At 67.6% G+C, this 46,681-nt stretch carries 38 protein-coding genes, 1 tRNA gene and 3 pseudogenes; 23 read left to right on the plus strand and 19 right to left on the minus strand.

The annotated features are described in order from the left end of the window. Positions 1–160 precede the first annotated feature (160 nt). Positions 161–835, minus strand: coding sequence for a LysE family translocator (locus tag MFF40_RS24450; protein WP_147853235.1), 675 nt, complete (start codon positions 833–835; stop codon positions 161–163). A gap of 394 nt (positions 836–1,229) precedes the next feature. Here MFF40_RS24450 and MFF40_RS24455 point away from each other — a divergent pair, with 394 nt between their 5' ends. Further along, positions 1,230–2,480 carry a helix-turn-helix transcriptional regulator gene (locus tag MFF40_RS24455; protein WP_238262573.1) on the plus strand — a complete coding sequence of 417 codons (1,251 nt, stop codon included), beginning with the start codon at positions 1,230–1,232 and terminating at the stop codon, positions 2,478–2,480. Position 2,481: 1 nt separating this feature from the next. Here the strand turns inward: MFF40_RS24455 and MFF40_RS24460 are convergent, their stop codons facing one another. Next, positions 2,482–3,411, minus strand: coding sequence for a ribokinase (locus tag MFF40_RS24460; RefSeq protein ID WP_147853233.1), 930 nt, complete (start codon positions 3,409–3,411; stop codon positions 2,482–2,484). Between the two features lie 158 nt (positions 3,412–3,569). On the opposite strand from MFF40_RS24460, the gene MFF40_RS24465 reads away from it, so the two are divergent. The 4 genes from MFF40_RS24465 (at position 3,570) to MFF40_RS24480 (ending at position 7,687) form a co-directional block, all read left to right on the plus strand. Next, entirely contained in the window at positions 3,570–4,274 is a 705-nt protein-coding gene (locus MFF40_RS24465; protein ID WP_238262574.1) for a GntR family transcriptional regulator, read from the plus strand. Positions 4,275–5,049: 775 nt separating this feature from the next. After that, entirely contained in the window at positions 5,050–5,586 is a 537-nt protein-coding gene (locus MFF40_RS24470) for a DUF3489 domain-containing protein (protein ID WP_238262575.1), read from the plus strand. Positions 5,587–5,606: 20 nt separating this feature from the next. Then, positions 5,607–6,119, plus strand: a complete 513-nt coding sequence (locus MFF40_RS24475; RefSeq protein ID WP_238262576.1) for a DUF2924 domain-containing protein — start codon at positions 5,607–5,609, stop codon at positions 6,117–6,119. Further along, positions 6,116–7,687: a recombinase family protein gene (locus MFF40_RS24480; protein WP_147853436.1), complete on the plus strand. Its 1,572-nt coding sequence runs from the start codon at positions 6,116–6,118 to the stop codon at positions 7,685–7,687. Before MFF40_RS24475 ends, MFF40_RS24480 begins: the two co-directional genes overlap by 4 nt. Before the next feature lie 56 nt (positions 7,688–7,743). Here the strand turns inward: MFF40_RS24480 and MFF40_RS24485 are convergent, their stop codons facing one another. Both MFF40_RS24485 and MFF40_RS24490 read right to left on the minus strand, forming a co-directional pair. Then, complete coding sequence (locus MFF40_RS24485; RefSeq protein WP_147853437.1) at positions 7,744–8,022, minus strand: hypothetical protein; 279 nt, start codon at positions 8,020–8,022, stop codon at positions 7,744–7,746. Between the two features lie 166 nt (positions 8,023–8,188). Next, a tRNA-Ala gene (locus tag MFF40_RS24490) sits at positions 8,189–8,264 on the minus strand. A 122-nt stretch (positions 8,265–8,386) separates the two neighbouring features. Here MFF40_RS24490 and MFF40_RS24495 point away from each other — a divergent pair. From MFF40_RS24495 to MFF40_RS24505, 3 genes are all read left to right on the plus strand, one after another. Continuing rightward, positions 8,387–8,689 (plus strand): YggT family protein, encoded by a 303-nt coding sequence (locus MFF40_RS24495; protein ID WP_147853438.1) that lies wholly within the window; start codon positions 8,387–8,389, stop codon positions 8,687–8,689. 12 nt (positions 8,690–8,701) lie between these two features. After that, positions 8,702–9,745: a MaoC family dehydratase gene (locus MFF40_RS24500; RefSeq protein ID WP_147853439.1), complete on the plus strand. Its 1,044-nt coding sequence runs from the start codon at positions 8,702–8,704 to the stop codon at positions 9,743–9,745. 284 nt (positions 9,746–10,029) lie between these two features. Continuing rightward, the gene (locus MFF40_RS24505) at positions 10,030–10,605 is read left to right on the plus strand and encodes a GNAT family N-acetyltransferase (protein WP_147853440.1); all 576 of its coding nucleotides are present in this window, start codon (positions 10,030–10,032) and stop codon (positions 10,603–10,605) included. 206 nt (positions 10,606–10,811) lie between these two features. Here the strand turns inward: MFF40_RS24505 and MFF40_RS24510 are convergent, their stop codons facing one another. Next, positions 10,812–11,057, minus strand: coding sequence for a DUF6894 family protein (locus tag MFF40_RS24510; RefSeq protein ID WP_147898398.1), 246 nt, complete (start codon positions 11,055–11,057; stop codon positions 10,812–10,814). A gap of 299 nt (positions 11,058–11,356) precedes the next feature. On the opposite strand from MFF40_RS24510, the gene MFF40_RS24515 reads away from it, so the two are divergent. After that, complete coding sequence (locus MFF40_RS24515; protein WP_238262578.1) at positions 11,357–12,340, plus strand: helix-turn-helix domain-containing protein; 984 nt, start codon at positions 11,357–11,359, stop codon at positions 12,338–12,340. A 46-nt stretch (positions 12,341–12,386) separates the two neighbouring features. Here MFF40_RS24515 and MFF40_RS24520 read toward each other — a convergent pair whose 3' ends face one another. Then, complete coding sequence (locus MFF40_RS24520; protein ID WP_238262580.1) at positions 12,387–13,823, minus strand: diguanylate cyclase domain-containing protein; 1,437 nt, start codon at positions 13,821–13,823, stop codon at positions 12,387–12,389. 195 nt (positions 13,824–14,018) lie between these two features. On the opposite strand from MFF40_RS24520, the gene MFF40_RS24525 reads away from it, so the two are divergent. The 3 genes from MFF40_RS24525 (at position 14,019) to MFF40_RS24535 (ending at position 17,097) form a co-directional block, all read left to right on the plus strand. After that, on the plus strand, positions 14,019–15,428 hold the full coding sequence (locus MFF40_RS24525; protein WP_238262582.1) for an MFS transporter: 1,410 nt from the start codon (positions 14,019–14,021) through the stop codon (positions 15,426–15,428). Between the two features lie 280 nt (positions 15,429–15,708). Beyond that, positions 15,709–15,954: a hypothetical protein gene (locus MFF40_RS24530; protein ID WP_147898394.1), complete on the plus strand. Its 246-nt coding sequence runs from the start codon at positions 15,709–15,711 to the stop codon at positions 15,952–15,954. Positions 15,955–16,107: 153 nt separating this feature from the next. Then, positions 16,108–17,097: a helix-turn-helix domain-containing protein gene (locus MFF40_RS24535; protein ID WP_147857448.1), complete on the plus strand. Its 990-nt coding sequence runs from the start codon at positions 16,108–16,110 to the stop codon at positions 17,095–17,097. Here the strand turns inward: MFF40_RS24535 and MFF40_RS24540 are convergent. The 3 genes and pseudogenes from MFF40_RS24540 to MFF40_RS24550 form a co-directional block, all read right to left on the minus strand. After that, complete coding sequence (locus tag MFF40_RS24540) at positions 17,090–18,226, minus strand: hypothetical protein (protein ID WP_238262592.1); 1,137 nt, start codon at positions 18,224–18,226, stop codon at positions 17,090–17,092. The genes MFF40_RS24535 and MFF40_RS24540 overlap by 8 nt on opposite strands. Before the next feature lie 437 nt (positions 18,227–18,663). After that, positions 18,664–18,792: pseudogene (locus MFF40_RS24545) on the minus strand (IS701 family transposase); the annotation flags it as partial. 49 nt (positions 18,793–18,841) lie between these two features. After that, positions 18,842–19,677, minus strand: a pseudogene (locus MFF40_RS24550) (IS5 family transposase). A gap of 358 nt (positions 19,678–20,035) precedes the next feature. Between MFF40_RS24550 and MFF40_RS24555 the strand changes: the two are divergent. Beyond that, positions 20,036–21,325: a methyl-accepting chemotaxis protein gene (locus MFF40_RS24555; RefSeq protein WP_238262584.1), complete on the plus strand. Its 1,290-nt coding sequence runs from the start codon at positions 20,036–20,038 to the stop codon at positions 21,323–21,325. A gap of 325 nt (positions 21,326–21,650) precedes the next feature. Here the strand turns inward: MFF40_RS24555 and MFF40_RS28990 are convergent, their stop codons facing one another. Further along, positions 21,651–21,776: an IS3 family transposase gene (locus tag MFF40_RS28990; RefSeq protein WP_368858855.1), complete on the minus strand. Its 126-nt coding sequence runs from the start codon at positions 21,774–21,776 to the stop codon at positions 21,651–21,653. A gap of 512 nt (positions 21,777–22,288) precedes the next feature. On the opposite strand from MFF40_RS28990, the gene MFF40_RS29100 reads away from it, so the two are divergent. After that, positions 22,289–24,367, plus strand: coding sequence for a sigma-54-dependent Fis family transcriptional regulator (locus MFF40_RS29100; protein ID WP_498043401.1), 2,079 nt, complete (start codon positions 22,289–22,291; stop codon positions 24,365–24,367). A 150-nt stretch (positions 24,368–24,517) separates the two neighbouring features. On the opposite strand, the pseudogene MFF40_RS24570 reads toward MFF40_RS29100, so the two are convergent. The 5 genes and pseudogenes from MFF40_RS24570 to MFF40_RS24590 form a co-directional block, all read right to left on the minus strand. Then, a pseudogene (locus tag MFF40_RS24570) lies at positions 24,518–25,089 on the minus strand (alcohol dehydrogenase catalytic domain-containing protein). Between the two features lie 225 nt (positions 25,090–25,314). After that, on the minus strand, positions 25,315–25,824 hold the full coding sequence (locus MFF40_RS24575) for an acetone carboxylase subunit gamma (RefSeq protein ID WP_147853923.1): 510 nt from the start codon (positions 25,822–25,824) through the stop codon (positions 25,315–25,317). Between the two features lie 62 nt (positions 25,825–25,886). After that, positions 25,887–28,220, minus strand: coding sequence for a hydantoinase B/oxoprolinase family protein (locus MFF40_RS24580; protein WP_147898505.1), 2,334 nt, complete (start codon positions 28,218–28,220; stop codon positions 25,887–25,889). Between the two features lie 41 nt (positions 28,221–28,261). Continuing rightward, entirely contained in the window at positions 28,262–30,436 is a 2,175-nt protein-coding gene (locus tag MFF40_RS24585; RefSeq protein ID WP_378997185.1) for a hydantoinase/oxoprolinase family protein, read from the minus strand. 321 nt (positions 30,437–30,757) lie between these two features. Then, entirely contained in the window at positions 30,758–31,333 is a 576-nt protein-coding gene (locus tag MFF40_RS24590; RefSeq protein ID WP_147853921.1) for a TetR/AcrR family transcriptional regulator, read from the minus strand. 115 nt (positions 31,334–31,448) lie between these two features. Here MFF40_RS24590 and MFF40_RS24595 point away from each other — a divergent pair, with 115 nt between their 5' ends. Next, on the plus strand, positions 31,449–32,147 hold the full coding sequence (locus tag MFF40_RS24595) for a glutathione S-transferase family protein (protein ID WP_147853920.1): 699 nt from the start codon (positions 31,449–31,451) through the stop codon (positions 32,145–32,147). 58 nt (positions 32,148–32,205) lie between these two features. Continuing rightward, positions 32,206–32,580 carry a tautomerase family protein gene (locus tag MFF40_RS24600; protein WP_238262586.1) on the plus strand — a complete coding sequence of 125 codons (375 nt, stop codon included), beginning with the start codon at positions 32,206–32,208 and terminating at the stop codon, positions 32,578–32,580. A 516-nt stretch (positions 32,581–33,096) separates the two neighbouring features. On the opposite strand, the gene MFF40_RS24605 is transcribed toward MFF40_RS24600, so the two are convergent. Next, positions 33,097–34,662, minus strand: coding sequence for a GMC family oxidoreductase (locus tag MFF40_RS24605; protein ID WP_187277661.1), 1,566 nt, complete (start codon positions 34,660–34,662; stop codon positions 33,097–33,099). 8 nt (positions 34,663–34,670) lie between these two features. Continuing rightward, positions 34,671–36,233 carry an ABC transporter substrate-binding protein gene (locus tag MFF40_RS24610; RefSeq protein WP_147853917.1) on the minus strand — a complete coding sequence of 521 codons (1,563 nt, stop codon included), beginning with the start codon at positions 36,231–36,233 and terminating at the stop codon, positions 34,671–34,673. A gap of 249 nt (positions 36,234–36,482) precedes the next feature. Here MFF40_RS24610 and MFF40_RS24615 point away from each other — a divergent pair, with 249 nt between their 5' ends. The 6 genes from MFF40_RS24615 to MFF40_RS24640 all read left to right on the plus strand — a co-directional run bounded on the left by MFF40_RS24615 (position 36,483) and on the right by MFF40_RS24640 (position 43,554). Then, positions 36,483–38,066: an ABC transporter substrate-binding protein gene (locus tag MFF40_RS24615; RefSeq protein WP_238262589.1), complete on the plus strand. Its 1,584-nt coding sequence runs from the start codon at positions 36,483–36,485 to the stop codon at positions 38,064–38,066. Next, the gene (locus tag MFF40_RS24620) at positions 38,063–39,049 is read left to right on the plus strand and encodes an ABC transporter permease (RefSeq protein ID WP_058192320.1); all 987 of its coding nucleotides are present in this window, start codon (positions 38,063–38,065) and stop codon (positions 39,047–39,049) included. Before MFF40_RS24615 ends, MFF40_RS24620 begins: the two co-directional genes overlap by 4 nt. Next, positions 39,049–39,885, plus strand: coding sequence for an ABC transporter permease (locus MFF40_RS24625; RefSeq protein WP_147853915.1), 837 nt, complete (start codon positions 39,049–39,051; stop codon positions 39,883–39,885). The genes MFF40_RS24620 and MFF40_RS24625 overlap by 1 nt, the downstream gene beginning before the upstream one ends. Next, the gene (locus MFF40_RS24630) at positions 39,882–41,531 is read left to right on the plus strand and encodes an ABC transporter ATP-binding protein (RefSeq protein WP_238262591.1); all 1,650 of its coding nucleotides are present in this window, start codon (positions 39,882–39,884) and stop codon (positions 41,529–41,531) included. Before MFF40_RS24625 ends, MFF40_RS24630 begins: the two co-directional genes overlap by 4 nt. A 98-nt stretch (positions 41,532–41,629) precedes the next feature. Then, a complete protein-coding gene (locus tag MFF40_RS24635) occupies positions 41,630–42,529 on the plus strand; it encodes a fatty acid desaturase (protein WP_187277660.1) in 900 nt (299 codons plus the stop codon). Further along, positions 42,526–43,554 carry an alpha/beta fold hydrolase gene (locus MFF40_RS24640; protein ID WP_147853907.1) on the plus strand — a complete coding sequence of 343 codons (1,029 nt, stop codon included), beginning with the start codon at positions 42,526–42,528 and terminating at the stop codon, positions 43,552–43,554. The genes MFF40_RS24635 and MFF40_RS24640 overlap by 4 nt, the downstream gene beginning before the upstream one ends. Positions 43,555–43,937: 383 nt before the next feature. On the opposite strand, the gene MFF40_RS24645 is transcribed toward MFF40_RS24640, so the two are convergent. Both MFF40_RS24645 and MFF40_RS24650 read right to left on the minus strand, forming a co-directional pair. Beyond that, a complete protein-coding gene (locus MFF40_RS24645) occupies positions 43,938–44,720 on the minus strand; it encodes an SDR family NAD(P)-dependent oxidoreductase (RefSeq protein ID WP_147853708.1) in 783 nt (260 codons plus the stop codon). Between the two features lie 84 nt (positions 44,721–44,804). Beyond that, positions 44,805–45,776: a cupin domain-containing protein gene (locus MFF40_RS24650; protein WP_147853707.1), complete on the minus strand. Its 972-nt coding sequence runs from the start codon at positions 45,774–45,776 to the stop codon at positions 44,805–44,807. Between the two features lie 218 nt (positions 45,777–45,994). Here MFF40_RS24650 and rclC point away from each other — a divergent pair, with 218 nt between their 5' ends. Further along, complete coding sequence (gene rclC, locus MFF40_RS24655; protein ID WP_281406470.1) at positions 45,995–46,630, plus strand: reactive chlorine resistance membrane protein RclC; 636 nt, start codon at positions 45,995–45,997, stop codon at positions 46,628–46,630. Positions 46,631–46,681: the final 51 nt, after the last annotated feature.

A 46,681-nucleotide genomic window follows, 5' to 3' on the forward strand; every position in this document is an offset into this window, starting at 1 on the left:
GCCCAGCAAAACACGCCGACGACGGAAAAGCCAAAAAACGCAACTGTAATGCTAGGGTGCATTCAACGACTCACCCCGGGGGACTCGCGGAGGATCGCATGGCCAGTGGTGATGTCGTTGAGATGGGCCAGTCTGTCCCACGCGGCGGCTCAGAACTATCTTAGAGTCCGACCAATTGTCCCGAGTTCATGCCCTCACCGGTGCCATCCAAATGGGCTACCGTACTTTGGTCTAATCCCCGAACTATTAGGCTCAATGCTAGTACGGCGAGGAGGAGGCCGGCGGCCATGTTCAGCTGGTTCAGAACATGACTGGTGACACAGCGCCGGAACATCGACACGGCTGTGTTGAACACAACCCACCAGCCGAACGAGCCCAGGAAAACGCCGGCCGCCAGTACCGATAGTGGCGCGGTCCCGTGCTCGAGCAGGGCCGGTGTTGCGGCCAGGAACAGCACGGGGGTGACTGGATTCGCAAGGGCTAGCGCGATGGCACTGCCGTAGCTCGCGGCCAGGGTGTGTCGGCGCTCGCTGTTCATGCGCAACACCGACCCGCGGCGAAGAATTCGGACCGCGAGGGCGAGTAGCACCGCTCCCGAAACTAGGGAGAGCACGGCCCCGTTCGAAAACGCCGCGGCCAAGTCGTTGCTCCAGCGCGCCATCAAAGTCCCGTATGTCAGATGCACGGTGGCGACGCCGAGCCCGGTGGCAAGGCCAGCGGGCAGGCCCCCTGACAATGTGCGCTGGATGCAAAGTAAGCTCGTGGGTCCGATCGGCGCGGCGATGGACAGGCCAAGGCTCGCCCCCGCGAATAGGGCCGTGGCGATGACGCCCATGACGCCGGGAATGCGCTTAGTCGTCTTCCGCGCGGTCGAGAGGCGAAGCGGCCCCCCGGGGTTCAGCCGCCGCGTTGTTCGCGTCTGGGCACCCAATCTGCGCGCGCTCTACGGCCGAGGAAGCTTGCGCGCAGGCGAGCTCTGGTAGGTCGTTCAAATCGTCGGCCCAGGCCCCGGTGCAGGACAAGACAACAATCAGGCTTGCGGCAACTGTTTTCATGGTTGCTCCTCCCGTGTGCCGACAATTTAAGGATGGCTGAAAACTGATCATCCGCCGTCTGGCGGATAACACTGCCTGTACCGCGATAAGCTTGCGGCCTACGTCCCACCCGTGCAAGAAAGCAGAGTTTCCTCAGGTGCTTACACAGTCTCGCCTTAGTTTGCGGAGGTCGCGTTGCCGCGCCCGCTGGTGCGTCCGGACGGCGGGCTTACTGAAAACGTGCTCGGCGCACCGTCCCTCACCAAAAGCATCATCTGTTTGAAGGATACCGCTGTCAGTTTTGGACTGATATTGGTCTTACTGCGATCACTCAGACCATCGTGGGGCGTGCCGGTGCGGGAAGCTCTTATCGACCGGATCTACGAGGCTGCGGGCACCCCGGAGCTCTGGCCAGACGTCCTCCAGACTCTCGGTGATACGGCGAATTCGGATGGCGCTGTGCTCATGGTGCTGCCCCCCGTCGGAATGCCCCGCTGGATTGCCTCGCCAGCATTCGAGCAGCGACTACGTGAGCACACGGCCGCGGCCTCCTGGGGTGGCAGCGGGCGCACGGCACAATGGCGCGTCCAGGCCCATGCCGGCTTCATGCGCGACGTCGACCTCGTACCGGGCTCCTATGACGGTCGGCCCAGCGAAGTCGACAAGACGTTTTGGCAAGTGGGGACAATGATTCCCCTGCCTACCGGCGATGTCGCGATCGTCACCGCCGAACGCCGTGCCCAAACCGGTCCCCATGAGGCCGCCATCCTACATAAGCTCGATGCTTTGCGTCCCCATTTTGTGCGCGCTTGCCAGCTCAGCGCCCAGTTCGGTTGCGAACGCACTCGCGTCACCACCATGATGCTCAATCAGATCGGGGTTCCCGCTGCGGTCCTATCGGCCTCGGGGCGGGTGCTCACCATAAATGCCCGTCTGCAGGAGCGGGCGGAGGTCCTGCCCCCGGGCCAGCACGGCGGCTTCCTATTCAAGAGCGTGATCAACGGCAAACTGCTGCAGAACGCGATCGACAGGGTCATCAATGGCCAACACACGGCACAGACTATGCCGGTACGCAGCTATGCTGACGACCGCCCTCAAATCGCTCATGTCATGCGCTTAGAACGGCACCCCGGCGACGTCTTCGGTGCTTCGGCGGTACTAGTCATCCTTGTGCACGTTGGCGCGCGGGCAGCTCCGGACGACGGCCTCCTCAACCTGCTGTTCGACCTCACCCCAGCTGAGACACGCCTGCTCCAGGCGCTGGCCGGGGGCTTACGCCTGCAGAGCTACGCCGAGAGCGTCGGCGTCCAGACAAGCACTGTTCGCACTCAGCTCACCTCGATCTTCAACAAAACCGGGACCAAGCGGCAGGCGGAATTGCTGAGCATCGTCGCCTCACTCTCGATGTTTAGCGGTCAGACGGCACATTGTTTTGGTGCGACGTGAGTTATCGTGCGGCGTTGTCCAGAAAGGTGGCCAACGCGTGCGCGGTCGGAAAAGCGTCGAAGGCACCGAACTGGCAGGTGGTGAGCGCACCGCAAGCCGCGGCCTGGCGCAGGGTCGCGTCGAGCGGTACTTCTGCGAGCAGGCCCGCCATTAGCCCGGCCGTGAATGCATCCCCCGCCCCGACCGTATCCACTGCCGCCACCGCGAAGGCCAACTGGCGTAGGGGCTGCAGCCCAGGGCGAAACGCCATCGCGCCGCGATCTCCGAGGGTCACTACCAAGAGGTCTAGGCCGCCGTGGAGCAGGGCGGCAATAGCCGGTGTCGCGGCTGGGGCGTGGGCGATGGCGTCGGGAGTTCCAAGGCCCAGGTCCGCGGCCTCAACCGCATTGACGATGAGGATACTAGTGTCGGCTAAGATCGCCGGGTCGATGGGGCGCACCGGTGAGGGGTTCAGCAGAGTGCGGAGGCCCAGCGTTCGAGCCAGGGCGAAGGCCTCGCGGATGGGAGCGTCCGGCGATTCGAAAGTCGCTGCCACGAGGTTTGCCTTCCGAATACGTGCGGCGACGGCTCGGACGTCCTCCGCACCGAGGGCGAAATTGGCGCCGAGGCAAACTGCTAGGCAGTTCTCGCCGGTTGCATCGACGAAGGCGACGCCGGCACCCGTCGAGCCTGCATGCGGTACCAGCATATCCTCGGAGAACCCGACTTGCGCGAAGGTCGAGCGGGCCACTGGGGAGAACACGTCCGTGCCGACGGCAAAGAGTCCATCCACTGCGACGCCGAGCCGGCGCGCGGCGATCGCGAGATTGAAGCCCTTGCCGCCGGGCTCGGCCAGGAAGGCCAAGCCATCGAGGGACTCACCTGCCTGCGGCAGCCGCGCGACTTTGACCGAGCAGGCAATCACGAAGCTTCCAATGACGAAGACACGCATGGAGCACTCCGAGCTCATCCGATATAAGCATTTGTATCGGAGGTCGATCAGACGTGCGCCTTAAAAATCGGACGATAAACGGTGAGGTCAGCCCAGACCTCGCGGAAGGCGAGCGTCCCTCGGTGCTCTCTCTCTTACGCCTGCGCGGCGATACTGCGATGCCGCTGTACCGGCAAATTGAGAGCCAATTGCGCGAGTTGATCCTGTCGGGCTCGCTGCCGCCGGGCGTCATACTGCCGGCCGAGCGCCAGCTCGCCGATAGCCTCGGTGTCAGCCGCGTCACTGTCCAGCGCGCCTACGCCGAGCTGAGTGACGGCGAACTCCTCGTGCCGCGCGGGCGCTCCGGCTTCCTCGTGCGCCGTCCCCCCGAGCCCGTACGCCCAGGCATGGACCGGCTCAAGGGTTTCACCGAGGAAATGCGGGAGTTGGGGAAGATCCCGTCTTCGCGCATACTGGAACGGGCGGTCACTGAGGACCGCTCCATCGCCTCAATCTTCGGCCTGCCCTCGACGGCCCCGTTCCTGCGCCTGACGCGCGTTCGCTCCGGCGACGGCGTGCCGATGTCACGCGAGGTCGCTTGGTACAACATCCGCGCCGTACCTGCCCTTGAGACCGGCGATCTCTCCGGCTCCGTGTACGCCTTCCTAGGCGGGCATCCGGGCGGCCGTCTCGTGCGCTGCGAGCAGACGGTGGAGGCGACGATGCCGACAGCGGACGAATGCGAGATTTTCGACTTCGAACAGCCCCTCCCATGCCTCCTGATCAAGCGTCACAGTTACAATCAGGACTCGGTCATGATCGAGTACGTTGAGGGCCTATTCCGGGGAGATGCATATCGCTATCGGCTGAATCTAAGCGCTTAGCAATTGAGACCGACGTTTGGTCCTGACTCGCGAAAACGCCTCCGTATGGATTTATCCATCCGATTGGGCTTTATAAACATTATCTTCAATGTTCGTGGATTTGGTCGGTGCGCTTTTGGTGACGACAGGCAAGCATCATTGGGAATTAATTCGCCCCGGACAGTGCCCAACTAGAGCGAAGCCGCTTTGAGAGCTATGCGAAGACTGTATGCTTCTGCTCGATGAGGATGAGTGGGTAAGGCAGGGTGGGGCCGTAGGGGGACGTCTGCCTTGCAAGGAACCGCCTCAGAAGCGGACGTGCCGCTTTCGGCCACCTTCGGTCATTCTGGTTCGATCAGACCTCCAGCGAGCGGACCTTCTGATGGTCTGAGAAGGGTCACGAGCTTCCGTTCGCAGTGGACAACGGCGCGAAGTTTCGGACCGTCTCAGCCCAACCGTAGCTTCGACTGGACTGTCGAAGCGAACGGAGCGTGTGTGGTCTCCAGCCCGACGCACGGAAACTGGCTAATCATTATGACAAGCTTGAGCTTATCCAATATAATCGACGCGTTGATCGCAAGACTAAGCGACGTTGGCGCGGTCACCAAGACTGTACTTGTATGGATCAGCAACAGTCTGGAAGTAGCGGAGTGGCAACGCGACGGCTGACGCATTCCTCTTTTCACTAGGTTGTCATTCCGACCATCCACGCTTTGCCCCGCCGGCCGGCCTTGCGCCGCCCGCGGGGTCGGGGTCGTGGCAGGGCCTGACCTGCCCCCGACGGAGACCCCGACCCATGACCAACATTTCGCTCACCCGCACCGAGACCAGCATCCTGCAGACCGCCGCCGCATGCGAGGGCCGCCTACGCTTCGCACCAGAGATGAAACCGGCCAGTCGCAAACGGCTCATTGGCCGTCTCCTACGCGACGAACTCATTACCCCATCGGACGCGCCGGACGGACAGCATCGCCTGACGCCCACGGGCTACCTGGCCATTGGCCTCACCCCGCCCGCCCGGACCAACACAGCGTGCCGCCCGAACAAGAAGGCGCTGGTGCTGACGCTGCTGACGAGAGACAACGGAGCGACGCTCGCTGAGCTCATCGCGGCGACGGACTGGCTCCCGCACACGACGCGCGCGGCCCTCTCTCGGATCCGGTCCGGGGGACAGCCGCTGGCGAAGGCAGCGCGGCCAGACGCGACGACGGCCTACCGCATCCTTCCACCCTCGCCCGCCGCTCGCACTCGCTCGCGGCGCAAGGGGGAGACGCTGACGCGGGGCGCTGAGGCTGAGCCGCAGGCTGGCATGCCGATTCAGGCCGTCGCCTGATGGCGCGGACCCAGCCCATTTTGGGGAGCGAGGCGGACCACGTGTCCGCCTCGCTCGACGCGCTCGCCGGGATGGACGCGGCGGCACTGGAACGGCGCTGGCGCCAGGTCTTCGGCGCAGCCCCGCCTCCCGGCCTCCCGCCGGCCCTGCGCGCGCGGGTGATCGCCTACCGCCTGCAGGCTCTGGCCTATGGTGACCTCGATCGCGATACCGCGCGGGCGCTCGAGCGGCTCGCACAGGCACGGGGCCCAAGAGGCCAGAGCGGGGACGATATGCCGATCCGCGTGTCGGTGCCGGTGCCGGACCGACGCGGGCGCACCCCCGGCGTGACGCTCTCGCGGGAATGGGCCGGGGTGATGCACACCGTGCACGTGTTGGACGCGGGCTACGCCTGGAACGGGGCGACCTATTGCAGCCTGTCCCGCGTGGCGCAGGCTATCACCGGCACCAAGTGGAACGGCCCCCGCTTCTTCGGCCTGCGCGCCAAGACCACTGGCGGTGGGGAGCTCGGTGTGGGGAGGGTTGAGGCATGAGTGCCCGGTCGTCCAAACCACGACAGGCACCGCCCCCCGGCACACGGCCGACGCTGCGCTGCGCGATCTACACCCGGGTCTCGACCGAGCACGGGCTCGATCAGGAGTTCAACTCCCTCGACAACCAGCGTGAAGCCGCCGAAGCCTACATCCGCTCCCAGGCGCACGAGGGCTGGCGCCTGCTACCCGGCCGCTACGACGACGGCGGCTTCTCCGGCGGATCGCTCGAACGCCCCGCCCTGCAACGGCTGCTCGCCGAGGTGCAGGCCCGGCGCGTCGACGTGATCGTCGTGTACAAGGTCGACCGGCTCACCCGGGCCCTGTCCGACTTCGCCAAGTTGGTCGAGCTGTTCGACGGGCACGGCGTCTCGTTCGTGTCGGTGACCCAGGCGTTCAACACCACCACCAGCATGGGCCGGCTTACGCTCAACGTGCTGCTGTCGTTCGCCCAGTTCGAGCGTGAGGTCACCGGCGAACGCATCCGCGACAAGATCGCCGCGAGCAAGCGCAAGGGGATCTGGATGGGCGGCGTCGTCCCACTCGGCTACCGGGTCGAGGACCGCGCCCTGCACGTCGTCGAGGAACATGCCGCCCTCGTGCGGGCGATCTTCGCGGGCTACCTCGCGCACGGCACGGTGGCGGCGCTCAAGCAGGATCTCGACGAGCAGGGCATCACCCTGCCGGCCCGCCGCGACGGGGCTGGGCGAGAGACCGGTGGGGGTCCGTTCTCGCGCGGGCATCTGTACAAGCTGCTCGGCAATCCGCTCTACATCGGTCAGCTTCGGCACAAGGGTCAGGTCCATGAAGGCCAGCATGCCGCGATCGTGGACGGGGTGACGTGGCAGGCGGTGCAGGAACGGCTCACCACCAACCACCATCAGCATCACCGCGGGCGATCTGAGAGCGTGCACCTCCTCACCGGGCGCCTACGCGATGTGGCAGGTGAGCCGATGGTGCCGAGCCATGCCCAGAAGGGTCCACTGCGCTACCGCTACTACGTCGCCCGTGAGGTCGGGCTGGATGGCAAGCGGCTGCGCTTGCCTGCCGGGCCGATCGAGGCGGTGGTCGTGGCTGGTCTACGGAGTATCGCTGCACCGAGCCCAGTACCGCTCGAAGACGCTGCCGTGGTCGCTGCCGAACTCGAGACGGTGACGGTGCATGCCGATCACCTCATGCTGCAGCTCACCGGCGACCGCCCTCCCTTGTCGCTGCCCTTCGCGCATCAGCTGCAGCGCCGCCGCAGGGCGATCGTCGTACCGCCGGGGCGCGAGGGCGATCGGCTGCGGGCGATGAAGGCGGAGGATCGCACCCGCATGCTCGTAGGCATCGCCGCGGGCCGGACCTGGATGGGGGATCTCGTGGGTGGGCGAAGCACGAGCATCGAGGCGATCGCCAGGGCCGAGCAGCGCAGCGAGCGCTCGGTGCGCATGACGCTGTCCCTCGCCCTACTCTCCCCTCGCATCGTGCAGGTGATCGTCGAGGCGCGGCTGCCCCGGGGCATCGGCCTGCGTCATCTCTGCGAGCTGCCCCCCGCTTGGGATGCACAGGAACGCATCCTTGGCTTGTGATAACTGAGCGTCCCGCCTGTGCTCCCCACGGCTGACGTCATCGCCTCCGGAAGCGATCAGGCGAATAGGCGCACCGCCATCCCGATCACCACCGCGGCTCCCAAGCAGCGCCGCCACGGGTTGACCCCGCGCAGCAACTCATCGCCCGCCCAGACCGCAAGGGCGATCCTCGATGCGAGATCCGCCCACTGCCCGACGGCGGTATCCTCCCCCGCGATCCAAGCGACGGACAGCATCACACCGAAAAGCCACAGCGGCGTGTTCGGCCACTGGCCGATCACGATGCGCCCGCTGGTGCGGTCGCGGAAGAACCAATCGAGGACCGCGGGTAGCATCGCAGGAAACGGGAATGAGGCCTGTGGAGACCGGGGGCCGAAGGGCCGATGATCCGGCCCCGGAGACACGACAGAGACGCGGCTGAAGCAGGACGCTCGAGCTAAGCTACTGACATGACGTGACTTTCGACGACCACCCGGATCCTGCGGTTTGCGCAAGGACCCCTGGTGGAGCTGAGGGGAATCGAACCCCTGACCTCCGCAGTGCGATTGCGGCGCTCTCCCATCTGAGCTACAGCCCCGTCGAGGCGCCGGCCTTGTAGGCGCGGGCGGCTCAGCCTGTCAATTCCTGTTTCACCGCCGCCCGCCGCACACCGCTCCCGGTGAGGCCGCGCGGGCGCCCCTAGGATACGCGCGGACCCGCATGAACGCCCTGATCTGGCTCTTCGACACGGTCGTCCAGCTCTTCATCTACGTCCTCATCGCCAGCGCGGTCCTGAGCTGGCTGGTGGCGTTCAACGTGGTGAACGTCCGCAACCCGATCGTCGCCCAGATCGGCGAGGTGCTCTACCGGATCACCGAGCCGGTGCTGCGGCCGATCCGCAACCTGCTGCCCAATCTCGGCGGCGTCGACATCTCGCCGATCATCCTGATCCTGCTGCTGCTGTTCATCAGCAAGCTTCTGCACGAGTATGCCGTGCCCCAGGCTTACATGTACGCGCAGTAGGATCGAGTGACCGTGAAAACCAACCCCGGCCGGTTCTTCGAGGATTTCCGCCTCGGCGAGACCATCCGCCACGCCACGCCCCGCACCGTCACGGTGGGCGACGTGGCGCTCTACACCGGCCTCTACGGCCCGCGCTTCGCCGTGCAGTCGTCGGACGCCTTCGCCCGGGCCTTCGGCTACCCGAAGAGCCCGCTCGACGACCTGCTGACCTTCCACATGGTGTTCGGCAAGACCGTGCCGGACGTCTCCCTCAACGCGCTGGCCAACCTCGGCTACGCGGAGGGCGGGTTCCGCCGGCCGGTCTATCCGGGCGAGACCGTGTCGACCGTCTCCGAGGTGATCGGCCTCAAGGAGAGCTCGAACCGGCAGACCGGCGTGGTCTACGTGCGCTCGGTGGGCTCCGACGAGGCCGGCGAGACCGTGCTGAGCTATTGCCGCTGGGTCCTGGTGCGCAAGCGCGACCCGGAGGCCGCCATCGCCGAGGAGCACGTCCCGAGCCTGGCCAAGGTGGTCGATCCGCAGGACCTCGCGGGCGCCCTGCCGAAGCTCTCGGCCGCCGCCTACGATTCGGAACTCGCCGGCAGCCCGCACCGCTTCGGCGACTACGCGGTGGGCGAGAAGATCGACCACGTCGACGGCATGACCGTCGAGGAGGCCGAGCACCAGATCGCCACGCGCCTGTTCCAGAACACCGCCAAGGTCCATTTCGACGGCCTGGCCGCCAAGGACACCCGGTTCGGCCGCCGGCTGATCTATGGCGGGCACGTGATCTCGCTGGCCCGGGCGCTCAGCTTCAACGGCCTGGGCAACGCCTTCGCGCTCGCCGGCATCAATGCCGGCCGCCACGTGGCGCCGCTGTTTGCCGGCGACACGGTCTACGCCTGGAGCGAGGTCCTGGCCGCGGCCGACGTCGGGCGCGACGATGTCGGGCTCCTGCGCCTGCGCACGGTCGCCACCAAGAACCAGCCCTGCGGCGCCTTCCCGGACCGCACCGGCGAGGGCTACGACCCGGCCGTGATCCTCGACCTGGATTACTGGGCGTTCGTGCCGAAGTAGGGGCGCCACGGGACGCGCGGCCCGGATTCGGGGGCGCGCGCTGTCCCGCCTCCGTCCGGGGCTGTCGGGCGCGGCAGATTTTCGGAGGGCCCGGGTCCTCCGGATGGCGCACATCCCTCACCCCAACTGTCGCGCCCGATGACGACCGATGTGGAAACGCCGTAGCCTCTGCGGGGACGGGGCCAGCGGGTGCCGGTCTGCATTGCTCTCGTCCAACGCCGACCAGTAGGATGGCCCGCACCCGCTGCCTAGCGGGCACGAGTCCGACCCGTTGGGAGCCCCCGGTGGATCCCGTCCCGTCGATGCCGGAGGCCGTGACGGTCAGGCCGGCGGTCCTGGACGATGCGCAGGCCATCGCGGCGATCCATGTCGCCGCGTGGCGGGAAACCTATGCCGGGCTCCTGCCCGCCGGGATGATCGCCGCCCAGACGGTGGAGCGGCGGTTCGCGATGTGGACGCGCATCCTCGGCGATCCAGCCTCCGGCACGGCGGTCGAGGTCGCCGAGGAGGGCGCCGGCCTCGTCGGATTCGGGTCCTGCGGCGCCCAGCGCTCTGCCGAGCTGGCAGCGGACGGCTTCGGCGGCGAGGTCAGCGCGGTCTACGTCCTGCGATCCGCCCAGCGGCGCGGGACCGGTACCGCCCTGATGGCCGCGCTGGCGGCGCGCCTGAACCAGGCCGGGCATCGTGCCGCCAGCCTGTGGGTCCTGAGCGAGAACCTTTCGGCCCGGCGGTTCTACGAGCGCCTCGGCGGCGTCGCGGTCGGGGCGCGGAAGGAGCACCGGGAGGACGGCAGCCTCGTGGAAGTCGCCTATGGCTGGCGCGATTGCGCTGCGATCCGACGGGGGGCGGCTTCGGGCTGAAGCGCGCGCCCATCATTGCGAGCGCAGCGCAGCAACCCTGGACCACGCCACGTTCGGAGATCGCGACGCCTCGCTCGCGATGGCGGCGCCGGCCGAGCGCATCCGAAAGCGCCTCCCCCCGGGCGTGACCGATCCACAAAAACCCCGACCCGGGCATCCGGGCGCGCGCGATGCCGTATGGCCGAACGCCCCGGACGAAACACCGATCAGGCCGCGAGGGGCCGCTCCGCCACCGGCTGCCGGAACGGCTGCACCAGGACGCGCCGGCCGCTGAGGTCGTGCACGCTCACCCGCCAGTCCGACCAGTCGGTCCGGTCGGACAGCGACCGCATCACGTCGGCGGCGACCCGGCGGGCGCGCACGGTGAGGCGCCCGGCCGCGCGGATCTCCGCGCCGCGGGCGTCGAAGACGCATTCCAGGCCATTGGTGCAGTGGAACCGGTATCGGGCCATCGGGGCTCCTGCCTCGTCCTGCGCGGCGGCGGTTGAATGTTCTATATATGTTCTTTTTCGGGACGGACAGGCCCGGGTGCGATCCGCCGCAGGTTATCCCGGGGTCCGCCGGCCCGCGCGACGACCGGCACGGGGGGAGGGCGGCCCGTCTCGTCCGGGAGAGGCGATCGGCCGGCCCGGGGCGTCGCCCGAAAACGACAGTCTTCGGGCCATACACAATGACGGCCCGCGCCACAGATAGGCCTCTCCCCCCCGGTCCGGGGCCGGGCCCCCGCATCCGGTCGTCGAGTGAGCATCCCGTGTCGGCCCACCGCGTCAGAACGCTTGTCCAGAGCACGGCCGAGGTCGAACCCGAGCGGGCCTTCGAGTTCTGGCGCCACACCGCGCTGGCCATGACCGGCGTCGTCAGCAGCGGGCTGGACCGGTCGCCCGCGTTCGCGGCCCGGCGCCTCGTGGCCGAGACCGCGCACAGCACCCTCCTGCACACGCAGAGCCGGACCATCGACATCGCCCGGCCGGCGCAGCACATCCGGCGGGACGGACGCGACGCCATGGCGATCGCCGTGTTCGTCCGGGGCACCGGATACGCCGAGCAGGGCAACCGCGGCGCCCGGATGGCGCCCGGCGACATCAGCATCGTCGACGCCAGCCGTCCCTATCGCGCCGGCGGCTACGAGGATTACGAGGAGATCCGGCTGATCACGTCGCGGGCCCTGTTCCGGGCCCATGTCGGCGAGCCCGAGACCTTCGCCGGGCACACGATCGGCAGGGGCCATCTCAACACCCTGTTCGTGTCCTACCTGCAGGCCTATGCCGGGCAGGTCGCCACCATGTCCGAGGCCCAGGCAGGGATCGCGGTCGAGGGGGGCCTGCACCTGCTGCGCAGTTTCACGGGGGTGTCGGAGGATCCGATCCCGGTCGACGCGCTGAGGTCCCTGGCCTCGGTCCACATCCAGCGTCGCCTGCACGATCCGGAATTCGGCCCGGACGCCCTGTGCCGGACCCTGTGCGTGTCCCGCAGCCGGCTCTACGCCGCCTTCGCGGACGGCGACGGCGTCGCGGCGTCGATCCGCGACGCGCGCCTGGAGCGCGCGCGCCGCTACCTCTCCGTCCCGGCGCACGCGCACGACAGCATCGCGACCATCATGCTCCGGTGCGGCTTCACCGACGCGTCGGCCTTCAGCCGGGCGTTCCGTCGGCGCTTCGGGATCGCGGCGCGCGACGTCCGGACGCCGAGGTCCGGGGACCGCCTCCCGGCCGCCGGCTCTCACGCCGCGATCTGACGCGCTCGCTTACGCCGAACCGGTATCCACTGCGGCGGCGAGCGCTCTAGGAAAGCGCGCCCCGATCCGGGCGCCCGGCCCACCGGTAGGTGCCGCGGCCCTGGGCCTTGGCCTGGTACAGGGCCCGGTCGGCGCTCTGGTAGATCGCGTCGGGCTCGATCCCGTCGGCCGGGATCAGGGCGACGCCGATGCTGACGCCCACGGACACGTCGCTGCCGTCGATCCGGCAGGGGGTGCCGATCGTCCGGGTCAGGCGCTCGGCCAGGATGGCCGCGTCGGCGGGCTGGTGCAGGCCGGTCTGGATGACCACGAACTCGTCGCCCCCCAGGCGCGCCAGCGTGTCCTCGATCCGCACGACGGCCCGCATCCGGTCCGCGAGGATGCGCAGCAGGGCGTCGCCCGCGGCGTGACCGAGGGTGTCGTTGACGGCCTTGAACCCGTCGAGGTCGAGGCACAGCAGCGCGCAGCCGGGACCGCCGCGCCTCACCAGGGCGATCTCCCGGAGGAACTGCTCCCGGAACCGGGTCCGGTTGGCGAGCCCCGTGAGGGGATCGTGATGCGCGAGGTGGGCGATCTGCTGCTCGGCGCGCTTGCGGTCGGTGATGTCGAAGGTCAGGCCGACGACCCATTCCGGTTCGCCCCGGTCGTCGAGCTCGACCCGGCCGGTTCCGCTGACCCAGCGCGTCTCGCCGTTCGCGCGAACGATGCGGAACTCGGTCTCGAAGGTGCCGCGCGTGGCGATGGCGCGGCCGAGGGCGGTCAGGGTCCGGTCGGCGTCGTCCGGATGCACCAGCGGCCGCCAGTCCCGCGCGACGTCGATCTCGATCTCGGCCTCGCCCAGCCCGTGCTGCCGGGCCATCTCGGCCGAGATGAGCGCCCGCCCGGTGGCGACCCGGTAGTGCCACGTCCCGGCCTGGGCGGCCTTCAGGGCGAGGTCGAGCAGCAGGGACTTCTCCGCGAGCGTCTGGTGCATCACGCGGCTGTCGGTCTCCGCCCGGAGATCCTCGACGAGCCGGCGCTGCTGCGCGAGCAGGCGCCGCGCCTCCGCCTCGGCGCCGATCAGCCCGGCGGTCACCCGCCGCACCACGTCGATCAGGACGATGTCGATCCCGGCGACGAGGGTGAACAGGGCCAGCGTGGTGAGGACCGCGCGGTCGAGGAAGAACGAGCCCAGGGGCGGGATGAAGACGTACCACGCCGCCACGCCGGACAGGACCGCGCAGACGGTGCCGGCGCGCGCGCCGCACAGGAAGGTCGACAGGATGACGGCGGGGAAGAACGTGAAGAACGGAAAGCCCGGCGGCAGGACGGGATGGAGCGCGAGGCGCAGCAGGAGCGCGACCAGGAAGGCGGCCGTGCCGACCGCGACGCCGGGCACCGGCTGCCGGAGCCTCCCGCTCGCCGCCATCGACAGCTTCAGGATCTGGATCGCTCGCCCATCCGGTGCGTCGGCGTCGGCACCAAGAACAGCGGCGGTTCTCATCGTCACGGCTCAAGCTTCTATACGGCGATCAGTCACGTATTCATTGCTATAGAAGCGTTAAAGCAGTCCATCACGTCTCCGTGTTGGGACTGCCGCGGGCGCGGCCGGGATCGGATTTTGAATCCGGAACAAGCGCCGCTATCAGGGCCGCCCACCGGCTCGATCGCCTGTTGGTCGAACGCGGAAACCCCTGTGGTGAACGACGCATCCGCACGCCCTGCCGCCCCCCGGGGCGCCCCGCCATCCGATCCGCGCGGGTGCCTGACCGCGATCACGGCCCGGCTCGACGGCCTGCCGCTGACGCGGCTCCACCTGGCGATCCTGGCGGTGTGCACCCTCGGCCTGTTCACCGACGTGGCCGAGGTCGCCCTCAGCAACGCCCTGGCGGCGATCTTCCTGGCGCCGCCCCACAGCATGCCGCGGGGCGACCTGTCCCTGCTGCTGGCCTCGGTCTTCGCCGGGGGCGCCGTGGGGGCGCCGGTCTTCGGCCTGGTCGGCGACCGGTTCGGGCGCCGCCGGGCGCTCCAGGGGACCCTCGCGCTGATGGCGGTGGGGTCGCTGGCCGCGGCGGCGAGTTCGGGCCTCGCGCAGCTCACCCTGGCCCGGGTCGTGTCGGGCTTCGCGATCGGCGGCTTCCCGCCCCTGGCCGCGACGTATCTCGCGGACGTGATGCCGCCCCGGCGGCGCGGGGCGATGCTGATGCTCTGCGCCGGGATCGGCTTCCTGGGCGCCTCCGCGGTGATCCTGCTGGTCCAGGGCCTCGCCCCGAGCCCGCCGCTGGGGATCGCGCCCTGGCGCTGGGCGCTGATCCTGGGCGGGGGCCTGGCCGGGGTCGGCGCCGTCCTGTTCGCCCGGCTGCCGGAATCGCCGCGCTGGCTCGCCTCGGTCGGCCGGGCCGAGGCCGCCGACCGGGCCTGCCGGCGCTTCGAGGACGCGGCCGGCCTCGCGCCGCAGGAGGGACCCGCCGAGGCCCCCGCGGCGGAGCCGGCGGCCGGTCCGGTGCGGGCGGGGCTGCGGGCGCTGCTGGCCGAGCCGCGGCAGCTGCGCCGGACCGCGCTGTTCGTCGCGCTCTACGGGCTCAGTCCCTGGGCGACGGTGGGCTTTCCCCTGCTGAGCGCCGTCGTGATGATCGGCAAGGGCTTTCGGATCGACCAATCCCTGGTCTTCGCCGGGCTGTCGATGCTGGGGCCGCCGCTCGGAACCCTGCTCACCGCCACGGTGATCGACCGCCTGGAGCGGCGCGCCTGCCTGGTCGTCCTGGCGGGCGCCATGGTGGTCCTGGGCACGAGCTTCGCCGTCGCCGAGGCCTTCACGACCCTGGTCCTGGTCGGCCTGGCGTTCAACACCGCCGCCGCGATCTACGGCGGCGTCCTCGCGATCTACGCGACGGAGCTGCTCTCGACCGCCCTGCGGGCCTCGGCCCTCACCTGCGCCTGGGCGACCGGCCGGATCGCGGCCGCCCTGACCCCGGTGGTCCTGCTGCCGATCCTCCAAGGCTACGGGATCCACGCCATGTTCGCCGCGATCACCGCGACCCTGGCCGCCAGCTGCGTGCTGGTGCTGCGCGGGCCGCGCGGCCGGTCGGGACGGCCGGTGGCGCGCTAGAGCCGTGCCCGACCACGTCGGGTCGGGCACGGCTCTAAGCTCCTGTTTTGACGCGCTCTCTTGCGACGAACCGGAGCCACTTCGTCGGAGAGCGCCCTAGGGCGCCCGGCCCCGCGACGGCTACGGCGCCGCCCGGCAGATCCCTCATTCCGCAGGGTCGTCCTGCGCGAGCCGGTGACGCCCGTCGGGGCTTTGCCCTAACGGCCCGGCGGTCCGCACCCTATCTCGTCGAGGATCCAGGCCCGCCTTCGGGCCCCGTCGCCCGGGAAAGATGACCGCCATGACCTCCGTACGGATCCTGCCCGCCCTCCTGCTGATCGGCCTCGCGGGCTCGGCGCAGGCGCAGACCGTTCTGGCCCCCTCCGGCGATTCCGCGGTGACGCAGCCCGGCGGCACGCAGGGGCGCGGCGCCCGCCACAACCTCCGCCAGGCCGTCCGGGACGGCGACGTGGTCGGCGTCCCACCCGGCGCCCGCGGCGTCGAACTCGGGCCGCGCCCGCTCCGGCGCGGGCCGTCCCGGCCGTAGACCGGGCAACAGGCCGCCGCTTCGGGAAGACGCGGCGCGCGCCGGCGGACGTTTACCCCTGGTTGTCTTCCGGGTCGCTCGGCTCTTGCTTTTGTCGACGCGGCCGGCAATCGCTGCGCGGCGGCCGGTTCCGTCCGTAGCGGAGCTCGCCCCGTGTCCCTCCCGGCCCTCGTCCCCAGCACCATCGAGACCACCCGGCACGTCGAGCCCAAGCGGGCGTTCGACTTCTGGTGCTCGACCGCGCTGGCGCCGCACGGCGACGTCGGGCGCATGCATCCCCGCGCGGCGTTCCGGGCCCGGAGGCTCGTCGTCATGGGCGCGGATTGGGGCCTGACCCACACGGTCAGCAGCCCGGTCGGCGTGACGGTCGGCGCCCGCCACATCGGCCGGAACCCCTCCGACGCGATGGTGATCGGCCTCGCCCTCGACGGGATCGGATACCAGCAGCAGGGCCTGCGCGGCGCGCGCCTGAGCGCGGGGGACATCAGCTTCCTGTCGCGCCAGCGGCCGTTCCTGGCCGGCACCCAGAGCGATTACGCGGAGATCCGGCTGGCGCTGCCGCGCGCGACCTTCGAGGCCTGGATCGGCACCGTCGAGGCCTTCGCGGGGCGCTGCATCGCCGACCGTCCCGCACACGCGGCGTTCAAGGCCGCGTTCCGCACCTTCGCGGCCTCGGCCGCCTGGATGACCGAGGGCGAGGCGCAGGTCGCGCTCGAAGGCGTGCTGCACCTGCTGCGCACCCTCGTCCGGGACCAGCCCGGCAACCCGGCCGCCCCGGTCTCGTGCGAGGCGGTGGTGTCCCTGGCCCACGCCCACATCATGCGCCGGCTCCACGACCCGAGCCTCGGCCCGGCCGAGATCCAGGCGGCGCTCGGCCTGTCCCGGGCCCACCTGTACCGGGCCTTCGCGGGGACCGACGGCATCGCGGCGGCGATCCGCGACGCGCGCCTCGACCTCGCCTACCGCCGCCTGACCGCGCCGGGCAAGGACCGGCTGAAGATCGCCACGATCGCGTATGCCTGCGGCTTCACCGACGCGCCGACCTTCAACCGCGCCTTCCGCCGCCGCTTCGACCACGCGCCCGGCGATCTGCGCGCCAGAACGGGCGATCCCGGGGGGGCGGCTGCGGGCGCCCTCACTTGAGGTGATAGGCGACGCCGGCGATCAGCGCCTTCTCCTCGGTATTGATCGTGGACCGGGGATCGCCGCCGAACTTGTTGTGCCAGTACTGGAAGCCGACGAACGCCTCGACCCGGTTGGGGGCTTGCTCGAGCAGCTGCCCGATATCCAGGACCAGGTTGGTCTGCGAGACGAACTCTGTCTTCGTCCGGTACTGGTTGACGTCGCCGTAGCGGCCCTTGGGCATCACGATGGTGTTGAACCCGGCCAGCGCCAGGGGCAGGCCGGTGAAGGCCAGCGGGATCGTGTAGGTCAGCTCGAATTCCGGCGTCGTCTTGAACTCGACGCTGCGGAAGTGTGAATAATCGAAGCCCGGAATCGCCGGGATGCCGCTTTCCGGACGCGGCGGATCCCCGGCGAAGCCGTTGCGGGAGAATTCCTTGTAGGCCTGGACCTTCAGGTTCACGAACCCGACCGGCACGTCGAAGGCGAAGTTGAGGCCGAAGGTGCCGGCGCGCTTCTCGGAATCGAACGTCGTGTTCTTGGTGTTGACGTCGGCCCCGAACGCCAGCCCGATATCCTTGACCAGGCCCGGGATCGCGAACGCCGTGGTGTCGAAGATCTTGTTCGGGCTCAGGACGCCCCGGTAGATCAGGTAGACCTCCGTGGCGCCGTAACTTTTCCTCCGGATCAGCTTGTCGCCCGCCGCGTCCTGGGAGCCCGACTGGAGGATGTCGAGGGAGATCAGGTTGGTGCCGTAGGCCCAGGAATTGGCGTGGAACAGGTTGACCACGTTCTTGGGCACCTCGCGCGGCACCCGCCGGCCCTGTGCGGTCCCGTCGGGCCGGCGCACCGAGAGGCCGGGCTCCGCCGAGGGGCCCTGGAACCGGTAGCTGATCACCGTGTCCGAGAAGGAGAAGTACGAGGGCGGCGGCGCGGCCATCGCGGTCGCGGCGGCGAGCGGCACCCCGGCCGCCTCCCGGTGGTTCGCCCGGCCCTGCGCCGCGTCCGCCCGCCCGCCGGCGCCCGCGTCCTCCACGGCCCCGGCCCGGGCGGTGCCGGCGACGACGATCGCCCCCGCGCCGACCGGGGCCAGCAGGGCCGCCGCGATCAGCAGGGCCGCCCGCTTCACCCGCCTGCGCGTCGGACCCATCCTCACCGCGCATGCCCCGCGGTCGCGTCGGCGCGGCCGGTCCGGGCCGGCCCCGCCGGGAGGCTCGCAGGGGCCGCGGGCTTCGCGGTGTCTGGGGTTCGCGGTCGCGCGGGCGGAAGCATCGAACGGACTTTCTGCCTCGGTCCACGCCGATTCTAAGCTGAGACCTGAAATTCTCGCCCAGTAGGCATCGGGATCATGCGCCCGTCAATGCAGTGCATCGAACGTTCTTAATTGATAATGTAAATACTGTCCGTGTAAATCTAATACAGAATGATGGCCTGTGTCCGTGAAAGAAAGGAGCTTTCGGCTGCGTGTTCGGTGCGATTGTAAGTCTCAATAGCCTGGCCTGCGGGGTGCGCCGCGGGCGGGCGTGAGACGAATCGACAACGGAAACCGGCGCCCGCGCCCGGGGCATGCATTCCGCGTCCCGTTCCCGCCGGGGCGGCGCCCCCCTCCTGGCTGAACAGGGGCCGCATGCGCCCCTTCACCTCTCGCGGCCACGAGGCCCACAGCTCAAGCGTCGTCTCGACCGAAGTCCCAGCCGTCCATGCTGTGCGCATCATGGGACCTGATCGGCCCCCACGAGGTGGTCCGAGGGCAAAGTTAGAGTGCCTAACAGAACCGTCTGATCTGGTTCAGGGTGACGAGGCTTGCGAAGGCCTCGTAGATGTCTGCGCGTCGCTCGTCGCGGATGGGCCATCGACGGAACCGGTTGAACCAGGCGTGGGTGCCCTCATCTTGAGCTTGTCGAAGGATCCACGCCCCAACGGTGACGAACGAGTTTCTCGCTGCTCTCGATGCCCCTTCGCGCGATGCGCGGGACGATCCCCCGCGCCCGGCACTCCTGCCGGCGGGGTCTGGCATCGTAGGCCTTGTCAGCGTGGAGCTTGTCCGGACGGCGGAGCGGTCGTCCGCGCCGACCGCTCCGCACAGACGGGATGGCATCGCGGGTCGCCGCCATCATGACGGTGTCGTGCCGGTCGGCCCCGCTCAGGCAGAAGCCGAGGGTTCGACAAGCTCACCATGAGGGGCGTGCCGCGCGCGTCGGTGACGAGATGGCGGCTCTGGCCCGGCTTGCCCCGGTCCGTCGGGTTCGGGCCGGTGCAGGCCCCCTTTTTGGCCGGGACAGACGCGCTGTCCAGGCAAGCCCGGCTCCAGTCGATCTCACCCGCCGCGTGCAGGCGGTCCGGCACTACGTGATGCAGGCGGCTCCAAACGCCCGCCGCCTGCCAATCCTGCAGCCGCCGCCGGCAACCCATGCCGGAGCCGCAGCCCATCTCGGCCGGCCGCATTTCCCACGGCAGCCCCGAGCGCAGCACGAACAAGTTGCCCGTGCGTGCGGCCCGGTTCTCAATTGGACGCCGCCCACCCTTCGGACGCGGCCGAGGCGGCGGGAGGAGCCGAGCGATCTCATCCCAGAGTTCATCGGGGAGAAGCGGTGTGGCCATGCCAAACCAACGCTGAAAACCCCGCTCGATGCCGTTCTGTTAGGCGCTCTAAGTCAGTTCCGATTTTTTATCGATTTAACCTGAGTTTGTATTTGATTATATTCTGTATTGCGACGGTCCAAAATTTCAGCTTGCTATGGACAATTGACTATAGTTAGAATGTTGCGGGCAACCGACGTTTCCTGGAGAAATAAATTTCAACGCATTGATCGTCGATGACAAGCGTTTGAAAAATATCTTTTGTTGCTACTTATAGTTTACGAGCCGACGATGAGAATCTTATTGTGCTGAACGATGTAACGATTTTTTCATAGATACTATGTGTAAGCACATTCAATAGGTCGAGGTCGGCAAAGACATGTTCAGGAAGCGCAGAGATAACGACATTCTGCTGGAGATTCTCAATAACCACGCCGGGGTCGGACTGTGGGATGCGGTGCTGCACGCCGGCGATCCGATGCACCCGAAGAGTCGCTGGACATGGTCGGCGGAGTTTCGCCGCCTTGTCGGCTTTGCCGATCACCGGGACGAGTTCCCGGACGTGGTACAATCCTGGTCCGACCGCCTGCACCCCGAGGATGCAAGCAACACCTTCGCCGTGTTTGGGGAAGCCCTGAAGAACGTGGTGAACAAGGGTGCCTACGACGTCGCCTACCGCCTGCAGATGCGCGACGGAACGTATCGCTGGTTCCGCGCCACGGGAGGGGTGGTGCACGATGCGAACGGCAACCCGATCCGGGCCTGCGGCTCACTCGTGGACATCAACGACGCCATGGTGGCCGCGCAGACGAGCAAGGCGCGCGCAGGCCTGATCGACCACCTCGTGGCCGCCTTCGATGGCGAGGTCACTGCGATTGCGGGTGGCCTGTCGGGCGCGGCGAGCGAGATGGAGGCGACTGCCAACACGATGTCGACCATCTCCGGGAGCAACAGCGGGCGCGCGGCTGAGGTGTCCTCCGCTTCCCGTCAGACCTCGGCAAACGTGCAGACGGTGGCCGCGGCCACCGAGGAACTGGCCGCGACGATCCGGGCGTTGGCGGCGCAGGCAACCCAGTCTTCCGACCTGGCCGGTGCTGCCGCAGCGAAGGTTGAGCGCACGGACGCCCTGGTCCAAACCCTGTCGCGAGCCGCCGATCAGATCGGGGCGGTTGTCGATATCATCAACACCTTGGCGAGACAGACGAACCTGCTTGCGCTCAACGCGACGATCGAGGCGGCCCGGGCTGGGGCTGCCGGGCGGGGCTTCGCCGTGGTGGCCGCTGAGGTGAAGGAACTCGCCACGCAGACGGCTAAGGCGACGGAAGAGATCAGAGCTCAGGTCGGCGAGATCCGGCAGGCGACCGCGACCACCGTGGCCGCAATCAGCGAGATCGGCACGGCCATCACGGGCTTGCGCGACGCGACCCAAGGCATCATGCACACGATGGATGAGCAGGGCAGCGCGACGGACGAGATCGCCCGGAGTGTGCAGCAGGCAGCCTCCGGCTCACGGACGGTGACGGATGCCATGGGGGCGTTGGAGCGCGACGCCGGCCAGACTGGTGAAACCGCCAAGGTCGTGCTGAGCGCGGCACGGCGTCTTGCAACTCAGTCCGAGCAACTTGGAGTGGTCGTGCATCACTTCCTGAGTGAGGTTAAAGCGGCCTGACGTTTGCCCGGGTTCAGTCCGGCCTCGTCAGGTGCACTCACGATCGAACGATTTGCCACAGCTTGAACGTCTGTTCTCGAACGCAGCGCCGAAGCTTGCTTCCCACCTCGAACCGACGGTGCCGGACGGCCAATGCATAGCCGCTCTCGGGACGCGCCAACGGCTGTCGGCACGTCGGTGATATCCGCCACCCAGAACTGGTTCGGGGGGGCGGAGGCGAAGTTGCGGGCGGCGAGATCGGGAGCCGGACGCACCTCCCGGTCCCGCAGCGTCGTGATGGGGCCACCGCGCCGGTGGCTGGCCCCGACGAGACAGGCCTCGCGCATCAGCCGGGCAATGGGCGCCCGTGCTTGCGGAAATGCCGGTCGCCCTGCTCGCGCAGGTCGGCGTGGATGCGCGGCACGCCATAGGTCTCGTGCGTGCCGAGATGGACGGTGCGGATCCGGTTCAGCGGGGCGGCGTCCGCCCCGCGTCGCGCCGCGGGTGCGCGCCATCACGGTGATCGGGAAGTCGGCCTGGTCGGCGCTCATGAACCGGAAGACCCCGACGGTAGAACTCGGGTCTCCCACGCAAACCAGGCCGCAGCGACCAAACCGGGGCAATCCCAATTCCACCCATCGGCAACGTGCCTCCCGCCGAGGATCAGGCACGCTACCTCACGCAGGCCAAGGTCCAAGCCTTGATCGCTTGAGCCAAGCCAAACGGCCTCCGAGAACTTCCGGGCCGTTCTCCTCCGTGCAGACAAGAACCGCCGCGTGGGAGCCGACCTTCAAACTGAAGCCGAATGACAGCTCAGATCACTAGACGCAGCCAGAACTCTGTGTTTGATTTCGCTTATCAATCCTAATCCTATTCGGACGATGGCGCGGTCTTGATGTAACGCGAGGACGGTCCATGGGTCACCAGCGTGCGATCCGCCTAGCGTGGGAGGCGTTCCTCGCGGACGGCCGTCTTCCTGCAGGCATGGCGACACATGTGGCGGCGTCATGGCAGCGCTCTAAGATGCACGGCGTCAGGGTTGAGTTGACGGAGGCACCTTTGGCAAGCGCGCCGGAGGTCTTCCGACACCGTGCCGAGAATGCCGAGTTGTTGGCGATTGCTCGGCCAGCCATCGCGCGATCCGGTGTCCTGCTCTCGGATGCCGCATCAATGGTGATCCTGACCGATGCAGGCGGCTTCATCCTCGAAACGGCCGGCGACCGACATGTGATTGAGGGCGGGCGCCGCAACCACCTTGAGACCGGAGGACGCTGGGACGAGACCGCGATCGGCACCAATGCAATCGGCACCGCCCTAGCGACATCCGCGCCGATCATGATCCACGCCGCCGAACACTTCTGCCAGGATGTCCAGCGCTGGAGTTGCGCGGCGATGCCGCTGCGTCATCCCATCGACGGCACCCTGCTGGGCGTCGTCGACATCTCGGGACCGGCTGCGTCCTTCAACCCGCAGAGCCTCGCCCTCGCCGCGGCCGTCGGTCGGGAGATCGAGGAATCGCTTGGCCATCGGGCGAGGGTCGAGCACGAGATCCTGCTGCGCAGTTACGTGGCGAAGCGGTCGATCTGGCTAAGCAACGACATCGTCGTCCTCGATCGGCGTGGTGCCCTGGTGCATGCGACGGAGGCCGCGCAACGTGGCTTCGAGACCGGATCCCCCGTCTTCACGGAGACCGCACGTCTGCTCGTCGGACGCGCCGATCCGAGTGAATGGGAGGAGAACTGGCGCCGGCGCTTCTCGCAGGCGAGCCTCGAGATCGTCCGTCAGGACGGCGTCGCCCTCGGATGCCTCGTCGTCATCCATCCCGTGCGCGAGCGCAGGTCCAAACTCGCGGGGTCACGCACGGTGGCTACCCTGATCGAACCCGAGAGCCGGTTCGAACGGATCGCCGGGAACAGCGCGGCCATCCAGGTGGCCCGCCAGCGGGCTCGGAAACTCGCCGCGAGCGGCCTGCCCATCCTGATCGAGGGTGAGACGGGCGTCGGCAAGGAGCTGTTCGCCCGCGCGATCGCCGAGACGAGCCCGGCGGCGGGCGGTCCATTCGTGCCAGTGAACTGCGGGGGCATCGCGCGCGACCTCATCGCGAGCGAACTCTTCGGTTACGTCAAGGGCGCGTTCACCGGCGCCGACGAGAAAGGGCGCATCGGTAAGATCGAACAGGCCGATGGCGGTGTGCTCTGCCTGGACGAGATCGGCGAGATGGCCGCCGACCTCCAGTCCTATCTCCTGCGTGTCCTGGAGGATCACGTCGTCTACCGGATCGGGAGCCATGAAGGGCGTCCCGTCAAGATCCAGCTCGTATCGATGACGAACCGCGACCTCTCGGCCGAGGTAGAGGCCGGACGCTTCCGTCAGGACCTCTTCTACCGCGTCGCCGCGGCCCGGCTTCGGATCCCGCCTCTGCGCGAGCGCGGCGACGACATCCTTCTCCTGGCGGAACGCTTCGCGGCCGCGGCGGCCACCCGCCTCGACCGGCCGGCTCCCCGCTTCGACGCGGCGGTGCTGGCGGCCTTCACGGCCTACCGATGGCCCGGCAACGTCCGCGAACTGCGCAACGTCGTCGACGCCATGGTCGCCCTCTCGCTGTCGGACGATCGCTTGACGGAGGCCGACCTGCCGCCGGAACTTCTGAAGGCGCCCGATCGGGTCGGACCCATCCTCTCCCTGCCGCCGAAGACCGGCACCGTGCAGGGGATCGCCCTCAAGGCGGCGGAGCGCTCGGCGATCCTGGCACAAGGTCGACGCGTGCGGAGGCAACCTCACACTGGCTGCGCGGCGCCTCGGTATCGCCCGATCCACCCTCTACGTGCGCCTGGCGGAATACGGCTACCCTCGCATGCCGGGCGGCGCGTAAGGCCGAAGCTCAACCGGGAACCAAGCGCTGTTCTCCGCTCCCCTCGGCGGAATGGGGAAGCTCACGGCCGGGATGAACGGCGCAGGTTCTCCCGACGCTCAGCCGAGCTACGACGCTGGTACAGCCGCCCATGTGCCGCCTGCCATAGCCTCGCTCGGCCATATCGTGCGTCGGGTAGGCGTGCAGGGTGACGCGACCGAACTCGTAGCTGATCAGGCCTCCGGCGGCGCTATGACCGTGGGGAGGATAGGTCGGAAAGGGCGTCGGCAGATCCTTGGACGCGACGGTGAACGGCCCCAGGTCCCACCGGCCGAACTTCTTCGTCGCCGTCGAGTCGATGCCTACACGCCGATGGCGACCTTCAGGACCCCGTCGCGCTGGTTTGCGAAGAGATCGTAGGCCGCTTCGACCTGGTCCAGCTTGAACCGGTGCGTCACGAGCCCTGACAGGTCAGCCCGCCCCGAAGCGACGACGGCGAGCATCCGGCGCATGCGCTCCTTCCCACCGGGGCACAGAGATGTGCGGATCGACGTGTTTCCCAAGCCGGCCGCAAATGCGTCAAGGGGGATTTTCAGATCGAAGGAATAAAAACCTAGACCTGGGCCCCGCACCCGCATTGGCAGGCGTTGCTCCAGCCGGAGGGCGTGATGGCGCCGGCGATGACGCGCTGCCCCTCCTTGAAGCCCGTGACGCCGGAGCCAAGCCTTTCGACGATACCCACCGGCTCGTGGCCGACCGTCAATCCCCGTTCGACGGGATACTCCCCCTTGAGGATATCGACATCCGTTCCGCAGATCGTCGGGGTGGTCATCTTGAGAAGGACGTCCAGCGGACCGATCTCCGGTACGGGTTTATCATCTAGGACGATGCGCCCCTTTTCGACGAAGATCGCAGCTTTCATTCTTGTTGCCATGATGAAAACTCCATTCGATCGGATCTCGCTGAAGAGAATATTGTTGCTAGACAATCGGGATTTATAGATATCATGACGATGACATCCGCGGGACGCCGACCCGGCCCGCGGATGTAACGTGTCGCGCCCAGGCGGACCTCGGCGCCGCTCTCGAAACTCGCGTCGCGCTCGGAGTAGGACTGGCCGTGACCGAGGGACGTGGGACACCCTCGGTGTCGATCCGCGTCAGGCCGCTTCAGCGCGCTCCGGCACCGGAATTCCGATCCACTCTTTGTAGAACGTGTCGATGTCCGGTTCGAAATCACGGATCACCGGGTACCAGGGGGTCGGCGCCTCGACGTCGTGGAGGGTGCCGCATTCCGGGCAGTAATATTCTCGAAGAACCTGCCAGGACGGGGTCTGGGCCATCAGGCGCGGATAGATCTCTTCGAGCTTTTCAGCCGTGTCGCGGATGTTTATTTTCGCGAAGAGCTTCCAGTTTTCTTTCCATCCGCAGAAATCGTGGCCGCATTCGCAGCGAACCTTCCACTCCTTGGTCGTACCCAGTTGGACGATGTAGAGCTTCGGTCCGAGCGGCAGGATGATGCGGTCGTCCCAGTTCACGCGTTCCTGGAGGATCTCCAGATAGGTCGAAAACCGTTCCGGATCCTTGGGCGAGGCGAGCATCTGGTGGAGCGTGTCGTGATCGATCTTGCCGTCGATGAGGTCGGCGATCTTGGCGCGTGTGTAGGCCATGGGTGTCCTCGTTGGTCTCAGGAGGAAGGGGCGCCGGCCGGAGGGCGGGCGCGGGATCGGGTCTATTCTTCGACGAACTGAACGGTCTTGACGTCCGGAAGCTCGGAGACGTCCATGTGATAATGGGAGCCGTAGTGCGGTATGCCGATTTCCTCTTCGAGGATCTGCCAGTCTTCGGGTAAGTCCCAGAACGACTTGAAATCAGCCAGGAACTTTGGTCCGAGTTTGAACGACGCCGCGAACATCTGCTTGACGTGGTCGCCCGCGTCCTTGGCGAGGATCTTCTCGCGTTCGACCTTCATCCAGTCGCGGGTCGGCACGGACTTGGCGATGCGCGCCTTGCGGATGTCCTGGCGCATGGCGCGCGTGGCGGCCTCGTCCAGGGCGAAGACTCCGTCGGCGCCCTTCGTCGTCACCACGCCGTGGACCTGGGCGGCGAAGCGTTCGAGGAGGTAGCCTTCGTTCATGTCGGAGACGACGCTCAACGGCTCGCGATCGAGGGGGTCGCCGAAGCCGGGGCCGCCCTTCATCGTGTTGAGGTACAGGTCGTAATCGTGGAACATCTCCTCCGTGGTGATCGCCTGCTTGTCGCGCTTGATCACCGCGTCCTTGCCGAGAAGGCTGTCCCAGAGCGGGTTCTCGGGATCGGTGTCGCCACCCAGAGGCAGCGGCGCACCCTTGGCGATGAGGTCCTTCAGGTCGGTCTTATGGGCGGCGAACCGATAACCGGACGCAGCAGGATAGCCGCCCATCAGACCCCAATCCGAGGACATGTGGCCGTTGCCCATGAAGAACATCGTCCAGTCCTTGGCGTTCCAGACCAGGCGCAAGGTCTCGAAGCCGCAGCCGCCCCGATACTTGCCGGCGCCGCCCGAGTTCGGCTTGATCTCGCGACCGAGGTAGAGGAGCGGCTCGGCGAGTTCCCAGATTTCCATGTCGCCCATGTCGCCTTCCGGATTCCAGATGGCGGCCGCGTGGCTCAGGCCGTCCTGGACCGCCGTGGCCCCGGTACCGTTGGCGGCGCACTCGAACGAGTTGACGGCGTGGATCTCGTCGTACTGGTTGAAGCCGCCGCCCTGGAGCCAGTTCGACGTGTTGGCGTTGCCGGCGTTGACCTCCTCGAGGTAGCCCCGCCCGAAATAGGACCGTGACAGGCCTCGCCACAGCGGCGTCCAGGCCGAGACGAGGAAGTGCCAGGCATACGAGAAGGCGACCCGCCGGTCGTTGGGGTTCATCCACGTGCCCTTCGGCAAGCGGAACTCGGTGCCGTAGGCCGCCCCGTCGTTGATCATCTCGGACGGGATCAGCGTCTGGGTCATCATCACCCATATGCCCGAGGTAAAGCTGACCTGGTGGGCGTTGTAGGTGTGCCAGCCCCAGCGGCTCGCGCCTTCGAAGTCGAGCCGCCACGTCCCGTCGGCCCGGATCGTGATCTCGGACGGGGCGTGCATGATCGTATCGAGCTTGGCGAAGTCCGACGGGACGCGGACGTCCTCGTGCGCATAGGGCACGTCCACGAACCCGACCTGCCGGTAGATGCCTGGAATGGTCATCGCCTTGATGCGGGCCTGCAGGCCGAGGCGGCCGTGCTCGATGGCTTCGTAAGCGAACTTCCAGTAGTTCTCGATGCCTTCCTCGGCGACGACTTCCTCCACCAGCTTGCGGATCATGTGGCAGCCGGCGATCCGGGTGCGCTCGTCGAGCATCCAGTACCGGGTGGTGCGCACCATGCGCTGGCTCTCGTGCAGCCAGTCGCGGAACAGCGTGTCGTCGGCGCCGACCTTGCGGCAGGTGATCGAGTAGCCGTCGCCGAAGCGCTGCACCTGGCCCGTCGACATCGATCCGGGGCCGACCGAGCCCGTGTCGATGACGTGCGTGACTCCGCCGACCCAGCCGATCAGCTCACCCTGCCAGAAAATCGGTACGATGGTATGGATGTCGCACGGGTGGACGTTGCCGATGAGGGAATCGTTGTTGCAAAAGATGTCCTTGTCCTTGACGCCCGGGTTCGATTCCCAGTCGTTCTCGATCATGTACTTGATCGCCGCGCCCATGGTGCCGACGTGGATGATGATGCCGGTGGAGGTGAGGATCGAGTCGCCCGCCGCGTTGTAGAGAGTGAAGCAGAGTTCGCCCTCCTGCTCGACAATCGGCGAGGCGGCTATCTTCTTGGCTGTCTCACGGGCATCAACGACGCCGGCGCGCAGACGCGAGAACAGCTTGTTGTACAGGATGGGCTGGCTGTCGCGCAGGTCCATCTTTTCGAGGCCGGCGTAACACTTCGTACGCTTCGTCGCCTCCATGAGGCGATCGCGGTGCTGCTTCAGGGTCTCGCCGCCGCGCACGATCCCACGGGACGCGCCCTCGGCAGCCTGTGCTCGAATATTGACGTTCATCAGGATGATCCTTGTCCGTATCGATTGAGTAAGGGCTGCGATCAGACTTCCTTGAGGTGGAAGAGGCGGTGCCCGTCGAGGAAGGTCTCGAAACCGTCCGGGACAACGAAGGTCGTGGCGTCGGATTCGATGATGGCCGGCCCGGTGACGCGGTTGCCCGGGCGCAGGGACTCCATCCGGTAGAGCTGGGCGTCGACCCACCGCTTCTTGCGATAGAACTTGCGCGTGCCGAGGAAGGCGTCAGATGGCGCAGTTGCGCCCTCGAGCGGCTCCTTCGGGATCTTGGGCTTGGGAATGGGCACGCTCCCCCGCATGATGGCGCCGGTGACCGAGAAGCCGAGTTCGGGCGAGCGGGCGGAGGCGGCGTAGACACGCCCGTAAGTGGTGTTGAATGCGTCGACGATGCGTTCCCAATCCTCGGCCGTCGCGACCACTGGCAATGGGGACTCGATCTCGAGATCGTTGAGCTGACCGCGATACTGCATCCGGTAGCCGGGCTGCAGTTTGACTTGGTCGGCGTCGTAGCCGTTCAGCTTGAACTCCTCGAGGACGTTGTGGGTGAGTTCCTCCCACGCGGACTGGAGGGTCTTCGACGCCTGTTCGCGCTGCTCGGCCGGGGCATCGGGCGCAAGGTTGATGTCGAGGGACTTGTCGTAGCGGTACTCGAAGTCGGCGGCGGCGCATCCGAACGCGGAGAAGCCGGCCGCCCAAGCGGGCACGATGACGTCCTCGAAGCCGAGGCCCTCGGTATAGCCGTATGTGTGGACCGGCCCGGCCCCGCCATAGGAGAAGCACACGAAGCTCTGTGGGCTGTAGCCCTTGCCGGAGATCATCGCCCGCAGGTAATCGCGTAGGTCGGAGTCCAGCAGTTCGATGACGCCGGCCGCCGCGTCTTCCACCGACAGCCCGAGCGGGTCGGCCAGCTGTATTTTGATGGCGTCCACCGAGCGCTGGCGATCAAGGGTGATGGCTCCCCCCAGGAAATTGTCGGGATTGAGATAGCCGAGCACCATGTGGCAGTCGGAGATCGTCACAGTCTCGATGCCGCTCTCCTTCCAGCATACGCCGACGCGGTATCCGGCGGAGTCCGGGCCAAGCTTGATCGCCTTGGTGTAGGGATCGAGGCGGATGAAGGATCCTGCGCCAGCGCCCACCGAATCCATGGCGACGAGGGGCAGCGAGAGGACGAGCCGGGCCATGTCCGGGTCGTTCTTGATCGTCAGTTCGCCCTGCGTGATCAGCGCCACGTCGAACGAGGTGCCGCCGATGTCGGAGCAGGCGATGTTGTTGTAGCCCAGCACCTCGCCGAGGTACTTGGCGCCGATCACCCCGCCGATTGGCCCCGAGACGATGGTACGGGCGAGCTCCTTGGCCTTCCAGGAAATGGTACCGCCGTGGGTCGCCATGACGCGGAAGTCGAACTTGGTGCCGTGTTCCTTGAAGGCATCGGAAATCTTCTTGAGAGTTTGGCGCGACGGCTCCGCGGCGTAGCCCTCAAGGATGGTCGTGTTGGTCCGGTGGGTTTCTTTGCGGACCGGATAGTAATCCGCCGAGGCGAAAACTGGGATCGTGTTGCCGCTCTTGGCGATTTCCTCGATGACGATGTCGCGCGTCCGGCGTTCGTGGTCGGGGTTTTTGTAGGAATGTAGGAGGCTGATAGCGATGCCCTCGACGCCGGCGGCGATCAGGTCCTGGGCGGCCTCGCGGACGCTGTCCTCCCGCAGCGGGATCACTACCGTTCCGAACATGTCGATCCGCTCGATCACGCCGCGCGTCAGCTGGCGTGGGACGAGGGGGGGATCGTAGCGATGCGTGTTGAGGTGGATCCGGTCTTCGTAGGCGTAGCCGAGATGCGACTGCACCGCGCGGCCCATGCGGTGGAAGTCTTCCATCCCGCGATTGACGATCAGGCCGCAGCGCAGCCCTTTGCGCTGGACAACCCGGTTCAGCATGGCCGTTCCGGAATAGACGCCGGTCTGAAGGCCCTGGAGCCCTTCGTCGAGGGAAAGCCCCCAGGCGGTTAGACCGTCCTCGCTCGACGCGATGAGTCCGAGCGCTTCGTTCTGCGGGGTGCTCTGGGCCTTTCCGACGACGAAGTCGCCGTCCGCATCGACGAAGAATGTGTCCGTCATCGTACCGCCGGCGTCGATGCCGAGCACCTGTACGCTTCTGGCGTTCCGTGCCTGAATATTCACGGGCTTCCTCCTGTTTCGCATCAGCCTCTGTTGGGCCGAGCTATCCAGAAATCAGCAGTATCCGTGCCAAAAGTGCCTGTATCAAATTATTAAGGGGAACATCATCTTACCGCGACCGCGCTCTCATCTTGCCGCGTCCGCGAACGTCCGAAACACGGACAGGCGTCCGAAAGACAGACGCGGGGCTGAAATTTGGCGCCCGCGGCGGCTCATGTACGGAAGCCGATCGGATTGCCGACACATAGCGCAAGAGGACAAATGTCCTAATAGGGCGGATTTCTGCCTGTCCGCTTATGGTCTGCAATGCCTTGAAGCGGACCTCGTCTACGTGCGCGTTTTTGATCAGTTCGGCAGAAGTCCCGCCTCTCGATAGCCACCGATCAACGAATCGAACAGATTTATGTCCGAACGGCTTCGGGCGATGATCTGAGCTCCGGCTACAGCAGCATAGATGGCGCGAGATCTCGTCTCCCCGTCCTTCGGATCAACTGTCTTTGCAGAAATTAGGTGATCACGAAGCCAGGCCGTATTAACGTCTGCAAAGGTCTGGACCTCCTTCAGAACCTGATCAGGCAAAGCGTCATACTCTGTCGCCATGAAGCTGCTGAGGCACATGCGATTGTTGCGCTCCAGAGAGAGGCGAAAAATGCTGGGGTATCGCCGCAGCGCTTCCATCGGGCTTTGCGCATCCGATGAAATAGCCTCAAGATCGCGGGCAACGTCTTCCCAATAGCGGCGCGCAACGGCCTCGCCGAGGATGGCCTTGTTGGCGAAGTAGTAGTTGATGCTGGCGGCCTTGATGCCAACGGCCTCCGCAAGATCGCGGAAGTTGATGCCGCCATATCCATAGGCCATCGCGGCTTCCCTCGCTGCCACGAGGATCGCCTCACGCACATCCCTCTTCAACGTCGCTGCCATTCTCAGCCTCCGCCTGTCATATGGCAGACAGGGGTTGACGGCACAAGATGCCGGCCCTAGCTTGCTGCCTGTCATCTGACAGACAGGCAAAAATCCTCAGGGAAGCGAGACGACGATGTCCGACAAGCTCAAGCTTTTCACCTCACCCTCGGCCTTCCCGAACCCGCAGCGCCTGCGGATCTTCATGCACGAGAAGGGCATCGCCGGGCACTTCGATGAGACGGTCTACGACATGTCACCGGTCGGCGAGCAGCGGGGTTGGAAGCACCTGAAGATGAACGCTTGGGGCGAGACACCGACCCTCGCGCTCGCCGACGGCTCTTACTTGAGCGAGACCTCCGCCATCGCCCGCTACCTCGACGACGCGTTCGAAGGCCGCAAGATCATGGGCGAGACGGCGCACGAGCGTGGCCTCGATCAGATGTGGGACAACCGGGTGTGGGTGCACATCCTCTATCCCATCGTTACCGCATTCCATGTGCTGCATCAGGGTCTGGGCCCGAAGCTCGAACTGACCAGCAATCCGGCCTGGGGCGAGCATTCCCGCAAGGTGGCACTGGCGCATGCCGGTCTCGTCGACCGGCATCTCGCCGACGGCCGCGCGTGGCTGCTGGGCGGCGATCAGCCGACGTTCTCGGACATCACATTGGCGACGGCCATCGCGTTCTCCAAGTTCCCGGTAAACGCCACTCCGCTCGATGAGCGCTTCGAGCATCTCGATGCCTTCTGGCAGCGCTGGCAGTCTCGGCCGGCCTTCGTCGCTGCCTATGCGGACAGGAGCAGCGGTGTGCCGGAGATCGACAACCGGACGTGAGCGCCCAGCGGTCGGTCCCGGCCGGGGTCCGACCGCAATCCTGCCCGAGGAGGTCATCATGCCTTTTGCACGTATCGATCTGATCCAGGGGAAGTCCCCCGAGTATCGCGCTGCCGTGGCAGACATCGTCTATCGAGGCATCGTCGATGTCCTCGAAGCACCCGATGGCGACCGCTTTGTGGTGGTCAGCGAGCACACCGCAGACAATCTTATATACGATCCTCAATTTCTTGGCTTTAGCCGGTCGCCGGACTTCATATTGATCCAGGTGACGAGCACCGTCGGCAACGAGACGGACACCAAGTTCGCCTTCTATCGTTTCGTCGCCGACGAACTAAAATCGAAGTTGGGGATCCGACCTGACGATATCATGATCAACATGGTCTTTGTCTACAAGGCGGACTGGTCGTTCGGTGACGGTCAGCCATGGTGACGACGTCCGACGTCACCTCGATCTGAAGCCCCGGGACCGCCGACGAATGACCGGTTTGGAGAAGCGCCCACGGCTGTCGAGACACCTGCAACGGGTCGTAGGCAGCGGATCGCTGTTGCGCCGCGCCAGGTTCCGTAAGCGGATATTATCCGAACGATCCCTGTGAGGATCGCAATCCGACCGGGGAGCCGCATTCAGAAGCGGACGTTGCGTCTGCGACCCAACCCAGTCGTTCCGGGCCCCTAAGACGCTGCCCGGAAGCGGACATTGAGCGGGCAAGCTCCGTACGACTGAAGTTGGCGGGAAAGAGACCGGCTGCTGTCGGCGTTCCAGTTGAGAAGAAGCAGCCCTTGTTCGGCGGTCGATAGGCGCGCGAAGCGGTTCAATGCGGTCATGGCGATGCGATGATCCCCAAGCCTCGCCATGACCGCAGCGGATCGTAAGACTTACAGGCTTTTCCCAGTGGGCGATGCACTGCAGCGAACAATGAGATCCGGCACATAGTAGATCTACAGATTATTGCGTATCCATGCGCCGTGCGAGATGTTCACCGATCATCACGCAGGTGAAATGCAGGTTGGCCCGGCAATCACTGGGCATGATCGACGCATCGCAGACGCGCAGTCCGCCCACCGCGCGAACCTTGAGATCCGGGTCGACGACGCCGGATGCGTCCTGCCATCCGCTCATGCGGCAGGTGCCGGCCGCGTGCTGGATATCGCCGGCTTCGGCGAGCATCAGGGCATCGAGTTCGGAATCCGGGAGGCACGCGGCCTCGCCGATCGCGAGCGGGCTTTCTCCGAACCGGATCGCCGTGGCGAGGTCGGCCAGAGCCGGCTGTGCCATCAGGCGCGCGAGGCGTCGCACCGCATCGCGCATGCGCAGGCGATCGCGCGGATCGTCCAGCATGTTCTCCTCGATGACCGGATTGATCTCGGGATCGGCCGACGTGAGGTGCAGCGCACCGCGTGAGAACGCGTCGTACAACCCGACGCCGACAGCCCCTTGCGGGGTCGGCTCCGGACCCGTCAGGCCCCGGTGATTGTACGCGACGAGGATCATGTCGCGCTCGCCTCCACCGGCGAGACCACTGGAATACGTCACGCAGCAGTTGGTGTGCCGTGCGTCCGGACCGAACGCCCGGTGGTCGGGCCGCAGGTCCATCGTCGCCCGCAGGATCGGGTGATCCATGAAATGGCCGCCGACCGCCTCGTGCGCCTGAAGGACGGGGATGCCGAGGGCCTGGAGTTGCGCGGCCGGACCGATCCCGGAGCGCATCAGGATGGCCGGGCTATGGATGGCGCCGGCGCACAGGACGATCTCGTGGCCGTGAATCTCGGTCCAGGGCCCCGTCCCGAAGCGGACGCGGAGACCGACAGCGCGACGTCCTTCGAACAGGACGCGATCGACGAGGGCGCCGCCGCGGATCTCGAGATTGGACCGCCCGCGTGCCGGCTCGAGATAGGCGTCGTTTGTGGTGACGCGGCGCCCATCGCGACTGTTGATCGGATTGCACGAGACGCCTTCGCCCTCCGGAGCGTTGAGATTCGCCTTCCAGGGATAGCCGACAGCGAGCGCTGCGTCCCGCAGCCCGAGATCCACCGCGCCCCAGGCCTCCGGCGGCGCACGGTAGACCGGGAGCGGACCGCCACGGCGGATGCCGGCTTCCGTGCCGAACTCGGCGTCGTCTTCGATCCGGTCGAAGAGCGGCAGCACGTCGCTGGCCGACCAGCCGGTGCAGCCCTGTTCCGCCCAGGCATCGAAGGCCGCCGGGACGCCGCGGATCGCGATCTGTGCGTTCACCGTCGAGCTGCCGCCGAGCGCACGCCCGCGCCAATAGAAGCGGGGCTCCTGCACGCGGGTTCGCCGGCTCATCAGCCCGGGCCACTGCCAGTCCGCCTGGTGGTCCGGGTCGTACATGAACGGCACGATGTTGGCCGAGCGCAAGGCCGGCGGGGCCTCGCCGGTGCGCCAGTCGCGTCCCGCCTCCAGCAGGAGCACGCGTCGCTTCGGATCGTCCGAGAGGCGTGCGGCGAGCGCGGCCCCCGCGGAGCCGGCGCCGACGACGACGACATCGTACAGGGCTGCGCTCATTTCTTCTCAACGTTCCAGAACAGCGGGATGGCGGACGGGATCAGGCCGGTGAGCGTGGTCCGGTAGGCTGCCGGCTGCGCGAATTGGCCGAAGGGCACGACCAGGCCTTCGCCGTAGATGACGGACTGAATCGCGCCCGCGATGTCACGCCGCTTGTCCGGATCGGGCTCACGGGAGAACCGGTCGAACAGCCCGACCATGCGCGTGTCGCACATGAACCCGGAACTCGCCGCATCCTTGCAATTGAAGTTGATCGCCGAGTTCGTCAGCGGGGAGCTGAGGTCGAGGCCGAGGGCGTGAATGCCGAAGACGTTCCACCCGGCCTTCTTGGTGCGGCGCGCGAGCAGGGCCGCCCAATCCATGACCTGGAGGTCCACGGTGAAGCCGGCCTGTTTCAGCCGGTCGGCCAGGATCGTCGAGGAGACGCGCGCCGCCTCGAGATCGTTGGCCGCCATCACGATCACGGGCTCGCCCTTGTAGGCTGTCGCCTTCAGGGCGGCTCGGGCCGCCGCCACCGACGGATCGCGCAGAGGCTCGGTCCCGGCATGCGTCTCGTAGGGGGAGCCGCAGATGAAGAAGGCGTCGCAGGTCTGCGAGAAGCGTGGATCCAGGCCGAACCCGTCCAGGACCTCGCGCTGATCCACGAGGCTCAGCAGCACGCGCCGGATCGCCGGGTCGTCGAAGGGCTTGGCCGCCGTATTGATGCGGTAATGCCCCGTGAACCTGTGCGGGCCGGTGAAGTTCATCACCGCCAGGCTCTTGTTGCGCTCGATCTGTTCGATCAGATCGAACGGCGCGTACTGCATGAGATCGATCTCGCCCACGCCGAGGGCGCCGACGGCGGTCGCACCATCCGGGATGATGCGGATGTCGAGGGCGTCGACCTTCACGACCTTGCCGCCGGCCAGGAAGTCCGCCGGCTCCGGACGCGGCCGGTAATCGGCGTTCTTGCGCAACAGCATGTGGTCGCCGGTGATGTGCGCGGCGCGGTCGTAGACGAAGGGACCCGACCCCATGACCTCCGAGAGCTGCGTCGTGGCCGGCGTCGCGGCGAGCCGGGCGGGCATGATGAAGGGCGTCGGGCTCGACGTGGTGCCGAGCGTGTCGAGCACGAGGCCGTAGGGCTCCCGCAGCGTCAGCACGAAGGTCCTGTCGTCCGCGGGATCGAGCCCCGCCGCCACGTCCATGAGCCGGCCGCCGAGCGCGCTGCGGGCTGCCCAGCGCTTGAGCGAGGCGACGCAGTCGGCGGCCCGGACGGGGGTGCCGTCATGGAAGCGCAGGCCGTCGCGCACGGTGAAGCGCCAGGTCAGGCGATCGTCCGACACCGACCACGTGTCGACCATCTGCGGCTTGAACACGCCCTTCGCGTCCGGCGCGAACAGCGTGTCGTAGACCATGAAGCCGAAGGTCCGGGTGATATAGGCCGTGGTGAAATAGGGATCGAGGGTGACGACCTCGGCTTCGAGTACTGCCCGCACCGTCGTTTCCGCACCGGCCGGTGCCGGCGCGAGGAGCGCACCCGCGGCTGCGATCAGCCCGGGAAGCCAGAATCGTCTCATGCGTATTCACCCTGTGTCCGGGCCGGCTAAGCAAGCCGGATACCAGCAAAAGATGGCGTGCCGATCCAGGGGCGTTCGGCGCGATCCGCGAGGGCACCGTGCGGGCCTCGTCACCCAAGAATTGGAGGGCTGCCGGATCCGCGCCACCAGAAGTGGCCTGTTCGATGCATTCGGCTGGAACGGCCCCAGTTCGCCGTGGGGATTGCCGGATCGCCCCGGGGCGATCCGAGCCGCTTGAAAAGGTCCCGGATGAATCGACGCGATTTCGCCAAGCTCGTGCTCGCTGCAGGTGCGGCGGGGCCGATCCCCTTCGGCATCACGCGCGCCGCAGGCCAGACCCGCGGCGGCGTCCTCAACACCGTGATCCAGCCCGAGCCGCCGATCCTGGTCTCGGCGCTCAATCAGCAGGCCCCGACGCTCACGGTCTGCGGCAAGATCTACGAGAGCCTGCTCACCTACGATTTCGATCTGACGCCGAAGCCCGGCATGGCCCAGAGCTGGGAGCGCAGCCCGGATGGCCTGACCTACACGTTCAAGCTGTTTCCCGGGATCACCTTCCACGACGGGTCGCCGATGACCTCGGAGGACGTGGTGTTCTCGGTCACGAAGGCGCTGATGGAGGCCCATGCGCGGGCGCGCGGCACGTTCTCGCGCCTTGCGTCCGCCGAAGCGCCGGACCCGCTCACCGTGGTGTTCAAGCTGAAGGAGCCGTTCGCGCCCTTCCTGCACGCTTTCGACGCCACGACCGCGCCGATCATCTCCAAGGCGCTCTACGAGAACACCGACCTGCGGCAGAACCCGAACAACGCCCGGGCGATCGGCACCGGCCCGTTCAAGCTCAAGGAATGGGTCAAGGGATCCCACATCCACCTCGTGCGTCACGAGGGCTATTACCGCAAAGGTGAACCCTATCTCGACGAGATCTACTACCGCGTCATTCCGGACGCGGCCTCCCGGGCCGTCGCCCTGGAGAGCGGCACGATCCAGCTGACCCAGTGGAACGACGTCGAGGCCTTCGACGTGCCGCGCCTCAAGGCGCTCCCGAACCTCGACATGACCACGAAGGGCTACGAGTTCTACGCCCCCCATCTCTGGCTGGAGATGAACACGCGCATCGCGCCGATGAACGACCGGCGCTTCCGGCAGGCGGTGCTCTACGCCATCGACCGGGAGGCCCTGCGCAAGCGCGTCTTCTTCGGCCTCGGAAAGGTCGCCACCGGCCCGGTCTCCTCGAAGACGCGGTTCTACGAGCCGGACGTGAAGACCTACGCGTACGCCCCCGCGAAGGCGACGGCGCTCCTCGACGAGATGGGGCTGAAGCCCGGCGCGGGCGGCAAGCGGGTGAGCCTGAAATACCTGGTGCCGCCCTACGGCGAGCTGTGGCAGCGGGTGGCCGAGTACGTGCGCCAGTCCCTCGGCAAGGTCGGGATCGACATCGTACTGGAAGGCATCGACGTCGGCGGCTGGGCGGCGCGATGCGGCAACTGGGAGTTCGAGATCTCCGCGCCCTGGACCTACCAGTACGGGGATCCCGCTCTCGGCGTCTCGCGCTCCTACATCTCCACGAACATCCGCAAGGGCATCCTGTTCTCGAACACCTCCGGATACAGCAACCCGGACGTCGACAGGCTGTTCGAGGAGGCTGCCGTGGCGCGGGACGACGCCACCCGGCAGACGCTCTACAGCCGGGTCCAGAAGATCCTGGTCGAGGACGCGGCGGTTGCATGGCTCACGGAGCTCGACTTCCCGACCTTCACCGACAAGCGCATCAAGGATCTCGTCGTCACGGGCAGCGGCGTGAACGACACCTTCGCCCGGGCCTATCGCGCATGAGGACGATAGCCGCCCTGGCCGCCTGGATCGCGCGGACGCTGGCGGTGATCCTGGTCATCGCCAGCGTGAACTTCGCCCTCGTCCACGCGGCGCCCGGCGATCCGGCCCAGGTCATCGCGGGCCAGTCCGGCGCCTCGGACGAGACGCTTCTCCGGCAGCTCCGGGCGGAATACGGCCTCGACAAGCCCTACCCGGTACAACTCGCGACCTATCTGGGCCGGGTCCTGCGGCTCGACCTCGGCTATTCCTACCGGCAGCAGCGGCCGGTGCTCGGCCTCGTCCTGGAGCGCCTGCCCGCGACCCTGCTGCTCACCGGCACGGCCTTCGCCCTGGCGCTCGGGTCCGGGATCCTGCTCGGCACCCTCTCGGGGGTGCGGGCGGGCCGGTGGTCCGACACCCTGATCGGCCTCGTGGCGCTGGTGCTCTACGCCATGCCGGTCTTCTGGCTCGGCCTGATGCTGGTGCTGGTCTTCTCGGTCCAGCTCGAATGGCTGCCGGCCTTCGGCTACCGCAGCGTCGGCACGACGTTCTCGCCGCTGGGGCAGGTCGGCGACGTGCTGGCGCACCTGATCCTGCCCGTCCTGTCGCTCGCCGCGGTCTATCTGGCGGTCTACGCCCGCCTGATGCGGACCTCGATCGTCGAGGTCGCCGCCCAGGACTTCGTGAAGACCGCCCGGGCCAAGGGCCTCACCCGTGGCCGCGTGATCCGCGACCACATGATCCGCAACGCGATCCTGCCGGTGGTGACGGTGGCCGGCATGCAGGCCGGCGCATTGGTCGGCGGCTCGGTGGTGGTCGAGACGGTGTTCGCCTGGCCGGGCCTCGGTCGGCTGGTGTTCGAGGCCCTCAGCCAGCGCGACTATCCGGTCCTGCTCGGGATCTTCCTCGTGATGTCCGTGCTCGTGATCCTCATCAACATGCTGACCGACCTGCTCTCGCGGCTCATCGATCCGCGGATCGCCGCCTCCGCGAAGGCCGCCTGATGGGGGTCATCCGGGCGTTCCTGCGCAACCCCGGCGGGGTGATCGGCCTCGTGCTGCTCGTGGCGGTGGTCGCGGTGGCGATCTTCGCGCCGCTCCTCGTCCCGGTCGATCCCTGGGAGATGGTCGGCGCGCCCTTCGAGCCGCCGCTCAGCCCCGATCTGCCCCTGGGCTCCGACACGATGGGCCGGGACATCGCCGCCGGCCTCGCCCACGGCGCCCGGGTCTCGCTGGCGATCGGCCTCGCCTCGACGCTCGCAGCGCTGCTGGTCGGCGTAGCGATCGGGGCGACGGCCGGATGGTTCGGCGGCCTCGTCGACGCCGTGCTGATGCGGATCGCCGAGCTGTTCCAGACGATCCCCGGCTTCATCCTGGCGGTGCTGCTGGTCGCGACCCTGGGGCCGTCGCTCGCTCACGAGATCCTGGCGATCGCGGCGATCAGCTGGCCGCCGCTGGCACGCCTGACCCGCGGCGAGTTCCTGCGGCTGAAGAACCGGGACTTCGTGCGGGCCGCCGCCTGCCAGGGCGAGCGCCCCGCGGCCCTGGTCCTGCGCCACATCCTACCGAACGCCCTGGCGCCGATCATCGTCACCGGCTCGCTCACGGTCGCCACCGCGATCCTGATCGAGAGCGCGCTGAGCTTCCTCGGTCTGGGCGATCCGAACCTGATGTCCTGGGGCTACATGGTCGGCGCCGCCCGCACGGTCATCCGGCAGGCCTGGTGGACGAGCGTCTTCCCCGGCGCCGCGATCCTCGTGACGGTGCTCGCCATCAACCTCGTCGGCGAGGCGCTCAACGACGCGCTCAACCCGCGGCTTGCCCGGCGGAGCGGTGCATGAGCCGGCCGGTCCTCTCGATCACGGACCTCTCCATCAGCCTGCCGCGGGGCGCCGACCGGGCCCAGGCGGTGAGCGACGTCTCGATCACGGTGGGCGCCAACGAGATCGTCTGCCTCGTGGGCGAGTCGGGGTCGGGCAAGTCGATGATCGCCCATGCGATCCTGGGCCTGCTGCCGCCGGGGGTGACGGTCGCCGGCGGCGCGGTCGCGCTGCGCGGTCGCGACATCGCCACCGCGTCCGAGGCGGAGATGCGCGCCATCCGCGGACGCGAGGCCGCGATGATCTTTCAAGAGCCGCTCAGCGCGCTGAACCCGCTGAAGCGTATCGGCGAGCAGATCGCCGAGGCCATACGGGCCCATGCGCCGGAAACGCCGCGCGCCGCGGTCGGAGCGCGGGTCGGCGCGCTGATCCAGGATGTCGGCCTGCCGGACCCGGCGCGGATCCGGGCCAGCTTTCCGTTCGCGCTGTCGGGCGGCCAGCGCCAGCGGGTGATGATCGCCATCGCCATGGCCAACAATCCGGCGCTGCTGGTGGCCGACGAGCCGACCACCGCCCTCGACGTGACCACGCAGGCTCAAATCCTCACGCTGATCCGCCGCCTCCAGAGCGAGCGGCAGATGGGCGTCCTGCTGATCACGCACGATTTCGGCGTGGTCGCCGAGATGGCCGACCGCGTCGTGGTGATGCGCGACGGCCGGGTCGTCGAGCAGGGCAGCGCCGAAGCGGTCCTGACCGCGCCTCGCGACCCCTACACCCGGGCACTGATCGCCGCGGTGCCGCATGGCAGCGGCCGCCCGGCGCGCAGGACGAATGCGGCGTCGCCGCCGCTGCTCGAGATCGAGGCGCTCTCCAAGACCTTCATCACGCGGCAGGGGTGGTTCCGTCCGGCCCGGCGCGTGGTCGCCGCGGACGGGATCTCCCTCACGCTGTCGGCCGGCCAGACGGTGGCGGTGGTGGGCGAATCGGGGTCGGGCAAGTCGACCCTGGGGCAGATGATCCTGCGTCTGGCCGAGCCGGATTCGGGCCGGGTCCGCTTCGGGGGCCAGGATCTCCTGGCCCTGCGGGGCGAGGCGCTCCGGGTCGCACGCCGCCGCATCCAGATCGTGTTCCAGGACCCGTTCGCGGCGCTGAACCCGCGCCAGAGGGTCGGCGAGGCGATCGCCCGCGGCCCGATGGCCTACGGCGTGCCGAAAGCCGAGGCCGTCGCCGAGGCGCGGGCGCTGCTCGACCGGGTCGGCCTGAAAGCCGGCGCGGCCGAGCGCTTCCCGCACGAGTTCTCCGGCGGCCAGCGCCAGCGCATCTGCATCGCCCGGGCGCTGGCGCTCAAGCCGCGCGTCCTCGTAGCGGACGAGGCGGTTTCGGCGCTCGACGTCTCCGTACAGGCCCGCGTGCTCGACCTGCTGGCGGAGCTCCGCGCCGAGTACAATCTCGCAATGCTGTTCATCACCCACGACCTGCGCATCGCCGCCCGGATCGCCGACCGGGTCGCGGTGATGCAGCAGGGCCGGATCGTCGAGACGGGACCGGCCGCCGTGATCTTCGCCGCGCCCGAGCACCCCTACACACGCGGCCTCGTGGCCGCGATGCCGGGCCGCCGCCTGTTCGGCGGTCTCGACGCGTCGGCGCCCGAGGCGCTGACCGCCTGAGCGCGTATGCCGGTTCGGCGACGATGGCCGGCGGCACCGGCACGGATGATGCAGCGACCGTGTGTTTTTCGAGGCGCCTGCAACTCTCGGGGAGATCCATGGCTTCGGCGAGCGGACGAATTCTGACGGGCGCGGAGGTGAAGGCGCTGTCGCAGCGCTCGGACCTGCGCGGTGCGGTGCGCCTCGGCGCGCATGTCCTGATGTTGGCCGGCTCCGGCTGGCTGGTCTGGCGCTCCGGACCGTGGACGCTGCTGCCCGCCATGATGCTGCTCGGCATCGTGCAATCGGCGCTGTTCGCGCCGATCCACGAGACCATCCACCTGACCGCGTTCCGCTCGCGCCGGGCCAACGCCGTCGTCGGCTGGCTGGTCGCTTGCCCGTCGCTCCTGAACTGGCACTTCTACACGGCCTTCCACCTCGCCCATCACCGCCACACGCAGGATCCCGAGCACGATCCCGAACTCGCGTTGCTGCCTCCCTCCACCCTCGACGCCTATGTCTGGCGCGTGATGGCGCTGCCCTACTGGCGCACCCGTCTCCAGGTGGCCTGGGCCGGCCTGCGCGGCGACCTCTCGGCCTACCCCTTCATCACGGAGCGCGCCGCGCCGCGCATCATCCGGTCGCTCAGACTGATGTGCGCCGTCCTGCTCGGCGTCTCGGTTCTCGGTATGGTGCTGATCGGCTGGTGGGCGCCCCTGGTGTTCTGGATCGGGCCGCAACTCCTCGGGCAGCCGTTCCTGCGGCTCTACCTGCTCACCGAGCACACGCTCTGCACCATGGACGACAACGGCCTGACCAACACCCGCACGACCTTGACCAACGGCCTGATGCGTCTGCTCATGTGGAACATGCCGTTCCACACCGAGCACCACCTCTATCCGTCGATCCCGTTCCACCGCCTTCCGGACGCCCACGCGGCGATGCGCGAGCGCCTCGTCGTGCTGCAGCGCGGCTACGCCAAGTGGCATGTCGGCTTCGTCCGGACGTTGCGCCCGTGACCGGATGGCCGACGGCTACCGGAACCTTCGAACTCGGGGACCTGCCGCTTCAGTCGGGCGCCGTGCTGCCGGGCGCGCATCTGCGCTGGAAGACGCACGGGACTCTCTCGCCTGGGCGCGACAACGTCGTGCTCTATCCGACGAGCTACGCGGCCCAGCATCCCGACCTCGAATGGCTGATCGGCCCGGATGGCGTGCTCGATCCGGAGCGGTGGTTCATCGTCATCCCGGACATGTTCGGCAACGGGCTGTCATCGAGCCCATCGAACACGCCGGACTGGCCCGGCCTCGTCACCGCCTGGGACAACGTCCACGCCCAGCGCCGCCTCATCACCGAGATCTGGGGGATCGCGCGGCTGCACGCCGTCTACGGCTGGTCGATGGGCGCTCAGCAAGCCTACCATTGGGCGGCCCTGTTCCCCGAGCAGGTCGCCCGGGCGGTGATCACCTGCGGCAGCGCCCGCACCGCCACCCACAACAGCGTGTTCCTGAAGGGCCTCATGGCGGTGCTGGAGGCCGCGCCCGAGTATCGTGGCGCCGGCCGCTTCTCGGCCGAGCCCGTCGCTTCGCTGCGGGCCTTCGGGCGCATCTACGCCGGCTGGGCGCTCAGCCAGGACTTCTACCGGGCGGACCTGCACCGGACCGCGCTCGGCGCGCCGGACCTCGACACCTTCCTGCGCACCGACTGGGAGGAACGCTTCGCCCGGCGCCCGGCGGCCGACCTCTACGCACAGCTCCGCACTTGGGACGCGGGCGACATCAGCCGCAACCCAGGCTTCGACGGCGATCTGGCGCGGGCGCTCGGCGCGATCACGGCCCGGCTGCTGCTGATGCCCGGGGAGACCGACCTCTACTTCCGCGTCGCCGACAACGCGGCCGAGCTGCCCCACCTCCGGGATGCCATCCTGCGGCCGATCCCCAGCATCTGGGGCCACCGCGCGGGCAATCCGTCGACCAATCCGGCCGATGCGGCTTTTCTCCGCGACACGGTACGTGCGTTCCTCGGATCATCCGAAGTCATATGAGTGCCGGACGGGCCCAAAACTACCCAATCCAACTATAGGCCGCTCCTCTCGTCAGCCTGGGAGCGGACTTTCCCAAGTCGCACGCTCGGTCGCACACTGGGTCGCACACGGCTGCGGACTATCGCGGTGCGCCTCGATCCGTAGCGTGCCCTTACGCGAATCGCTGAGCGAAACAGCCGTCGCGCTGAATGTCGGCTCTGGAGGAGCGGCCTGATCTGCCTGAATGACTGAGATGGGCGCAAAGCCGAACGTCGGCTTTCGGGCGGCGACCCAACGGTAGCTCTCGACCCATTGCAGGCCTTCAAAACGTCCGCTCACTGGCTGTCTCATTGTTCCTGAGTGACCGAGCTTGGCCTTCTGCGTCCACAGCCGGTGGCACCAGATCAGATTTGAACCATCCCGCCATCGACGAACAGCTCGACGCCGTTGATGAAGCTGGAAGCGTCCGAGGCCAGAAACAGGACGGCCGCGGCGACGTCCTCCGGTCGGCCGATCCGACCCGAGGGGATGCTCGCGAGCATCCCCGTCTTCACCGTCTCGGCTTGATCGCCGCTACCGAACAGCTCGGTCAGCCCGGCCGTGTCGGTCACGCCGGGGCTTACGACGTTGACCCGGATGTGCCTGTCCTTGAGGTCCAGGATCCAACTGCGCGCGAAGTTGCGTACCGCCGCCTTGGTCGCGCTGTAGACACTGAAGGCGGGCGTGCCGGCCGAGCCGGTGGTCGAACCTGTGAGAACGACGGACGCGCCATCGCGTAGCAGCGGGAGCGCCTTCTGGACCGTGAACAGCACGCCCTTCACGTTGGTCGCGAAGATCGTGTCGAAGTGCGCCTCGTCGATCGCCCCGAGCGGGGCGAAACTGCCCCCGCCGGCATTGGCGAAGACGACGTCGATCTGCCCGTGGTTCTGGCGGACCGTCTCGTAGAGCCGATCGATGTCGGCGAGCCGGCTCATGTCGGCCTGCACGCCCGTCACTTCGCCCTTGGTCGCCTCGCCGCCGATTACCGCGACCGCGGCGTCGAGTGCGTCTTGGCGCCGGCCGGTGATGTACACCGAAGCTCCCTCCGCCGCGAACGCCGTGGCGGTTGCGAGCCCGATCCCACTCGTGCCGCCGGTGACGACCACCACTTGGTTCCTGAACCTGTCGTTGCGCTTGATCGCGGTCATGTCTGCCTCCTCCGATGCGGGGAAGGTAGCCGGGGCGGCATCGCCCTTTGATGCCGGCGCGGCGCGATCCGATGACCGGCCGGATCAACCGGCCTGTGAGCTGTCCGCCTGCGTGATCCGCGCGCCCGCATCCCGACGCAGGCTGCCCGGACGGACACCGTACTTGCGCAAGAACGCGCGGCTGAGCGCGGCTTGGGACTGGTAGCCCACGTCGACCGCGATCTGGTCGAGCGAGCTGGTGTCTGTCCGCAGGCGGTGGCGGGCTAGCCCGAGCCGCAGGTCGGCGAGGAACTCCAGCGGCGCCATGTCCACCGCCTTGCGGAAGGCGCGCACCAGGCTCGCCCGTGAGGCGGCGGCGATCGAGGCCAGCTCGTCCAGCGTCCAGGCGCGCACAGGATCGCGCACCATCGCGAGCACCGCCTGCGCCGTCACGCGCTGCCCGATGAGCCGGAGCAGGCCCTCGGCCGACGCGGAGGCTTCGAGGTGGGCGCGCAGCAGCATGATGAACAGCGCGCTAGCGAGATCGCTCGCGATGGCGATCGATCCGGGGCGGATATCGGTCAGCTCCGAGCGGATGCCGGCGACGAGGGGGCTGTATCGGCTGGCCAGAGGCTGCAGGCCGACCCGCAGCACGATCGTGTCGGGCAGCGCCGCCAAGATCAGGCTCTGGGGCGCACCTTCGAAGCTCAGCCGGCCGCAGACCAGCTCGACATCTGGCTCGACCCCAACGGTCGTCTTCAGCCGCAATTCGCCGATCCGCCGGACCGTGGTCACGGACTGCGCATGCCCGGCACTCTCAACCGCGCGCGTGGTGTGAGCGTCGCCGTGCGGCAGAAGCAGGACGTCACCCGCTTCGAGCCGCAGCACGCCGGTCCCGTGGCGGTCGAGCAGCGCGCAGCCCTGCGTGACGATGTGGAAGTAGGCGTGGCCGTTCGGCTCGGGTTCGTGCGGGGACGTCCAGGCCCCGCCCAGGCGGCACACATCATCGAGCACGGGGCGCACGCGCAGGAGCGGCGCGAGCCCGCTCAGGATGTCATCCGTCATCCTGTCCGCCATGACGCTCCTCCGCGGCGCGCTTGATCCGCGCGGTCATGATCCTGCGCCGGGCCGGCATCGCGAGACTCGGCGCCAGAGATCATCTTTGCGGCATCGAAGCAGGCGGTCGTGTCCGCACCCGATCCAGACCGTGACCGGCAGCACCCGACCCGCGTCCATGAGGGTCGAACACCTCCGATTTGGCAAGCATCCGACCTTTTGAACCAAGGAGCCTCGTCATGAACACGCAGATCCGTCAGGTCCTCGGCATCGTCTCGGGGCAAAGATCCAACCGCATCGGCCTGGACGCCGTGCGGGTCGCCATCGCCACCATCTTCATCTGGATCGGGGGGTTGAAGTTCGCTCCCTACGAGGCCGACAGCATCACCCCGTTCGTGGCCAACAGCCCGTTGATGTCGTTCTTCTACAAACACCCCGACCAGTACGCGCAGCACCTCACTCACGAGGGCGAACTCAAGCTCGCCGAGCGCGCTTGGCAGGCGGCGAACGACACCTACGCGTTCTCGAACGGCCTCGGGACCGTCGAGATCGCCATCGGCCTTCTGGTCCTCGTCGGGCTGGTCTCGCGCCGCTGGGGTCTCGTGGGCGCGGTGCTCGCCTTCCTGACGCCGGTGGTCACGTTGTCGTTCCTGGTGACGACGCCCGAAGCCTGGGTGGCGGCGCTGGGCGATGCGCAGCACGGCTTCCCGTACCTGTCCGGCGGGGGGCGCCTCGTGCTGAAGGACATCGTTCTGATGGCTGGCGCTTGGCTCGTGGTGGCCGACGGGGCCCGCGCCGTACTCGAACACACGGCTCAGACCTCGGCGGATCGTGCCGGCCTGGGCGCTCCCCTCGCGACCGCATCCCGGACCTAGCACTACTTTGGTAGATTGAGGGAACGCTGGAGGTTTTTGCGGATTCGCCTG

This window comes from Methylobacterium mesophilicum (assembly GCF_022179445.1).
GTDB classification, from domain to species: Bacteria; Pseudomonadota; Alphaproteobacteria; order Rhizobiales; family Beijerinckiaceae; genus Methylobacterium; species Methylobacterium mesophilicum.

Bases quoted from the DNA above. Each gene is read 5' to 3' on its own strand.
- MFF40_RS24600 (WP_238262586.1), top strand. From the start codon at position 32,206: ATGCCTTTTGCACGTATCGATCTGATCCAGGGGAAGTCCCCCGAGTAT.
- MFF40_RS24635 (WP_187277660.1), top strand. From the start codon at position 41,630: ATGGCTTCGGCGAGCGGACGAATTCTGACGGGCGCGGAGGTGAAGGCG.
- MFF40_RS24450 (WP_147853235.1), bottom strand. From the start codon at position 835: ATGGGCGTCATCGCCACGGCCCTATTCGCGGGGGCGAGCCTTGGCCTG.
- MFF40_RS24480 (WP_147853436.1), top strand. From the start codon at position 6,116: ATGAGTGCCCGGTCGTCCAAACCACGACAGGCACCGCCCCCCGGCACA.
- MFF40_RS24580 (WP_147898505.1), bottom strand. From the start codon at position 28,220: ATGAACGTCAATATTCGAGCACAGGCTGCCGAGGGCGCGTCCCGTGGG.
- MFF40_RS24590 (WP_147853921.1), bottom strand. From the start codon at position 31,333: ATGGCAGCGACGTTGAAGAGGGATGTGCGTGAGGCGATCCTCGTGGCA.
- MFF40_RS24555 (WP_238262584.1), top strand. From the start codon at position 20,036: ATGTTCAGGAAGCGCAGAGATAACGACATTCTGCTGGAGATTCTCAAT.
- MFF40_RS24540 (WP_238262592.1), bottom strand. From the start codon at position 18,226: ATGGGTCCGACGCGCAGGCGGGTGAAGCGGGCGGCCCTGCTGATCGCG.
- MFF40_RS24510 (WP_147898398.1), bottom strand. From the start codon at position 11,057: ATGGCCCGATACCGGTTCCACTGCACCAATGGCCTGGAATGCGTCTTC.
- MFF40_RS24650 (WP_147853707.1), bottom strand. From the start codon at position 45,776: ATGGCGGACAGGATGACGGATGACATCCTGAGCGGGCTCGCGCCGCTC.
- MFF40_RS24460 (WP_147853233.1), bottom strand. From the start codon at position 3,411: ATGCGTGTCTTCGTCATTGGAAGCTTCGTGATTGCCTGCTCGGTCAAA.
- MFF40_RS24520 (WP_238262580.1), bottom strand. From the start codon at position 13,823: ATGAGAACCGCCGCTGTTCTTGGTGCCGACGCCGACGCACCGGATGGG.
- MFF40_RS24575 (WP_147853923.1), bottom strand. From the start codon at position 25,824: ATGGCCTACACACGCGCCAAGATCGCCGACCTCATCGACGGCAAGATC.
- MFF40_RS24625 (WP_147853915.1), top strand. From the start codon at position 39,049: ATGGGGGTCATCCGGGCGTTCCTGCGCAACCCCGGCGGGGTGATCGGC.
- MFF40_RS24610 (WP_147853917.1), bottom strand. From the start codon at position 36,233: ATGAGACGATTCTGGCTTCCCGGGCTGATCGCAGCCGCGGGTGCGCTC.
- MFF40_RS24485 (WP_147853437.1), bottom strand. From the start codon at position 8,022: ATGCTACCCGCGGTCCTCGATTGGTTCTTCCGCGACCGCACCAGCGGG.
- MFF40_RS24620 (WP_058192320.1), top strand. From the start codon at position 38,063: ATGAGGACGATAGCCGCCCTGGCCGCCTGGATCGCGCGGACGCTGGCG.
- MFF40_RS24530 (WP_147898394.1), top strand. From the start codon at position 15,709: ATGACCTCCGTACGGATCCTGCCCGCCCTCCTGCTGATCGGCCTCGCG.
- MFF40_RS24615 (WP_238262589.1), top strand. From the start codon at position 36,483: ATGAATCGACGCGATTTCGCCAAGCTCGTGCTCGCTGCAGGTGCGGCG.
- MFF40_RS29100 (WP_498043401.1), top strand. From the start codon at position 22,289: ATGGCGACACATGTGGCGGCGTCATGGCAGCGCTCTAAGATGCACGGC.
- MFF40_RS24465 (WP_238262574.1), top strand. From the start codon at position 3,570: ATGCCGCTGTACCGGCAAATTGAGAGCCAATTGCGCGAGTTGATCCTG.
- MFF40_RS24595 (WP_147853920.1), top strand. From the start codon at position 31,449: ATGTCCGACAAGCTCAAGCTTTTCACCTCACCCTCGGCCTTCCCGAAC.
- MFF40_RS24585 (WP_378997185.1), bottom strand. From the start codon at position 30,436: ATGCGAAACAGGAGGAAGCCCGTGAATATTCAGGCACGGAACGCCAGA.
- MFF40_RS24495 (WP_147853438.1), top strand. From the start codon at position 8,387: ATGAACGCCCTGATCTGGCTCTTCGACACGGTCGTCCAGCTCTTCATC.
- MFF40_RS24470 (WP_238262575.1), top strand. From the start codon at position 5,050: ATGACCAACATTTCGCTCACCCGCACCGAGACCAGCATCCTGCAGACC.
- rclC (WP_281406470.1), top strand. From the start codon at position 45,995: ATGAACACGCAGATCCGTCAGGTCCTCGGCATCGTCTCGGGGCAAAGA.
- MFF40_RS24630 (WP_238262591.1), top strand. From the start codon at position 39,882: ATGAGCCGGCCGGTCCTCTCGATCACGGACCTCTCCATCAGCCTGCCG.
- MFF40_RS24645 (WP_147853708.1), bottom strand. From the start codon at position 44,720: ATGACCGCGATCAAGCGCAACGACAGGTTCAGGAACCAAGTGGTGGTC.